Annotated in this window: 43 protein-coding genes; 14 read left to right on the top strand and 29 right to left on the bottom strand. The window is 66.1% G+C overall.

The window, feature by feature from the left end; translation table 11 throughout:
* Positions 1-253 precede the first annotated feature (253 nt).
* From AC1DS3_RS06900 to AC1DS3_RS06915, 4 genes are all read right to left on the bottom strand, one after another.
* On the bottom strand, positions 254-1,051 hold the full coding sequence (locus AC1DS3_RS06900) for an ABC transporter permease (RefSeq protein ID WP_441640235.1): 798 nt from the start codon (positions 1,049-1,051) through the stop codon (positions 254-256).
* A 2-nt stretch (positions 1,052-1,053) separates the two neighbouring features.
* Positions 1,054-1,917 carry an ABC transporter ATP-binding protein gene (locus tag AC1DS3_RS06905; protein ID WP_477109453.1) on the bottom strand — a complete coding sequence of 288 codons (864 nt, stop codon included), beginning with the start codon at positions 1,915-1,917 and terminating at the stop codon, positions 1,054-1,056.
* A complete protein-coding gene (locus AC1DS3_RS06910; RefSeq protein WP_477126889.1) occupies positions 1,914-3,047 on the bottom strand; it encodes an ABC transporter substrate-binding protein in 1,134 nt (377 codons plus the stop codon). Before AC1DS3_RS06910 ends, AC1DS3_RS06905 begins: the two co-directional genes overlap by 4 nt.
* A gap of 185 nt (positions 3,048-3,232) precedes the next feature.
* The gene (locus AC1DS3_RS06915; RefSeq protein ID WP_477109452.1) at positions 3,233-5,128 is read right to left on the bottom strand and encodes an ABCB family ABC transporter ATP-binding protein/permease; all 1,896 of its coding nucleotides are present in this window, start codon (positions 5,126-5,128) and stop codon (positions 3,233-3,235) included.
* 200 nt (positions 5,129-5,328) lie between these two features.
* Here AC1DS3_RS06915 and AC1DS3_RS06920 point away from each other — a divergent pair, with 200 nt between their 5' ends.
* The 3 genes from AC1DS3_RS06920 to AC1DS3_RS06930 all read left to right on the top strand — a co-directional run bounded on the left by AC1DS3_RS06920 (position 5,329) and on the right by AC1DS3_RS06930 (position 8,508).
* Positions 5,329-5,733 (top strand): acyl-CoA thioesterase, encoded by a 405-nt coding sequence (locus AC1DS3_RS06920; protein WP_441640232.1) that lies wholly within the window; start codon positions 5,329-5,331, stop codon positions 5,731-5,733.
* Positions 5,734-5,894: 161 nt separating this feature from the next.
* A complete protein-coding gene (locus AC1DS3_RS06925; RefSeq protein ID WP_477126890.1) occupies positions 5,895-7,769 on the top strand; it encodes a TonB-dependent receptor in 1,875 nt (624 codons plus the stop codon).
* 55 nt (positions 7,770-7,824) lie between these two features.
* Positions 7,825-8,508 carry a Fe2+-dependent dioxygenase gene (locus tag AC1DS3_RS06930; protein WP_441640230.1) on the top strand — a complete coding sequence of 228 codons (684 nt, stop codon included), beginning with the start codon at positions 7,825-7,827 and terminating at the stop codon, positions 8,506-8,508.
* Between the two features lie 11 nt (positions 8,509-8,519).
* Here AC1DS3_RS06930 and AC1DS3_RS06935 read toward each other — a convergent pair whose 3' ends face one another.
* The 7 genes from AC1DS3_RS06935 to clsB all read right to left on the bottom strand — a co-directional run bounded on the left by AC1DS3_RS06935 (position 8,520) and on the right by clsB (position 18,271).
* Entirely contained in the window at positions 8,520-9,296 is a 777-nt protein-coding gene (locus AC1DS3_RS06935) for an enoyl-CoA hydratase (RefSeq protein WP_477126891.1), read from the bottom strand.
* Between the two features lie 54 nt (positions 9,297-9,350).
* Entirely contained in the window at positions 9,351-10,307 is a 957-nt protein-coding gene (locus AC1DS3_RS06940) for a DegV family protein (protein WP_477126892.1), read from the bottom strand.
* A 144-nt stretch (positions 10,308-10,451) separates the two neighbouring features.
* Positions 10,452-11,651, bottom strand: a complete 1,200-nt coding sequence (locus AC1DS3_RS06945) for an acetyl-CoA C-acyltransferase (RefSeq protein ID WP_441640236.1) — start codon at positions 11,649-11,651, stop codon at positions 10,452-10,454.
* Positions 11,652-11,669: 18 nt separating this feature from the next.
* Positions 11,670-13,931 carry a 3-hydroxyacyl-CoA dehydrogenase NAD-binding domain-containing protein gene (locus AC1DS3_RS06950; RefSeq protein ID WP_477126893.1) on the bottom strand — a complete coding sequence of 754 codons (2,262 nt, stop codon included), beginning with the start codon at positions 13,929-13,931 and terminating at the stop codon, positions 11,670-11,672.
* A 203-nt stretch (positions 13,932-14,134) separates the two neighbouring features.
* Positions 14,135-15,922 carry an acyl-CoA dehydrogenase C-terminal domain-containing protein gene (locus AC1DS3_RS06955; protein ID WP_183035550.1) on the bottom strand — a complete coding sequence of 596 codons (1,788 nt, stop codon included), beginning with the start codon at positions 15,920-15,922 and terminating at the stop codon, positions 14,135-14,137.
* Positions 15,923-15,995: 73 nt separating this feature from the next.
* Positions 15,996-16,586, bottom strand: coding sequence for a TetR/AcrR family transcriptional regulator (locus AC1DS3_RS06960; protein WP_477126905.1), 591 nt, complete (start codon positions 16,584-16,586; stop codon positions 15,996-15,998).
* Between the two features lie 368 nt (positions 16,587-16,954).
* Positions 16,955-18,271, bottom strand: a complete 1,317-nt coding sequence (gene clsB, locus AC1DS3_RS06965) for a cardiolipin synthase ClsB (protein ID WP_441640225.1) — start codon at positions 18,269-18,271, stop codon at positions 16,955-16,957.
* 141 nt (positions 18,272-18,412) lie between these two features.
* Here clsB and mobB point away from each other — a divergent pair, with 141 nt between their 5' ends.
* Positions 18,413-18,967: a molybdopterin-guanine dinucleotide biosynthesis protein B gene (gene mobB / locus AC1DS3_RS06970; RefSeq protein ID WP_441640224.1), complete on the top strand. Its 555-nt coding sequence runs from the start codon at positions 18,413-18,415 to the stop codon at positions 18,965-18,967.
* On the opposite strand, the gene AC1DS3_RS06975 is transcribed toward mobB, so the two are convergent.
* Positions 18,955-19,554 carry a short chain dehydrogenase gene (locus tag AC1DS3_RS06975; RefSeq protein WP_441640223.1) on the bottom strand — a complete coding sequence of 200 codons (600 nt, stop codon included), beginning with the start codon at positions 19,552-19,554 and terminating at the stop codon, positions 18,955-18,957. The two genes, mobB and AC1DS3_RS06975, sit on opposite strands and share 13 nt — an antisense overlap.
* A 135-nt stretch (positions 19,555-19,689) precedes the next feature.
* Here AC1DS3_RS06975 and AC1DS3_RS06980 point away from each other — a divergent pair, with 135 nt between their 5' ends.
* Positions 19,690-20,571 (top strand): LysR family transcriptional regulator, encoded by an 882-nt coding sequence (locus tag AC1DS3_RS06980; protein WP_441640222.1) that lies wholly within the window; start codon positions 19,690-19,692, stop codon positions 20,569-20,571.
* A 31-nt stretch (positions 20,572-20,602) separates the two neighbouring features.
* Here the strand turns inward: AC1DS3_RS06980 and AC1DS3_RS06985 are convergent, their stop codons facing one another.
* The 7 genes from AC1DS3_RS06985 to AC1DS3_RS07015 all read right to left on the bottom strand — a co-directional run bounded on the left by AC1DS3_RS06985 (position 20,603) and on the right by AC1DS3_RS07015 (position 27,638).
* A complete protein-coding gene (locus tag AC1DS3_RS06985; protein WP_441640221.1) occupies positions 20,603-21,391 on the bottom strand; it encodes an endonuclease/exonuclease/phosphatase family protein in 789 nt (262 codons plus the stop codon).
* The gene (gene nudB / locus AC1DS3_RS06990) at positions 21,388-21,861 is read right to left on the bottom strand and encodes a dihydroneopterin triphosphate diphosphatase (RefSeq protein WP_477126894.1); all 474 of its coding nucleotides are present in this window, start codon (positions 21,859-21,861) and stop codon (positions 21,388-21,390) included. The genes AC1DS3_RS06985 and nudB overlap by 4 nt, the downstream gene beginning before the upstream one ends.
* Before the next feature lie 105 nt (positions 21,862-21,966).
* Positions 21,967-22,857 (bottom strand): hypothetical protein, encoded by an 891-nt coding sequence (locus AC1DS3_RS06995; protein ID WP_441640219.1) that lies wholly within the window; start codon positions 22,855-22,857, stop codon positions 21,967-21,969.
* 217 nt (positions 22,858-23,074) lie between these two features.
* Positions 23,075-24,880, bottom strand: a complete 1,806-nt coding sequence (aspS, locus tag AC1DS3_RS07000; protein WP_441640218.1) for an aspartate--tRNA ligase — start codon at positions 24,878-24,880, stop codon at positions 23,075-23,077.
* Between the two features lie 43 nt (positions 24,881-24,923).
* Entirely contained in the window at positions 24,924-25,622 is a 699-nt protein-coding gene (locus tag AC1DS3_RS07005; RefSeq protein WP_441640217.1) for a DUF502 domain-containing protein, read from the bottom strand.
* A 14-nt stretch (positions 25,623-25,636) separates the two neighbouring features.
* Entirely contained in the window at positions 25,637-26,002 is a 366-nt protein-coding gene (locus AC1DS3_RS07010; protein ID WP_441640216.1) for an FmdB family zinc ribbon protein, read from the bottom strand.
* 199 nt (positions 26,003-26,201) lie between these two features.
* Entirely contained in the window at positions 26,202-27,638 is a 1,437-nt protein-coding gene (locus AC1DS3_RS07015; RefSeq protein ID WP_477126895.1) for a high affinity choline transporter 1, read from the bottom strand.
* A 448-nt stretch (positions 27,639-28,086) separates the two neighbouring features.
* On the opposite strand from AC1DS3_RS07015, the gene AC1DS3_RS07020 reads away from it, so the two are divergent.
* Positions 28,087-28,695, top strand: a complete 609-nt coding sequence (locus tag AC1DS3_RS07020) for a hypothetical protein (RefSeq protein ID WP_441640214.1) — start codon at positions 28,087-28,089, stop codon at positions 28,693-28,695.
* 49 nt (positions 28,696-28,744) lie between these two features.
* Here AC1DS3_RS07020 and AC1DS3_RS07025 read toward each other — a convergent pair whose 3' ends face one another.
* The 10 genes from AC1DS3_RS07025 to AC1DS3_RS07070 form a co-directional block, all read right to left on the bottom strand.
* On the bottom strand, positions 28,745-29,407 hold the full coding sequence (locus tag AC1DS3_RS07025) for a methyltransferase domain-containing protein (RefSeq protein ID WP_441640213.1): 663 nt from the start codon (positions 29,405-29,407) through the stop codon (positions 28,745-28,747).
* A 71-nt stretch (positions 29,408-29,478) separates the two neighbouring features.
* Positions 29,479-31,056: a ubiquinone biosynthesis regulatory protein kinase UbiB gene (ubiB, locus tag AC1DS3_RS07030; protein WP_477126896.1), complete on the bottom strand. Its 1,578-nt coding sequence runs from the start codon at positions 31,054-31,056 to the stop codon at positions 29,479-29,481.
* Positions 31,057-31,161: 105 nt separating this feature from the next.
* A complete protein-coding gene (locus tag AC1DS3_RS07035; protein ID WP_441640212.1) occupies positions 31,162-31,836 on the bottom strand; it encodes a ubiquinone biosynthesis accessory factor UbiJ in 675 nt (224 codons plus the stop codon).
* A gap of 276 nt (positions 31,837-32,112) precedes the next feature.
* Complete coding sequence (locus tag AC1DS3_RS07040; protein WP_477126897.1) at positions 32,113-33,126, bottom strand: Tim44 domain-containing protein; 1,014 nt, start codon at positions 33,124-33,126, stop codon at positions 32,113-32,115.
* A gap of 52 nt (positions 33,127-33,178) precedes the next feature.
* Entirely contained in the window at positions 33,179-33,910 is a 732-nt protein-coding gene (gene ubiE, locus AC1DS3_RS07045) for a bifunctional demethylmenaquinone methyltransferase/2-methoxy-6-polyprenyl-1,4-benzoquinol methylase UbiE (RefSeq protein WP_477126898.1), read from the bottom strand.
* Between the two features lie 44 nt (positions 33,911-33,954).
* Positions 33,955-34,368 (bottom strand): gamma-butyrobetaine hydroxylase family protein, encoded by a 414-nt coding sequence (locus AC1DS3_RS07050; RefSeq protein WP_441640210.1) that lies wholly within the window; start codon positions 34,366-34,368, stop codon positions 33,955-33,957.
* A gap of 52 nt (positions 34,369-34,420) precedes the next feature.
* Complete coding sequence (locus AC1DS3_RS07055; protein ID WP_477126899.1) at positions 34,421-36,304, bottom strand: ABC transporter ATP-binding protein/permease; 1,884 nt, start codon at positions 36,302-36,304, stop codon at positions 34,421-34,423.
* 159 nt (positions 36,305-36,463) lie between these two features.
* On the bottom strand, positions 36,464-36,898 hold the full coding sequence (locus tag AC1DS3_RS07060; protein WP_441640208.1) for an HIT family protein: 435 nt from the start codon (positions 36,896-36,898) through the stop codon (positions 36,464-36,466).
* Positions 36,899-37,133: 235 nt separating this feature from the next.
* Positions 37,134-41,108, bottom strand: coding sequence for a DUF3683 domain-containing protein (locus AC1DS3_RS07065; protein WP_477126900.1), 3,975 nt, complete (start codon positions 41,106-41,108; stop codon positions 37,134-37,136).
* A 158-nt stretch (positions 41,109-41,266) separates the two neighbouring features.
* Entirely contained in the window at positions 41,267-41,845 is a 579-nt protein-coding gene (locus tag AC1DS3_RS07070; RefSeq protein ID WP_441640206.1) for a YqaA family protein, read from the bottom strand.
* Positions 41,846-42,224: 379 nt separating this feature from the next.
* Here AC1DS3_RS07070 and AC1DS3_RS07075 point away from each other — a divergent pair, with 379 nt between their 5' ends.
* From AC1DS3_RS07075 to AC1DS3_RS07110, 8 genes are all read left to right on the top strand, one after another.
* Positions 42,225-42,707, top strand: a complete 483-nt coding sequence (locus AC1DS3_RS07075; protein WP_441640205.1) for a (2Fe-2S)-binding protein — start codon at positions 42,225-42,227, stop codon at positions 42,705-42,707.
* A gap of 10 nt (positions 42,708-42,717) precedes the next feature.
* Positions 42,718-45,099 carry a xanthine dehydrogenase family protein molybdopterin-binding subunit gene (locus AC1DS3_RS07080; RefSeq protein ID WP_477126901.1) on the top strand — a complete coding sequence of 794 codons (2,382 nt, stop codon included), beginning with the start codon at positions 42,718-42,720 and terminating at the stop codon, positions 45,097-45,099.
* 15 nt (positions 45,100-45,114) lie between these two features.
* Entirely contained in the window at positions 45,115-45,915 is an 801-nt protein-coding gene (locus tag AC1DS3_RS07085; protein ID WP_441640203.1) for an FAD binding domain-containing protein, read from the top strand.
* A 126-nt stretch (positions 45,916-46,041) separates the two neighbouring features.
* Complete coding sequence (locus AC1DS3_RS07090; RefSeq protein ID WP_477126902.1) at positions 46,042-46,938, top strand: AAA family ATPase; 897 nt, start codon at positions 46,042-46,044, stop codon at positions 46,936-46,938.
* A 3-nt stretch (positions 46,939-46,941) separates the two neighbouring features.
* A complete protein-coding gene (locus tag AC1DS3_RS07095) occupies positions 46,942-48,237 on the top strand; it encodes a vWA domain-containing protein (protein ID WP_477126903.1) in 1,296 nt (431 codons plus the stop codon).
* Complete coding sequence (locus tag AC1DS3_RS07100) at positions 48,228-48,809, top strand: SRPBCC family protein (RefSeq protein ID WP_441640201.1); 582 nt, start codon at positions 48,228-48,230, stop codon at positions 48,807-48,809. The genes AC1DS3_RS07095 and AC1DS3_RS07100 overlap by 10 nt, the downstream gene beginning before the upstream one ends.
* The gene (locus AC1DS3_RS07105) at positions 48,782-49,810 is read left to right on the top strand and encodes an XdhC family protein (protein ID WP_441640200.1); all 1,029 of its coding nucleotides are present in this window, start codon (positions 48,782-48,784) and stop codon (positions 49,808-49,810) included. The genes AC1DS3_RS07100 and AC1DS3_RS07105 overlap by 28 nt, the downstream gene beginning before the upstream one ends.
* Positions 49,807-50,436, top strand: coding sequence for a nucleotidyltransferase family protein (locus AC1DS3_RS07110; RefSeq protein WP_477126904.1), 630 nt, complete (start codon positions 49,807-49,809; stop codon positions 50,434-50,436). The genes AC1DS3_RS07105 and AC1DS3_RS07110 overlap by 4 nt, the downstream gene beginning before the upstream one ends.
* The last annotated feature ends 859 nt before the right edge of the window (positions 50,437-51,295 follow it).

Raw genomic sequence — 51,295 nt, forward strand, 5'->3', positions numbered from 1 at the left:
GTCAGTCATGGGACCCTTAACGAAATGGGCGATCAGGTCTTCGGGAATGGCCGGCAGTTCACGGTCTGCGGCTTGGCTGGTCTTCGTCTTGCGTGGCATACATGCTCCTTGGCGACATGTTATGCCCTAAACACAAAATTTCTGACAGGCCCCAAAAACCAACACCGCTCAAAGAGAAACAGCGACCAACCCCGCAGAGCAATGTCATATGGCACCTTGGGTACAAAAACCAACACCGCCCAAACGACCCCCTCTAGCCCTCAATTCCCCCCCGATGCGCCCACCCCGTCATCCGCCTCTCCACCACCGCAAAAAACTCATACATCACCATCGCCATCACGGCGATCACCACCAGCCCGGCAAACGCCAGCGGCATCTTCATCGCCGATCCGGCGGACACCAGCAGATAGCCGATACCCTCATTGGCTGCACTCATCTCCGACACGGTAGTGCCGACGAACGCCAGCGTGATCGCCACCTTGAGCGAAGCAAAGAAGTAAGGCATCGACCGCGGCAGCCCGACCTTGAGCAACACATCGGTGCGCTTTGCACCAAGTACGCGCAGCACATCCTCCAGTTCCGGCTCCAGCGTAGCCAGCCCTGTAGCGATATTGACCATGATCGGGAAGAACGAGATCAGGAAGGCGGTCAGGATCGCCGGGCCGGCGCCGAGCCCGAACCACACCACCAGGATCGGCACGAAGGCCGCCTTCGGCAACGCATTGAACGCCGTCATCAGCGGATACCCGGCGGCGTACGCCAGCTTGGACGAGCCCATCAGCAAACCCAGCACCACGCCCACGATGATGGCAAGGCCAAAGCCAACCATGGTGGTCCAGAAGGTACGCCAGGCGTGGCCGGCAATCACATCCCAGTAGTCGAGCAGCGACGTGACGATCGCGCTGGGGCTGGGCAGGATGAAGTCCGACACATTGAACACAAGGCACGCGCCCTGCCACAGCAGCAGGAACGTGCCCAGCAGCAGCCACGGCGCCACGCGCTGCACGCGGCGTTGCTGAGCCGCGCTCATCGAGGAAGAGAAAGTGCTCATGGTCAGTGCTGCCGTACGTGGCCGATCTTCTCGCGCAGCGCATGCACGAGGTCGGCAAAGGGTTCGGTATAGGTCAGGTCGAGGTCGCGCGGACGCGGCAGGTCGATCCCCTTGCGCGTGAGGATGCGCCCAGGGCGCTGGCTCATCACGTAGACGGTGTCAGCCAGGAACACAGCCTCGCGCAGGTCGTGGGTGACCAGGATCACGTTGAAGCGCTGGGCCTGCCACAGGTCGCGCAGCACGCACCACAGCTCCTCGCGGGTAAAAGCGTCGAGCGCGCCAAAGGGCTCATCGAGCAGCAGCATGCGCGGTTCGTGGATCAGCGCGCGGCAKATCGAGGCACGCTGCTGCATGCCGCCGGAGAGCTGCCACGGGTACTTGTCCTCGTAGCCGGCCAGGCCCACGGTGCGCAGCAGCTCGCGTGCGCGCGCCGTGTACTCCTCGCGCTGCTGGCGCAGTGTGGAGCGGTAGGGCTCGACGATTTCCAGCGGCAGCATGACATTCTGCAACGTGGTGCGCCAGGGCAGCAGCGTCGGCGCCTGGAAGGCCATGCCAACCATCTTGAGCGGGCCGGTGACCTTCTCGCCGGCGATCCTGACCACGCCGCGCGTGGCCGGCTTGAGCCCGGTCGCCAGCTTCATGAAGGTGGACTTGCCGCAGCCGGAAGGCCCGACGATGGCGATGAACTCGCCCGGCTCGACCTGCAGCGAGATGTCCTCGATGGCGAACTCACCCTGGCGGGCAAGCTCGTCGTTATAGGCGAGCCAGACCCGGTTGAACTCGACGAAGGGTTGCGCCGCCGGCTCGTCCGGCAGTTCGGCAGCAAGCGCGGCCCCGGTGCGCAGGGAAGTGGTGCCAAGCGTCATCGCAGCACATCCAGTTCGGCAGCGGACGGCAGGTAGGCATCGGTCCACAGGTTGTCGGGGTTGATGCGGCCCTTGGTGCCGAAGGCGTCGGCCACTTGCGAAGCCATCAGCGACAGGCGCGGCTTGTTGACGCGGCCAAAGCCCTCGACGCGCGCGTCGGGCGACTTGACGACGCTGTCCAGCGCCATCTTCAGGCGCTTGGTCTCGAGCTTCTCGTCGATGATGCCGTCACGCGCCTTGACCGCCTTGATGCCCTCTTCCGGCTTGGCGATGACGTCCTTGGCCGATTTGGCGAAGGCGCGCAGGAAGGCCTTGACCGCCTCCGGGTTCTTCTTGAGGAAGTCTTCCGAGGCGATCACGGCGTTGCCGTACAGCTTCACGCCGTATTGCGGGTAAGGCAGCACCACGATGTCCTCGTCCTTCACGCCACGCGCATTCAGGTTGAGGATGGAGGTGAAGGAAAAGCCCGTGATGGCGTCGAGGTCGCCGCGCGTGAGCATGGTCTCGCGCAGGGTCGGGTCCATCGCCTGCCAGTTGAAGCTCGATGCCTGCAGGCCGTTTGCCTTGGCGAAGATCGGGAAGGCGCGGCGGCCGGCGTCGAATACCGGTGCGCCGAGCTTCTTGCCGGCCAGGTCGTGCGGGGTCTTGATGCCGGACTTCTTCAGCGCGAGCACGGCGGCGGGCGTGTTGTTGTAGACCATCATCACGGCCACCGGCTTGTTCTTGGCATCCGGGTTGTTGCCATAGAACTCCATCACCGAGGCCAGGTCGGCAAAGCCCATGTCGTAGGTGCCGGAAGCCACGCGGTTGACCACGTTGCCCGATCCGTTGCCGGCGTCGATCGACACATCGAGCTTCTCGGCCTTGTAGTAGCCCTTCCGCTCGCCCAGCAGGAACAGCGCAGACGGGCCTTCGAAGCGCCAGTCGAGCTGGAAGCGGACTTTGGTCTGGGCGTACGCCTCGCCGGCAAATTGTGTCGACAGCACCAGGGCAGTGCCCAGCGCCATGCCAAGCTGCAGCCAGCGGCGGCGCGCGGTGGATACGGCAGCGCCGGGCGCGGCATGGGCGGGTTGGGCGCCGACGTGAGCGGCAGTGGCCTCGAACGGGGTGRCGGCACGGAATAGCGGCATTGAACTCTCTCCAGTTAGTCGTCTTCCTGGATAGTTCGTCCGCAAGGCGCGTGCCATGCAAACACGCACCATGATGGGGCTGATACGCCACCTATTGTCGAACCAAATTCGTGCAACCGGATGGTTCTGGCCGGTTTGCCACAATGGATTGTCAACAATTCATTGCGGCCCTGGCGATTGCCGTGTCAGGCGTCCTGGGTTGCGTCGCCGGCTTCGATCGCCAGCGCGACATCCTCCACGGGGGCCTCGCTCTCTGCCGCGCTGCGCGCCTGGATATGCCACATCTCGGCGTAGCGGGCGTCGAGCCGCATCAGTTCGGCATGGGTGCCGCGCTCGATGATACGGCCGTGGTCCATCACCAGGATCTGGTCGGCATGCACCACCGTAGAGAGCCGGTGCGCGATCAGCAGCGTGGTGCGGTTCTGCGCCAGCCGCATCAGCTCGGCCTGGATGGCTTGCTCGGTACGGGAATCCAGCGCCGAGGTGGCTTCATCGAAGACCAGGATTGGCGGGTTCTTCAGCAGCGTGCGGGCAATGGCGACGCGCTGCTTCTCCCCGCCCGACAGCTTGAGGCCGCGCTCGCCCACCGGCGTGTCGTAGCCCTGCGGCAGCTCGCGGATAAAGCCGTCGATCTGGGCCGCGCGCGCGGCCTCGATGACTTCGTCGCGGCTGGCGTCGGGGCGGCCGTAGGCGATGTTGTAGTAGATGCTGTCGTTGAACAGCACGGTGTCCTGCGGCACGATGCCGATGGCGCGGCGCAGGCTGTCCTGCGTGATCGCGCGGATATCCTGGCCGTCGATCTCGATGCCGCCGCTGCTCACGTCATAGAAGCGGAACAACAGCCGCGCCAGCGTGGACTTGCCCGAGCCGCTGTGGCCCACCACCGCGGTAGTGGTGCCGGCGGCGATGGCGAAGTCCACCTCGTCCAGGATCACGCGGTTGCTCTCGTAGCCAAACCCGACACGGTTGAAACGCACCGCCGCGCCCTGCACGCGCAAGGCCGCGGCGTCCGGCGCATCTGCGACTTCGCGGTTGGTGCCCAGCAGCACGAACATGCGGTCCATGTCGGTGGTGGCCTGCTTGATCTCGCGGTAGATCACGCCGAGGAAGTTCAGCGGAATGTACAGCTGGATCATCAGCGTATTGACCAGCACCAGATCGCCCAGCGTGAGCTTGCCCGCCGCCACGCCCACGGTGGCGCGCCACAGGATCATGATCAGGCCGGTGGCGATGATGGCCTGCTGGCCGAAGTTGAGGAACGACAGCGAGTTTTGCGAGCGGATCGCCGCGGTGCGGTACTTGCGCAGGTTCTCGTCATAGCGGCCGGCCTCGTACTCCTCGTTGCCGAAGTACTTGACGGTCTCGAAGTTGAGCAGGGAATCGATCGCCTTCTGGTTGGCGCGCGAATCCAGCTCGTTCATCTTGCGCCGGAAGTGCGTGCGCCACTCGGTCACCACGATGGTGAACACGATATAGCTCACCAGCGCGCAGCCCGTGATGGCAGCGAACCAGATGTCGTAGTGCAGGATGAAGAAGCCCATCACCAGCCCCATCTCGACCAGGGTCGGCAGGATGCTGTAGAGCGAGTAGGAGATCAGCGATTGGATGCCGCGCGTGCCGCGCTCGATGTCGCGGCTCATGCCGCCGGTCTGGCGGTCCAGGTGAAAACGCAGCGACAGCGCGTGCAGGTGGCGAAACACCTGCAGCGCGATCTCGCGCACCGCGCTCTGCGTGACCTTGGAGAACAGGATCTCGCGCAACTCGGTAAACAGCGTGCCGGACAAGCGCAGTATCCCGTAGGCGACGATCAGCCCCACCGGCACCACCAGCAGCGCGCTCGCGCTGCCGGCGGGAACATTCATGTTGTCCACCAGCTTTTTCATCAGGATCGGCACGCCCAGGTTGGCCACCTTGGCCGCCACCAGGCACACCAGCGCCAGAATCACTCGCCATTTGTAATGCCAGACATAGGGCAACAGGTTGCGCACGGTCTGCCAATCGCTGCGGGGAACGTTGGATTTGCCGAAGAGGGAAGAAGGCTGGGCGGGGGACGGCTCGGCCGACGTAGAGTAGCGTCGCATACGTTAGAATTCGGGCGAATATGCGATTGTGGCAGAGATCGTCTTTGTTAGCCGGCGCCACACCGTTTACCCTCGTCACGGAACYGCCGCGACACCCGGGCCGCACGGCGGCAAGGTCACTCCGACATGCGCACCAGCGCGCCGGCACCCCAGCGCAGCCCTTGCCACCCAGCTCCAACCCTATCCAAGCTCAAGCCATCATGAATCAAGCCGACGCCCTCCCCTGCCTGCCTGCCGGCAAGAATCCCGCCCTGCGCGTGGTCCCCATGCCATCGGACGCCAATGTGCACGGCGACGTCTTCGGCGGCTGGATCATGGCCCAGGTGGACATTGCCGGCTCGATCCCGGCGGTGGAACGCGCGCAGGGCCGCGTGGCCACCGTGGCGGTGAACTCCTTCCTGTTCAAGCACCCGGTCTTTGTCGGCGACCTGGTGAGCTTCTACGCCGATATTGAGAAAACGGGCCGCACCTCGATCACGGTATCAGTGGAAGTCTATGCGCAGCGCATGCGCCACAGCCACGAGATCGTCAAGGTGACAGAAGCCATCCTGACCTATGTGGCGACGGACGATGCAAGGCAACCGCGGGTGTTGCCAGCGATATAAGCGGCCGCGGCTGAAGCCGGCGCGAGCGGGTCAGCGTCTGCGCTGAGCTCCCGGAGGAAATGCAGAAATTTCCGCCGGTACATTCAGACGCCTCCGATTGTCCCGCCTCTTCCCAAATCCTTAAATGATAATGATTATCATTATTGTTTAAGGAGGATTGCATGCGTTCGTACATCAGGTCTGCCGCGCTGCCACCGCGGCGCTCCCTCGCTTCCGCCGTCCTGGCGGCGGCCTGCGCTACACCGGTCCTGGCAGACGATTTACAACGGCAGGGCAAACACATCGAACTGGCGCCGGTCACGGTCACGGGAACGCAGGCACCCAGCTCCAAGGTCGAAGCCTCCGGCTCGGCAAAATACGCGGCGCCACTGCTCGATACGCCCCAGACCATCACGGTGGTGCCGCAGCACGTGCTGGAGGAACAGAACGCCTTGAGCTTGCGGCAGGCGCTTTCCAACGTCTCCGGCATCACCTTCAACGCCGGCGAGGGTGGTGGCGGCTCCGGCGACAGCATCAATATCCGCGGCTTCAGCGCCAACGCGAACATGCAGATCGACGGCTTGCGCGACAGCGGGCAGAACAACCGTTCCGACCTCTTCAACCTCGAAGCGGYCGAGGTGATCAAAGGGCCGAATTCGGTCTTCGGCGGCGCTGGCACCACCGGCGGCAACATCAACATGATCAGCAAGCAACCGAAGGCGGACAGGTTCACGCACGTCGGCGGCGGGCTCGGCACTGCCAGCTTCCACCGCCTGACCCTGGACACCAACCAGCCGCTGCCGTGGGACGGGCCCGCGGCGGTCGTCCGCCTGAACCTGATGGCGCACGAGAATGACATACCGGGCCGCGACGTCATCGAACGCCGCCGCTGGGGCATCGCGCCATCGATCACCTTCGGCATGCAATCGCCGACGCGCCTGACGCTGAGCTATTTCCACCAGAGCGACGACAACCTGCCCGACTACGGCGTGCCAGCGCTGAACGGCCAGCGGCTCGCGGGCGTCAGCCGGCACGGCTACTTCGGCTGGCGCAACGTGGACCGGGAGAACATCACCACCGATGCGGCCACCGTCAAGTTCGAACACGAATTCAACGACAAGCTCAAGCTGCAGAACCTGACCCGCTATTCGCGCCTGCACCGCGACACCGTGATCTCTGCCTCGCACGTGAACCAGACGGGGCTGCCGCCGGGCCGCTACCGGCCGGCAGGGCCGCAGGGCTATGGCCGCGACTCGGCCACCGAGCTGTGGATCAACCAGACCAACCTGACCAGCCGCTTCGACACCTTGGGGCTGGGACACACCCTCGTCAGTGGCTTCGAGATCTCACGCGAGACCTACGACCGGACCACCTATTCCTACTATCTCGCCAGGTACTATCCCGCCAACGGCTTCGATCTCTCCAACCCGCCAGGCTACTGGAGCGCGCCCACCGACCGGCGCGACAGCGCGCGCACCAAGACATGGCTTGACGTAAAGGCGCTGTACGCGCTTGACACCATCGCCCTGGGCAAGCACTGGGACCTGAACCTTGGCCTGCGCTACGACTGGATAGATGGCAGCGCCGAGAGCACGCCGCTGGGCAAGGCAACCGAGCGCGCGGACAGCACCACCAACCAGCTCAGCGGCCGGGCGGGACTGGTGTTCAAGCCCACGGACAACGGCAGGATCTATTTCGCCTACGGCACGTCCTTCAACCCGTCCGCCGAGTACCTGGTCAGCACCGGCTCGGGCGTGAACAAGGGCACGGGGGGACTGGTGCCCGCGGGCTGGACGCTGGGCTACGGCGCGCGCTTCATCGGCAGGCGCAACGTGACATCGGTGGGGGACGGCACGCTTGGTGCCTACCTGGTGCACAACGCCATGCTCGGCTATGCGCCGAACAAGAACCTCAAGTTCCAGCTCAACGTCGACAACCTCTTCAACAAGGCCTATGTGGAGCGGGTGCGCCAGACGCTGGGCAGCGCATCGCGCTCGTCCGCGATCGAGTACGGCGACGGCCGCTCCGCGGTGCTGTCAGCCGTCTACTCCTTCTAACGCTACGCGCGGGGGGCGTCGCCGCAGCGGATGCCCCCGGCCCAAGGTCAGCCAAATGATGATTCACATACCCGGCGTGCTGACGCCGGAACAGGTGCGGGAAAGCGTAAGCCTGCTGACGCAGGCCGATTGGGCCGACGGCAAGGCGACCGCAGGATTCCAGTCCTCCCTCGCCAAGGACAATCTGCAATTGCCGCACGACTCCCCGCAGGGCGGGCGTGTCGCCGCGATGATCGAGCAGGCCTTGCGGCGCCATCCCCTGTTCTTCTCGGCGGCGCTGCCGGCCAGGATCTACCCCAAGCTGTTCAACGCCTATGCGGGCGGACAATCCTTCGGCACCCATGTCGACAATGCCATCCGCTACCTGCCCGACGGCTCGGACAGCATCCGCACGGACATCTCGGCCACACTCTTCCTGTGCGAGCCCGACGACTACGACGGCGGCGAACTGATCGTCGAAGATACCTATGGAACGCATGCGGTCAAGCTACCCGCCGGCGACATGATCCTGTACCCCGCTTCCAGCCTGCACCGTGTCAGCCCGGTGACCCGGGGCACGCGGCTATGCGCGTTCTTCTGGATCCAGAGCCTGCTGCGCGACGCCCGCCAGCGCGCCCTATTGTTCGACCTGGACACCGCCATCCAGGAAATCGGGCATGCGCTTGGCCATGGACACGCCACCGTGGTGCGCCTCACCGGCGTCTACCACAATCTGCTGCGCGAATGGGCGACGCCTTGAACGCCGCAGGCTTAACTGAAGCGCGAGAAATCCGGGCGGCGCTTCTCGAAGAACGCCTTGAACGCCTCCTTGGCTTCCGGCGCCTGCAGCATGCGCCGGAACACCTCGCCCTCCTCCGCCATCTTGGCCTGCACGGCAGCCTTGTCGCCGCCCTTCATCAGCCGCTTGGTTTCCCGCAGCGACGAAGCCGGCAGCGCGGCCAGCTTGCGCGCCTGCTGCTRCACGAACTCGTTGAGCTCCGMCACCGGCAGCACGCGCGTGGCCAGGCCGATCTGTAGCGCTTCCTGCGCGCTGAACGCCTCACCCAGCATCAGTTTCTCGGCAGCGCGCTGGTGACCCAGCAGGCGCGGCAGCAGCATGCTCGATGCCGCCTCCGGGCACAGGCCCAGCTGCACGAACGGCAGCGACAGCTTGGCCGTCTCGGAGACATAGACCAGGTCGCAATGCAGCAGCATGGTGGTGCCCACGCCCACCGCCGGGCCGCTCACCGCCGCCACCAGCGGCTTGCTGGCCTGGCTGATCTGCTGCAGGAACTGGAATACCGGCGCCGGCTGCCCGCCCTCGTCCGAGGTGGGCGGACGCTGCATGAAGTCTTCCAGGTCATTGCCCGCGGTAAATACTTCCGGCTTGCCGCGGATCACGATCACGCGCACGGCGGGGTCGGCATCGGCGACGCGCAGCGCATCGGCCATGGCCTGGTACATCGCCGCCGTGATGGCGTTCTTCTTGTCGAGGCGATCGAACTCAAGGGTCAGGATGCCTTGCTCGATGGTGGTCAGGATGCTCATGAAATCGTCTTCTCCTTACTGCTTGGTTGACTTGTCCGCCATGCTGAAGCCCGTTCACTCGAACGCCGGCGGATCCTCGCAAAGATAGCTCATCCCGAACGCCTTTGCGCCGACGTTGAGCGCCACCGTCAGGCTCATCGGCGCCAGCATCAGTTCCACGCCATGCTGCTGCGCGGTGCGCGCGAGCGACTGATAGGCAGGCAACGCTTGAATCGCCCCGGGTGGCCCGGCATAGCTCAGCGATACCGCCGGGCTGAGCAAGCGGCCGCTGCGGATGCACTGCTGCGCATGCGCCATCACGCGGCGCATGCCTTCGTCCGCGCCGCGCGCCTTGGCCACCGGCTCGGTCTGGCCGCAATGCATATGCACGACGGGGCGGATATTGAACGCGCTGCCGAGCATGTAGCGGCCCCAGGTGATACTGTTCTCGCCCTTGTGCTTGGCCCGCGTGTACATGTAGAGCAACTCGTCGGGCACCAGGAACATATGCGCGGCATCGCGCAGGCGTGTCTCCACGGCCTCCACCACCGTTTGCGCGCTGGCGCCGCCGCCCAGCAGGCGCGCCGCCTCGCGCACGATCAGCGCCTGGCCCGGGCCGATCGCGCCGGTGTCGATCACCTTCAGCTCGAACAACCCCGTGCGCCCCGCGTCCTTGCGTGCCTTGAAGCTCCTGGCCACGGTGCCAACCACGGCGCCCGAGGCATGCGCATACAGTTTGCTGCGGCTGCTGGCGATGGTGAGCAGCAGCGCGCGGTCGCATGAGGTCACCACATGCTTGAGCAGGTGGTCTTCGATCTCGCGCTCCAGCAAGGGGATGGATTCAGCGTAGTGGTCCTGCTTGCCGACCAGATACTGTTCGTAAAGCGACGGCAAGGCCGGCTCGTCGCGCACGTCGGCCACAAAGCGGTCGCCCGCGCGAATGCGGAACGGCACCGTGCGCACGCCAAGCTCGGCCATCAGCGAGCGCGGCATGTCGCACGCGGCGTCGRCCAGGATGAGTGTCTCCTGCATGTAGTTGTTTCCTCCCTGTCAGGCGAGCCGCATCGAGGCGGCAGCTGTCTCCTTGTGATGGCACCGCTTTCTTCACCTGATAGAGAGTTCGGGGCGGGCAGCACGAACGCACCTGGCGCCCAGGCTGCCTGCCCCACGGCGCGTTTAGACGCGCTCGAAGATACCTGCCGCGCCCATGCCGGTGCCGACGCACATGGTGACCATGCCGTACTTCAGGTTGTTACGGCGCAGCGCATGCACCACGGTGGCCGAACGGATCGCTCCGGTGGCGCCCAGCGGGTGGCCCAGTGCGATCGCGCCGCCCATCTGGTTGACCTTGGCCGGGTCCAGCTGCAGGTCGCGCATCACCGCCAGCGACTGCGCGGCGAAGGCCTCGTTCAGCTCGATCCAGTCCATCTGGTCCTGCGTGAGGCCGGCCGCCTTGAGCGCCGCGGGAATCGCTTCCTTGGGGCCGATGCCCATGATCTCGGGCGGCACGCCGCGCACCGCGAACGACACAAAGCGCGCCAGCGGCACGAGGTTGAACTGCTTGAGGATCTTTTCCGAAACCAGGATCAGCGCACCGGCGCCATCCGAAGTCTGCGAGCTGTTGCCGGCGGTGACGCTGCCCTTGTTGGCAAACACCGGGCGCAGCTTGCCCAGGCCTTCGATCGARGTCTCCGGACGCGGGCCTTCGTCGAGCGAGATGGTGCGTGTCTTCACGTCGACCAGGCCGCTGGCCAGGTTGGGGAATTTCTCGACGATCTCGATCGGGGTGATTTCGTCCTTGAACTCGCCGGCCTGCTGGGCGCGGATCGCCTTCTGGTGCGAAGCGAGCGAGAAAGCATCCTGGTCTTCGCGGTTGACCTGCCATTGCTGTGCGACCTTCTCGGCGGTCAGGCCCATGCCGTAGGCGATGCCGATGTTCTCGTCGCGCTCGAAGATCGCCGGCGACATCGACGGCGAATTGCCCATCATCGGCACCATGCTCATCGATTCCACGCCAGCGGCGATCATCACGTCGGACTCGCCCACGCGGATGCGGTCAGCGGCCATGGCCACGGCCGACAGGCCGGAGGCGCAGAAGCGGTTGACGGTGATGCCGCCCACGGTATTCGGCAGGCCCGACAGCAGCGCGCCGATGCGCGCGACGTTCAGGCCCTGCTGCGCCTCAGGGATGGCGCAGCCAACGATGGCGTCTTCGATCAGCCTGGGATCGAGGTTAGGCACCTGCGCCACAGCCGCGCGCAGGATGGTGGCCAGCAGGTCGTCCGGACGGGTGTTCTTGAACGCGCCCTTGGGAGCCTTGCCGATCGGCGTGCGGGTTGCGGCAACGATGTATGCGTCTTGCAGTTGTTTCATGATGTCGGTTCCTCGCTTGCCTTAGTTGCGCACCGGCTTGCCGGTCTGCAGCATGCCCATGATGCGTTCCTGGGTCTTGCCCGTGCCGAGCAGGTCGACAAAGGCCTTGCGTTCCAGCGCCAGCAGCCATTCCTCGCTGACCAGCGAGCCGGCTTCCACTTCGCCGCCGCACACTGCCTCGGCGATGCGGCTGGCAATCAGGAAGTCGTGCGCGGAGATGAAGCCGCCGTCGCGCATATTGGCCAGCGACGCCTTGATGGTGGCAATGCCGGAGCGGCCTGCCACCGGCACCAGCGTGCCCGGCACCGGGGCGCGGTAGCCGGCGTTGGACAGCGCGCGCACTTCGTTCTGCGCCACGTAGAGCAGCTCATGCACGTTGAACACGATGGTGTCCGATGGCTGCAGGTAGCCCAGCTTCTGCGCGTCCAGCGCCGAGGAGGAGACCTTGGCCATGGCCGCTGCCTGGAAGCGATTGGTGAGGAACTGCAGGTAGTTGGTGCTGCCGGCGGCTTGCGCAGCACGTGCGGCAGCCAGCGCGGCCTCCTTCAGGCTGCCGTCCTGGAACTTCTTGACGAAGGGCTCGATGCCCTTGGCGCCGCCCATCATGAAGGCCGGCATCGCGGCTTCCAGGTTGGCGCCCGCGGAGAACGGGCCGCCCGGCGCGCCCAGTTGCAGCGACGTGGGCTGCCACACCACCAGGCCCTTGTACTCGGCTTCGGCCAGGTCGATGGCGCGCGTCAGGCCGTCGATCACGTCCGGGCCGATGGTGTTCATCTTGCTCTTGAACGAGACCACCAGCACATCGTCCTGGCCCTCGCTCACCCAGATGCGCACGGCATCGTTTTCTTCCACGGTGCGGCCGGCCTTGCGCGGATCCGTTGCGGCAGTGCCCTTGACCGTGGCACGGAACACCTGGCGCTCGTACACCGGCAACGCATTGCGCTGCACGAAGGCTTGCGCGGCGGGCGACCATGAACCCTGCGCGCCATGCACGCCCTGGTTCTCGGCCACCGGCCCTTCGAAGACCCATGCGGGCAGCGCCACGTTGGCCAGGCCCTTGCCGGCTTCGATGTCTTCCTTCACCCACTGGGCCACCTGCTTCCAGCCAGCCGACTGCCAGTCCTCGAAGGGGCCGGAATTCCAGCCGAAGCCCCAGCGGATCGCCAGGTCGATATCGGCGGCGGAGCCGGCGATCTGCTCGAGGTAGACGCCGATGTAGTGGAACACGTCGCGGAACACCGCCCACAGGAACTGCGCCTGCGGGTTGGTGGACTCGCGCAGCAGCTTGATGCGCTCGGCCGGTTCCTTCTTCAGCATGCGCACCACGATCTCGTCGGCCTTCTTGCCCGAGTCGACGTATTGGCCCGTCTTGGGATCCAGCACCTTGATGGCCTTGCCTTCCTTCTTGTAGAAGCCGGCGCCGGTCTTCTGGCCCAATGCGCCCGCATCCACCAGCCCCTTGAGCACGGCGGGCGTCTTGTACACCGGCGCGAACGGATCGTCCAGCAGGGTGTCCTGCATGGTCTTGATCACGTGGGCCATGGTGTCCAGGCCCACCACATCGGCGGTGCGCAAGGTGGCGGACTTGGCGCGGCCCAGCTTGGAGCCGGTCAGGTCGTCGACCACGTCGAAGGGGATGCCGTACTTCTCAGCCTCGGCGAACACCGCCAGGATCGAGAAGATGCCAACGCGGTTGGCGATGAAGTTCGGCGTGTCCTTGGCGCGCACCACGCCCTTGCCGAGCGTGGAAGTCAGGAAGGTTTCCAGGCGGTCCAGGATCGCCGGCTGCGTGGTGGCGGTCGGGATCAGCTCCACCAGGTGCATGTAGCGCGGCGGGTTGAAGAAGTGCACGCCGCAGAAGCGCGATTTCAGGTCCGCGTCGAAACCATCGGACAGCGCGGTGATCGACAGGCCCGAGGTATTGGTGGCGAAGATCGTGTGCGATGCCAGGTGCGGTGCGACCTTCTTGTACAGATCGTGCTTCCAGTCCATGCGCTCGGCGATGGCCTCGATCACCACGTCGCACTCCTTGAGCAGCGCGAGGTCGTCCTCATAGTTGGCAGCCTGGATCAGGCCGGCTTCGTCCTTGATGCCCAGCGGTGCCGGCGAGAGCTTCTTCAGGTTCTCGATGGCACGCAGCGAGATGCCGTTCTTGGGGCCTTCCTTGGCCGGAAGGTCGAACAGCACCACGGGCACGCGGGCGTTGACGAGATGGGCGGCGATCTGCGCCCCCATGACGCCGGCACCCAGCACGGCGACCTTCTTGACGATGAAATTGGACATGCGCGCTCCTAGGAAAGTGAGCGTTGAGATGAGGTGGGCTGGCTGCGCGTGGCGCTGGGGTTGCTTCAGTTCCTGCTGCTGCCGGTGTGCTCCCCTCTCCCATTTCATGGGAGAGGGGAGCACACCATCGGCATCCGCAGCGCCGTGGCAAACAGCTTGCGCCCGCGCTAAGACAACCGCATTAATTCAGGACAAACAGTCCGTCAGAACAGATCCGCGTCCAGCGCCATCAGCGTGGCCGAACCAGCGCGTGCCATGCGGATCTGCGATGCCGTCTCCGGCAGCAGCTTGGCAAAGTAGAAGCGTGCGGTCGCCAGCTTGGTGGTGTAGAACTTGTCGCCGCTGGCTTCCTTCTCCAGCGCGATCTTGGCCATGCGGGCCCAGAAGTACGAGAACACCAGGTGGCCCACCACGCGCAGGTAAGGCACGGCGGCCGCGCCGACTTCGTCGGGGTTGCCCATGGCCTTCATGCCGATTTCCATGGTGAGCTTCTGCACCTTGTCGCCCAGGTCGGCCAGCGGATTGACGAACTCCTGCATGGCTTCGTTGGTGCCCTCTTCCTCGACGAACGCTTGCACGATCTTGCCGAAGGCCTTCATCTTGGCGCCCATGTCGCCCAGGATCTTGCGCCCCAGCAGGTCCAGCGCCTGGATGGTGTTGGTGCCTTCGTAGATCATGTTGATACGCGCGTCGCGCACATACTGCTCCATGCCCCACTCGGCGATGTAGCCGTGGCCGCCGAACACCTGCATGCCTTCGTTGGTGGCGGTGAACGCGTTATCGGTCAGGAAGGCCTTGATCACGGGCGTGAGCAACGCAACCAGGTCGCCCGCTTCCTTGCGCACGGACTCGTCCGGGTGCGACAGTTCGCGGTCGATCTGCAGCGCGGTCCAGTAGCTGAACGCGCGGCCGCCTTCGGCAAAGGCCTTCTGCGTCAGCAGCATGCGGCGCACGTCCGGGTGCACGATGATCGGGTCAGCCGGCTTGTCCGGGGCCTTGGGACCGGTCAGCGCGCGCATCTGCAGGCGGTCCTTGGCATACGCCAGCGAGTTCTGGTAGGCCACCTCGGTCAGCCCGAGGCCCTGCATGCCCACGCCCAGGCGGGCGGCGTTCATCATCACGAACATGGCGTTCAGGCCCTTGTTGGGCTCGCCCACCAGCCAGCCGCGCGCGCCATCCAGGTTCATCACGCAGGTGGCGTTGCCGTGGATGCCCATCTTGTGCTCGATCGAGCCGCACTTGATGCCGTTGCGCTCGCCCGGGTTGCCGCTCGCATCGGGGACGAACTTTGGCACCACGAACAGCGAGATGCCCTTGGTGCCCTGCGGGGCATCCGGCAGCCGTGCCAGCACCAGGTGGATGATGTTGGCGGACAGATCGTGCTCGCCGGCCGAGATGAAGATCTTGGTGCCGGTAATGGTGTAGGAGCCATCGGCCTGCGGCTCGGCCTTGCTGCGCAGGATGCCCAGGTCGGTGCCGCAATGCGGCTCGGTCAGGCACATGGTGCCGGTCCACTCGCCGGAGACCAGCTTGGGCAGGTAGACCTTCTGCAGCTCGGGCGTGCCGTGCGCATGCAGCGCTTCGTACGCGCCGTGCGACAGGCCGGGGTACATGGTCCACGCCTGGTTGGCCGAGTTCAGCATCTCGTACAAGGCATTGTTGACCAGGATAGGCAGGCCCTGGCCGCCGTATTCGGGGTCGCAGCCCAGTGCCGGCCAGCCGGCTTCCACGTACTGCTTGTACGCTTCCTTGAAGCCCTTGGGCGCCGTCACCACGCCGTCGCCGACGTAGGTACAGCCTTCGCGGTCGCCGCTCTGGTTGAGCGGGAACACGACCTCGGAGCAGAACTTGCCGGCTTCCTCAAGCACTTGGTTGATGGTGTCCGCGTCAACGTCGGCGTGCTTCGGCAGCGCCTTGAGTTCGGCTTCCACGCCGAGCAATTCATGGAGCACGAACTGCATGTCGCGCAACGGTGCGGTGTACTGGCCCATCAAAGACTCCTTGGAGGTTTGCAAAGCCGCTACGCCGCCCGTGCACGATCCGGCACGGGACGCCGCGGCGGCGTCAGGTACGGTAGGACTGAATCAATTTATTGAGCGCGACCATGGCAAGCTCGGCACTCGCGGGCAAGCGCAGGAAGCGGGCGTCATGATGCAAGCCTAGTTCAAGGCTGTACATTTCAAACAGCATCAGGCGCGGATCGCAATCCGCGCGCAGGTGCCCCTCTTCCCGTGCCTGGTCGATGGCACGCGTCAGCGCGGCGCGCCAGATGGTGACACTCTTGACGAGTTCGTCACGCACCGGGCTTTCCGCGCGGTCGTCGTACTCCACCGCCCCGCTGATGTAGATGCATCCCGTGGTCACTTCCTGGATGCGCTTTTCCATCCAGCGGCGCACCATGGACTGCAGGCGCGGCAGCCCGCGCGGCTCGTGCAGCGAGGGATAGAAAACCTCCTGCTCGAACCGGCGGTKATACTCGCGCACCACCTCCACCTGCAAGTCCTCGCGCGAACCGAAATGCGCGAACACGCCGCTTTTGCTCATCTGCATGCGTTCCGCGAGCAGCCCGATGGTCAAGCCTTCGAGCCCGTCGCGGGACGACAATTCCAGCGCGGCATCCAGAATTGCCACGCGCGTCATTTCCCCCTTGCGCATGGGCGCGGGGGACGCGGAAGTGGCGGATTCGAGACGAGCTGACTGGTGTCGCATGATTTTTTCTCCGTTCTTCGCGGCGCGAAACGGATCGCGCCGCGTATGACCCTGACGTTATGCATTTTTTTCGCTGCCCGGCTGACTGCTTCACCGCCTGGCAGACGCGAATGCACGCAGTCTAAGGCAAAAAAGAACGACCGTTCAGATTATTGTGATCGCGCCCGCTGGCAGCAAGCTTTTAATTAGATCGGGGTTTCTAAACGCAGCGGCCGCGCTCCTGCGCCGCAACATGCCGCGACGCAGCGAGATATCGATCCTTGTTGCCGCGAATGATGCACAGCAGCATCGCCCCACCGGGTATTGTCCCGCGATCAGTAGCGCCCTGTCACGCCGGCGATGATCACGCCGACACGCAGCACCATATAAGCGGCCCAGTTCGCCACCCGGCGCAACGCCGAACGGCGCGCATGCGTGGCGGCCTTGACCTCGATGCTGCGCGAGGCAATGGCGTGCTCCAGCTCCTGGCGCAGCTCGGCGCAGAACGCGCCGTCATAGACCGCGACATTGGCCTCGCGGGCCAGCAGCAGGCTGAACGGGTCCATGTTGCTGGAGCCCACCGTGGCCCAGGCATCGTCGACCACGGCCACCTTGGCGTGCAGAAAACTATCGGCGTATTCGTAGATCTCCACGCCGGCGCCGAGCAAGGTTGCATAGAGCGAATGGGTTGCATAGTGCTGCAAACGGTACTCGACCCTGCCCTGGAGGAGCAGCCGCACGCGCACGCCGCGCTTGCGGCACGCCAGCAGAGCGCGGCGCATCTTGTGCCCAGGCAGGAAATAAGCGTTGGCAATGATCACTTCCCGCCGCGCGCTGCCCAACGCCTGCAGGTACTGGCGCTCGATGGCGCGGCGGTTGCGCAGGTTGTCGCGCAGCAGCAGCACGGCGCGCATGCCGCCGGCCTGGTCCTGGCGCGGCAGCGGCAGGTCGGTGATCAGCGGAAACTCCGCCGCCACCCCMGCCAGGCCGACGCTGCGCATTTCGCCGCGCAGCGATAGCTGCCACCACAGGCGCTCGGCGGTCAGCGCGATCTGGTTGACCAGCGGGCCCCGCACCTCCACCGCGAAATCGTAGCGGGGGCCGAGCCCGGCGCTCTCGAAGGGCCCATGGTTGTGGTCGTCGATGATGTTGATGCCGCCAACAAAGCCGATCTGCTGGTCGATCACGGCCAGCTTGCGGTGCAGCCGGCGCAGGTTGCGCCGTGCCAGGCTAAAGCGGCGCAGCGGACGGAAGATCTTGAGGCTCGCCCCGCCCTCGCGCAGGCGCTCGGCGAGCCCGGCCGGCATGTCGCCAGCGCCGAAACCGTCCACCACCAGGTGCACGGCCACGCCGCGCCCGGCGGCACGGATCAGCGCGTCGCTCACCGCCGCGCCGACCGCATCGTCGGCATAAATGTACGTCTCGAGCGAAACCGAGAATACGGCTTGATCGATCGCGGCAACCAAGGCCGGGAAGAACTCATTGCCGCCGCGCAGCAAACGGACCGCGTTGCCGCCCAGAGGCCTGCCGCGGCGCCATTCGGAGCGCAGTGGGCCGGCATGCCGCGGCGCGCGTGCGGGGGCATCGTCGCGGCTTGCGGCAAGCGCGGGAGGCGGCGCGCGGGGCGGGCGTGGGGGCGGAATCGATGACATGAGCCACATTATCAGGCACGCCGATGTCCTGTGCGTGCGCCCGGCGGCGCGCGCGGCGCACACAGCGTGTGGGGCCATGCGCGCCGCGGCGGCCGTTCTCTGCTATCGTCGCCGTTTCATCCCCTCGCACCCCCCGACATCGTGAAGGTTTTCGGCATCTCCGGTGCGTCCGGCAGCGGCAAGACCACGTTGCTGGATCAAGTGATCCCGCGCTTCGCCGCCGCCGGCCTGCGCGTGGCCGGCGTCAAGCACACCCACCATGGCTTTGACCCGGACACCCCGGGCAAGGACTCCTGGCGCATGCGCCAGGCAGGCTGCGCCAACGTCGTGCTGGTGGGCGCGCGGCACCTCACGCTGATGCGCCACTATCCCGAAGCCGAGGCCTCGCCTGAGCTGGCCGATGCGCTGGCCGTGCTGCCCGCCGACACGGACCTGGTGCTGGTGGAGGGTTACAAGCGCAGCGATTTCCCCAAGCTGGAAGTGTTCCGCCCAGACCTGGGCAGGCCTGCGCTGTGGCCGGAAGTGCCGAGCATCGTGGCCGTCGCCAGCGACCAGCCGCAGGCGGTGGCCGTGCTCACCGCCCTGCCCGTGCTGGACCTGGCGGACCTTGACGCGATCTGCCAGGTCATCCGCGACGGCGCGCTCGAACTTACGCCCGCACTGGCCGCCGCCTTGGCGCAGCCTCACCAGACCTGATAGACATGCCCGCTGCGCGGCCCTTCCACACTGCGCTGGAAGGCCAGCGCGACGCGCGCCGCCGGCACCGGCTCAAAGCCGGGGAAGAAATCGCCATACGCGGGCCATGATTCCTGCACTACCGTCGGGCTGACCACATTGATGCGCAGGCCGCGCTCCAGCTCGGGCGCCGCGCTACGCACGAACCCTTCCAGCGCCGCATTGACGCTGCCGGCATTGGCGCCCATGCGGATCGGCTCGCTGCCGACAATGCCGCTGGTGAGCGTGATCGAGCCGCCGTCGTTCAGGAAATGCTGGCCAACCAGCGCCAGCCGCACCTGTCCGAGCAACTTGTCCTGCAGCCCGATTTCGAAGTCTTCGGCCCGCATCTGCGCGAGCGGCCCGAAAAACAGGCTTCCGGTCGTGGCAACGATGGCGTCCACCCGGCCGGTCGCTTCGAACAAGGCCTGCACGGATTCCGGCCGGGTCAGGTCGACCCGATGATCGCCGCGCGACTTGCCGACCCGCACCACGTCGTGGCGAGCCGACAGGTTCTGTACTACCGCCTGCCCGAGCGTTCCGCTGGCTCCGATCACAACAATTTTCATTGCATTCCCCATGGTTCTGGTTGTCTAGGAAGACGGCATTCTTTCTGCCGCCATCAGGAATGCATTGTGAAAGTGGATTCAGGAGGGATAAATGGGCTAGGATTTCGCGCATCCCTAATTTTTTATTAGCAATCCATGGACAAGCTGCGCAGCATGGAAGTGTTTGCCGCCGCCGCCGAAGCCGGCAGCTTCAGCGCCTGCGCCGATGCGCTGGGCCTGTCGGCGGTGATGGTAGGCAAGCATGTCGGCCAGCTGGAGCGGCATCTGGGCGTGCGTCTGCTGCAACGCAGCACGCGCCGCCAGAGCCTGACCGAAGCCGGCCACCTGTTCCTGGAGGAATGCCGTCAGATCCTGGAGCGCGTGCGCAAAGCGGAGACCGTGGCCGAGCGCCTGCACAGCCAGCCACGCGGCCGCCTGCGCGTGACCGCGCCGGTGACGTTGGGGGAGACCGCGGTAGCCGAAGCGGTCTCGGCCTACCTGCTGCGCTACCCGGAGGTCACCGTGGAACTGGTGCTCGACGACGCTTTCACCGACCTGATTGCCGATGGTTTCGACGCCGCCGTGCGCATCGGCGCACTAGCCAGCTCCGACCATCTGGTGGCACGCCCGTTGCGGCCGTATCGCATGGCGATCTGCGCGGCGCCGGCCTACCTCGCGCAAGCGGGCCATCCGCGCACGCTGGCGGACCTGGCAGGGCACCGCTGTCTGAATCATCTGTTGTGGCCGCAAGGCATGGGGTGGCCGGCCCCCGAGGATGGCGCGGCGCCCAAGTCATCGGTGCCGCTGGCGGCCAACAACGGCCAGGCGCTGCGGCGCGCGGCACTGGCTGGCTGTGGGGTGGTGATGCAGCCGGAAGTGCTGCTGGCGGCGGACATAGCCGCCGGGCTGCTGGTCCCGTTGCTGGAAAACGCGATGCCAGTGCCAAGGCCGGTCCACCTGCTCTATCCGCGCGACCCCCGGCCGCTGCCCAAGCAGGCCTGCTTTGTTGACGTCATGCTGGAGAAAATGGGGGCCTGAGGAGGACCTGAGGAGGGCCTGGGGATAGCCCTCAGGAAGTCGTGCCTGCCCTGGCCTTGTGGACAACCGGCCGCTCCGGCACGGCAATGCGTGCAAGCTCCGCCATCAATGGCACGTGGTCCGAGCGCTGGGCCCAGTCGCGGCCGGTCAGCGCGCTGGCGTGCTCGATCTCGAAGCCGCGCACATAGATGCGGTCGAGTTGCCACCAGGGCATGTGGCTGGGAAAGGTGTGCAGCCGCGCGCCACCCGCGGAGGACACCTCCGTCGCCCCAAGCGTGGTGCAGATCAGGTTGTCGAGCCGGTGGTTCCAGTCATTGAAATCCCCCGCGATCAACAGCGGCGCCTCGGCTGGCACCACGTCCTGCACGCGCTTGACCAGYGCCTCCGCCTGGCGCGCGCGGCTGCGAGCGAACAAGCCGAAATGCACGCAGATCAGGTGGGCCTCGACCCCATTCATATCCGCTACCGCGTGCAGCAAGCCGCGCTGCTCGAAGCGATGGTCGGAGATGTCGAGGTTTTCCGACATCAGGATCGGATGGCGCGACAGGATGGCATTGCCGTGGTGCCCGTGGTCGTACACCGCATTGCGGCCGTAGACCGAATGCGGATACGCGTCGGTCGCCAAGTAGTTGAGCTGGGTGTAATCCGGGTCGAACAAGGCTGCCGCCACCAGGCGGTCATTGCGATCCTGCACCTCCTGCAGGAAGACGATGTCGGCATTCACCACGTGCAGGCCATCGCGCACGTTATGGATACGCGACTTGCCCTTGATGCCRGTCACGCCCTTATGAATGTTGTAGGTGACGACGCGCAGCCTCATAGGTCCGCTCCGCAAGCCGCACGCTGCCCCTGCACCCGCCAGCCCAACTGCAGCACCGCCTCGGCATTGCTGGTCGAGAAGCAGAGCGCGGCGGCCTCCTGCCACGGCAGCCACTGATACTGCAGGTGCTCGCGCGGCGCCAGCGTCACCGGCACCGGCTGCGCGACACGCAAGCCAAACCAGTGCTCGGTGTTGCGTGTCAMGCCCGGCGCGTAGCGGTGGCGCCACTGCGGGTAGATTTCGTACTCGATGGTGTGGTTCCAGTCGTCCAGCCGGTGCTCGGCGGCGATCAGGCCGGTTTCCTCGGCCACCTCGCGMGCGGCCGTCAGCCCGAGCGGCTCGTCGGGCGTGTCCAGGCTGCCGGTGACCGACTGCCAGTAGCCCGGCCGGTCGGCGCGCTCGATCAACAGCACTTGCAGGTCTGGCGTGTGGATCACAACCAGGACGGATTCAGGAATTTTGTAGGACATGGGGATAGGGCAAACGGCGTCCCCAAGCTTACCGCAGATGCGCCCGGGCACCATGGGAAACATGGCGGGCATCACGAACATGGCGATCTTGCTGCCCGCGCCCAGTCATGCAGCGTGGACGCTGGACGGAGCCGGCGTCTCGCGCAACCAGGTCTCGAATACGCCCGGCGAGTCGCCGTGGCCCCACGCGGCGCGCAGTTGCTGCATCAACGGGGTCAGCGCGCGCGTGTACTCGCGCGAAGCCACCTGCGCATGCGCGGCCAGGCGGTCCGCGCATTGCTGGACCTGCGCCTGCAACTGCGCGCGCTCGTGCGCGATCTCTTTTTCGCGCACGCCCAGCGTGTTGTATTTCTGGATCAGGAAGCGCTGGTAGTCACCGGCTTCCACACCTTGGGCGGCCTGTGCATTGACCTGCTCGAAGCGCATCACGATGCTGCCGGTCTCCTGCTCGATATGCGCGGCCTCCGCGACCAGCGCCTGCAAGCCGTCCTGCAGCCGCAGCGCTTCGCGACGCTCGTCGCGCAGCTTCACAACGTACTCATCGAAGCTGCGCTGGGCCGTCAGGTAAGCCTGCACCACCGGCTGCGGCGCGACCACCAGCAACGGATCCGCGCCGCCCGCGCGGCTGCCCTGCAGCAAAGCGTCATCGGGCAGCCTCAGGTTGCCAAGGTCCTCCAGCCAGCGCCCGCGCGCCATGACGGTGCCCACCGTATCCAGCGCCACCCGGCGCAGGGCTTCGGCGCGCTGCATCTCCACCGGCTCCAGCATCGGCACGCCCCCACCGCCGCCGGTCTTCGCAGCATGCGCGATATCCGGCACACAAGCCGCCACCGTGGTCGCCACGGACTCCGACATGGCCACCGCCGAGCGGCGCACCGCGCGCCGCAGCTCGAAACGCGCCAGCATCATCATCGCCAGCCCGGCCGCCAGCCAGGTGAGGATGGTCTCGGCATGGGCCAGTAAAAACTGGCGAATCAGTTCTACATCCAGGTGCACGGCAAAATCCTCCCGCGCGGCCGTCGTGCCTTCGAATTGGGCTTGCGGCTTGGCGCTATAAAGGAAGAAGACTGGGCGGGAGGGGGCTTCGTTCCGCGATGTAACAATTGGAAACCAGCGATTGGGGGCTGGCTGTGGCACGTGGCATGAATCGCAGCCACCAATGCAAAAAAGGCCGCGCTGTCGCGCGGCCTTTTCAAGCAGTCTGAACCCCGGCTCAGGCCGTCTTCGGCTCCGCGGCGCGCAGGCGGATATGCAGCTCGCGCAGTTGCTTCTCGTCGACCGAGCTCGGTGCTTGCGTGAGCAAGTCTTGCGCGCGCTGGGTCTTGGGGAAGGCGATCACGTCGCGGATCGAATCGGCGCCGGCCATCATGGTGACGATGCGATCCAGGCCGAAGGCCAGGCCGCCGTGCGGGGGCGCGCCATATTGCAGCGCGTCCAGCAGGTAGCCGAACTTGGCACGGGCTTCTTCCTCGCCGATCTTCAGGGCGCGGAACACCTTGCTCTGCACGTCCTCACGGAAGATCCGCACCGAGCCGCCGCCCATTTCCCAGCCGTTCAGGACCATGTCGTAGGCCTTGGCGATGCACTTGCCCGGATCGGTTTCCAGGTACTGCATGTGCTCGTCCTTGGGGCTGGTGAACGGGTGGTGCATGGCGACCCAGCGGGCATCGTCCTCGTCGTACTCGAACATCGGGAAGTCGATCACCCACAGCGGCTTCCACACGTCCTCGAACAGGCCGTGGGTCTTGCCGAACTCGGAGTGGCCGATCTTCAGGCGCAGGCCACCGATGGCGTCGTTGACGACCTTGGCCTTGTCCGCGCCGAAGAAGATGATGTCGCCGTCCTTGGCGCCGGTGCGCTTCAGGATCTCCGCGATGGCCGCGTCGTGCAGGTTCTTGACGATCGGCGATTGCAGGCCGTCGCGGCCCTTGGCCACTTCGTTGACCTTGATCCAGGCCAGGCCCTTGGCGCCGTAGATGGCGACGAACTGGGTGTAGGCATCGATCTCGCTGCGCGAGATGGCGGCGCCGCCCGGCACGCACAGGCCAACCACGCGGCCGTTCTCGCTATTGGCGGGGCCGGAGAACACCTTGAAGTCGACGTCCTTCATGGCGTCGGTCAGTTCGGTGAACTCGAGCTTGACGCGCAGGTCAGGCTTGTCCGAACCAAAGCGAGCCATGGCTTCGCGGAATTCCATCACGGGGAAGCTGGCGTCCAGGTCGACGTCGATGGCGTTCTTGAACACCGTGCGCATCATGTCCTCGAACAGGTCGCGGATCTCCTGCTCGTTCAGGAACGAGGTCTCGCAGTCGATCTGCGTGAACTCGGGCTGGCGGTCGGCACGCAGGTCCTCGTCGCGGAAGCACTTGGTGATCTGGTAGTAGCGGTCGAAGCCCGACACCATCAGCATCTGCTTGAAGATCTGCGGCGACTGCGGCAGCGCGAAGAAGTGGCCCGGGTTGGTCCGCGACGGCACCAGGTAGTCGCGCGCGCCCTCGGGCGTGCTCTTGCCCAGCATCGGGGTTTCGATGTCGATGAAGCCTTGCGCGTCCAGGTACTTGCGCACTTCCATGGCCACCTTGTAGCGCAGGCGCAGGTTGTACTGCATCTGCGGGCGGCGCAGGTCCAGCACGCGGTGCGTCAGGCGGGTGGTCTCGGACAGGTTGTCGTCATCGAGCTGGAACGGGGGCGTGACCGACGGGTTGAGCACGGTCAGCTCATGGCACAGCACCTCGATCTTGCCCGAGGTCAGGTTGGTGTTCTCGGTGCCGGCCGGACGCGGCCGCACCTTGCCGGTGATGCGCACGCAGAACTCGTTGCGGATCTCTTCGGCTGCCTTGAACATCTCGGGGCGATCGGGATCGCACACCACCTGCACCAGGCCTTCGCGGTCGCGCAGGTCGATGAAGATCACGCCACCGTGATCGCGGCGACGCTGCACCCAGCCGGTGAGAGCCACTTCCTGGCCCGAGAGTTGTTCGGTCACGAGACCGCAATAGTGAGTACGCATGGAGGACATAAGAGAATTCCCGGAATAACGCGGCCGCCGATGCGGCCGGCGATCAATTTGAATGCGATGAGCCGGCGGACTCGGCGAGGGCTTCTGCCTCCGCCTCACCGGCGCGCGCCGAGCCGCTCTTGCGCGGCAGCTCGGTCGGCGCCACCACGCCCATCGAGACGATGTACTTCAGCGCGGCGTCGACGGTCATGTCGAGTTCGATGGTATCGGCCTTGGGCATCATCAGGAAGAAGCCCGAGGTCGGATTAGGCGTGGTCGGCACGTAGACGCTGACGTACTCGCCCTGCAGATGATTCTGCACATCGCCGCCGGGACGGCCGGTGAGGAATGCGATGGTCCACGAGCCCTCGCGCGGGTACTGCACCAGCAGCGCCTTGCGAAAGGCATTGCCGGACGAGGAAAGCAGCGTATCCGAAACCTGCTTGACGCTGGTATAGATCGGCCCGACCACCGGGATATGGCGCAGCAGCGCTTCCCACCAGCGCACCAGCCGCTGGCCGATGAAGTTGTGGGCCAGCAGGCCGACCAGCAGGATGAACACCACCGTCAGGATGGCGCCCAGGCCCGGGATGCGCACCTTGAACAGCTGGACCGGCTGCCAGGCTTCAGGCAGCAGCGCCAGGCTCTGGTCCATGGTGCTGATGACCAGGTTCAACACCCATAGCGTGATGCCCAGCGGCACCAGCACCAATAGCCCGGTGAGGAACCAGGTCTTGAGGGCGGAAGTCTTCTTCGCCGGCACGATGCGTTCTGCCCTCAATGGCTGGCGACGGCGCTGCCGGAACCGCCGGCAGTGCTGGTCGGCGCCGTGCTGACGGTGCTGGTGCTGGAKGAATCAGTGGCTGCGCCGGACGAGGCCGGTGCCGCTGCTTCACTCTTGCCCTCGGTGGCGCTGCCTGCGGCCGCCGTGGCGGGCGCAGCGGACGTGCCACCGTTGCCACCGCGGAAATCGGTGACGTACCAGCCCGACCCCTTGAGCTGGAAGCCCGCGGCGGTCAGTTGTTTCTTGAACGTGCCCTTCGCGCCGCAGGATGTGCAGTCGGTGAGCGGGGCATCGCTCATTTTCTGCAGCACATCGCGCCCGTGGCCGCAGGCGTCGCAACGATAGGCATAGATCGGCATAGTGGCTCTCCGCAAGGAGTCTGGAACGGAAATTGGATGGAACCGCATGGCCGCGCCGAGCGGGAAGTTGCCACTCCCGTGCGCGCACCTTGCGGTGCAAAGCCTTGAATTATAAACCGTTCTGAGAACGCCGGGCCGGCGGAAAAAGGGCTGGAAATGCCTTCGAAGCCACGCGTGGCCCGCCGGATGCCCGCAACGCTCAGGCCAGATGGACTTCCTTGACACGCGGATGGTCGTTGATCCACTGCGGCAGCAGCGAGCCGAACACCATGCCGCCCATGGAGACCAGCAGGCCGACCATCTGCGGCGGCACCGCCGCATCGGCGAAAGCGATCTCGCAGCACAGCCAGGAAACCAGCCCGAGGATGATCGCGGCAAGGCCGCCCTGGCGCGTGGCCGGCTTCCAGAACATGCCAAAGGCCAGCGGGACGAACGACGACACCAGAGTGACCTTATAAGCATTTTCCACCATATGGAAAATGGACAGATGCGAGTTCAGCGCGAACAGCGTCACCAGCACGGCGAACACCAGCACCACGGCCTGCATCACGCGCAGGAAGCGGCGATCGTCGAGATGGCGGAAATAGGGCCGCAGGATGTTCTCGGCGAAGGTGACCGACGGTGCCAGCAGCGTCRCCGAGGCGCAGCTCTTGATGGCGGACAGCAGCGCGCCGAAGAACATCACCTGGGCGAACATGGGCGCGTGCGTCAGGATCAGCTTGGGCAGGATCAGCTGCGAATCGGTATTGATGTACTTCTGCACCATCTCCGGGTCGATCATGGTGGCCGAATAGGCCAGGAACATCGGGATGAAGGCAAAGCAGAAGTAGAGCACGCCGCCCAGCACCGAAGCGCGCCCGGCAATCTTCTCGGTGCGCGACGAGGTCACGCGCTGGAACACGTCCTGCTGCGGGATCGACCCCAGCATCATGGTGAACAGCGCGGCCGCGAAGCCGATGATCTGGATCAGGTCCAGCGAGGGCAGGAATTCGAACTTGCCGGCCGCCGCCGCATGCGACACYACCGCGGCCACACCGCCGGCCTGGCCGCTGACTTCATAGCCGATATACAGCATCCCGATCACGATGATAATCATCTGGATGAAGTCGGTCACCGCCACGGCCCACATGCCGCCGAACAGGGTGTACACCAGCACGCTGGCGGCCCCGATCATCATGCCGGCTTCCTGTGACAGCGCGCCGTCCGAGACGGTGAAGAACACCAGCCCGAGTGCCTTGATCTGCGCCGCAACCCAGCCCAGGTAGGACATCACGATGCACAGTGTGGTCAGCACCTCGGCCAGCCGCCCGTAGCGATTGTGATAGTAATCGCCGATGGTGAGCAGGTTCATCCGGTACAGCGGGCGCGCGAAGAACAGGCCGACCAGGATCAGGCAAAGCGAGGAACCAAAGGGATCGGACACTACCCCCGACAAGCCCTCCTTGAGGAAGACCGCGGGGATGCCCAGCACCGTCTCCGAGCCGAACCATGTCGCGAACACGGTGGCGGTGACGATGTAGAACGGCAGGCTGCGGCCGGCGACCGCGAAGTCGGTGGCGTTGCGCACGCGCAGCGCGGCCCACAGGCCAATGCCGACGGAGATTACCCAATAGATGATGACGAACCAGATCAGCATGCTGCTGCCCTATCCCAAAGTGCCCTTGCGGCGAGAAACCGGTTGCCGGTGAGGCGGGATTTGCGGCCAGCCTTGCCCGGAGTCCAATTCATCGGTCGGGGCCGCATGGGTGGCTGAGCTAGCCTGCGGTCGTAGCCGAATCAAAACGCGGATTATAACGACGCCTGCCGCGCGGCGAGAAAAAAACCCGCCGCCACGCGGAAATTGGCCAGCACGGTGCAGCCCTGGCGCCACAGGTGACGTGGACTGCGCCGTGGAGGCCCGCCGCGGCCGCGGCGCCCCGCCATGGTGTGCAAGCCTTGCGGCTTACGCGCGGTTACACAGCTTACAAACCCTGGGTCAGCGCGCCATGTCCGCCGCGCATTAAGGAAGCCAAGGCAGCAACATCGGGCGCCGCGCCCACGAGCCACGCTGCCGCACACGGCCCAACGAGGAAAAGGAGAACACCATGTCGAACCGCCAAACCAAGATGCTCAAGACCCTGATGATTGCCGCAGGCCTGCTCGGCGCCGGCCTGGCCAGCGCCCAGACCGCGGCGGTTTCGCAGGATGTGCAGCGCAACGTCAACCAGGAACAGCGCATCGAGAACGGCCTGAAATCCGGCAGCCTGAGCACGCGCGAAGCGGCCAGCCTGGAAAAGCAGACCGCACGCGTGGACCACATGGAAGCACACGCCCTGGCCAACGGCTCGGTCTCCCCGCGCGAGCAAGCGTCGATCCAGCGTGCCGAGAACCACGTGAGCCGCGACATCGCACATGACACGCATAACGGCATCACCGGCAACCCCGCCAGTGCCTCGTCGCAGCGCATGCAGGCCGACGTGCAGCGCAATATCAACCAAGAGCAGCGCATCAAGAACGGCGTGGCCAACGGCTCGCTCACCAACCGCGAGGCCGGCAGCCTCGAACGCGGCCAGGCTCACGTGGATCGGCGCGAAGCGCGCGCCGGCGCCAACGGCCATGTCGGCGCCGGCGCGCAGCGTGGCATCCAGCGCGCCGAAAACCGCGACAGCCGGGCGATCTACCACGACAAGCACAACGCCCGCGTGCGCGGCTGAGGCAAAGGCCGACGCCTGCGGCTGAACCCTAAAGCTTGAAGCCTGAAACCTAAGCACTGCGGCGCCAGACCTGCCACTGCTCGCGGCCGGCAAATACCGGCAGCGAGCCAGTGGCGGCCCGCGCCTCCACCAGCTCGAAGGCCGGCGCAAGCAGCGCGCGCAGTTCGGCCTCGGGGATGGCGAAAGGCGGCCCGCCGCGCGTCTCGTCCAGGAAGAAGAAGCCGGCCAGCAGGCCGCCCGGCGGCAGCAGTTGCGCCACGCGGGCGGCGTAGCCGGCCCGCATGGCTGGCGGCAAGGCGCACAGGAAGGCCCGTTCGTAAATCCACTGGCAGGCAGGCTCGGGCGCAAAGGCAAAGAAATCCGCCTCGTGCACGACGGCCCCGGCCGGCCCCAGCGCGCGGCGCGCGCTGGCCACGGCCTCGGGCGAGAAATCAATGGCGGTCACCGGCCAGCCGCGCGCATGGAGCCATCCCGCTTCCCAGCCGTTGCCACAGCCGGGAATTAGCGTTGGGCACGGCGCCATCGCGCTGGCGAAGGCCTCGAAATCGGCCGGCACGCCGCCCAGGTCCCAGGGCATGAAGCCCTTCTCGAAGCGCTCATCCCAGAAAGCCGGATCCCCCGCGTCGCGCGTGGCAAAGGCTGGCGGGGCTGCGGCCTTGTTCGGCGCCTTATCGGATTTGGTCAAGCTAGCCTCCACTGCGTTGCATTCCATCAACTTTGCATTCGTGGCCCGGGCGAATCTGGGCACTATCCTAGGCCCTATCCTGGGCACTATCCCGCGCGCTACCAGTAGCCAACCCAGGCCAGCAACTCGGTCAGCACCACCCCGGCGATGAACCCGCCAACCAGCAACAAGGCCGTGCCGACCAGGCGGTTGGTGCGGCGCTGCTCGGCGACCAGGGCGGCCAGCAGCTTCTCCTGCTGGCCATTGTCGACCAGTGCGCGGCGCTCGAGAAACTGGTGCGCCAGGCGCGGGAAGTCGGGCAGCATCTTGGCCCATTGGGGGGCCTCCACCTGGATGCGTTCCCAGGCACCCTTCCAGCCAACCTGCTCGTGCATCCATTTCTCGAGGAAGGGCTTGGCGGTCTTCCACAGGTCCAGGTCCGGATCGAGCTGGCGCCCCAGCCCTTCGATATTGAGCAAGGTCTTCTGCAGGAGGACCAGTTGCGGCTGGATCTCGACATTGAAGCGGCGCGAGGTCTGGAACAGGCGCATCAGCACCATGCCCAGCGAGATCTCCTTGAGCGGCTTGTCGAAATAGGGCTCGCAGCACGCCCGTACCGCGCTCTCCAGTTCCTCCACCCGTGTATGGGCCGGCACCCAGCCCGACTCCACGTGCAGCAACGCCACGCGATGGTAGTCGCGGCGGAAGAAGGCGATGAAGTTCTGCGCCAGGTAGTTCTTGTCGAACTCGGACAGCGCGCCGACGATGCCGAAATCCAGCGCAATGTAGCGCCCAAAACTCTGCGGCGCCACCGACACCAGGATATTGCCCGGGTGCATGTCGGCGTGGAAGAACCCGTCACGGAACACCTGCGTGAAGAAGATCTCTACGCCCTCCTCCGCCAGCAGGTGCATGTCGACGCCAGCCGCCCTGAGCGACTCGGTGCGCGAGATGGGGATCCCATGCATGCGCTCCATCACKAAGACCTCGCTGCTGCACCAGTCCCAGAACACCTCGGGCACCAGCAGCAGCTTGGTGTCGGCAAAGTTGCGGCGCAGYTGGCTGGCGTTGGCGGCCTCGATCATCAGGTCGAGTTCGTCGTGCAGGTATTTGTCGAACTCGGCGACGACCTCGCGCGGCTTCAGGCGCTTGCCGTCAGCCCAGAAACGCTCAAGCCAGGCGGCCAGGTCCCGCATCAGCGCCAGGTCGCTGTCGATGACCGGCAGCATGCCCGGGCGCAGGACCTTCACGGCGACTTCGCGGCMGTGGTTGGGGCCGCCCTTCAGGATGGCGAAGTGAACCTGGGCGATGGACGCGCTGGCCACCGGCTTGTGGTCGAAGCTCTCGAACAGCGTCGCCAGCTTCCGGCCCAGCGAGCGCTCGATGATCTTGACCGCCACGACCGAATCGAACGGCGGCACCTGGTCCTGCAGCTTGGCGAGCTCGTCGGCGATGTCCTCGGGCATCAGGTCGCGCCGGGTGGAGAGCACCTGGCCAAACTTGACGAAGATCGGCCCCAGGCGCGTCAGCGCCAGGCGCAGGCGTTCGCCCCGGGGCATGTCGAGCTTGCGGCCAATGGTAATGACACGCACCAGGAAACGGATGCGGCGGCTCTTGAAACCAGACAGCACGAGTTCGTCCAGGCCGTAGTAGAGGATGACGAAAACGATCTTGCAAAGGCGCAGGAAGCGGGTCATGCAGGTTCTTCAGTGTTGGGGCCGTGCTGCTTGGCCGGTCTGGCAATGGATAAAGCCGTGGATGCGCAATTGAGCAGGGGTCTGGCGGCGGCAGGCCGCGGGCGATCAGCGATGGGCGGACGGCAACGTGCCGGCGCCACGCTCGGAGCGGGTGCGCTGCTCCAGCTTTTCCAGCCGCTTTTCCAGCCGGGCGAGGTCGTCGCGCAGCGCGCTCACACCGGCGCCGAACTCGTCGAGCGCCGCGTGGCGCACCAGGGTCGGCTGCTCGTCGAGCAGGTATTCGGTCACGTTATCGACCAGCGCGCGACCCACCCGCGTGGCCTGGGCATGCACCTGCTGCACGCCGTCCACCACCCGTTGCGCCACGCTATCGCTCACCGGGCCGCCCAGGATGCCGCGCAATGCGCGCGACAGGTCCTCGGCCGCATCCCAGCGCAGGCTGCGGGCCAGCGTGGAGACCGTGTTGGCCAGCTCGGCATCTCCCTCGATGCGCACATGCTTCATCGCCGCCGCCTGGCCGCCGCCCGCCACGTCCGAAGCCACCAGCGGCCACTGCTGCAGCGGCACGGTCAGCGTGACCGCCGGGGTTTCATCCACCGGGGCCAGCTCCGTCAGGCCCTGCCCCGTCACCTTCAATGCGAGCGTGAACGCGGCCGCGTCAAAGCGGATGATGCGGCCAGCGAAGGGCTGGAGCATGGTGGTTGCCCAGGGTTCCTGTTCCAGCAGGTGGTTCAGGGCGGTGATCGGGGGGGTGGCCAGGGGGGTGGGGAGGGTGGTCATGATTGGATTGGGCGGGGCTGGGGGCGGGCCTTTCAGGGTAGTGGGTTGGGTTGGTCGGTTCTAAAGTCAAAATCAACTTCAACGGCTTAACGTCAAAAGCAACTGCAGTTTCGCCGCCCCGCAGGGGGGGTGAAACTGCCTTTGACGTTGACTTTGACTTTCAAATCAAGCAACGCCCCCCAACCCCCGCAAACAAAAAAAGCCCACGTTTTCACGTGGGCCTCCATTCTATGCCACCTGCCGGCCTTGAACCTGCCGGCAAGGCACTCCCTGCACTCAGGAAGTTTGTTGGATCCCTGCCAGCAGCCAGCCGCCGGGGCCGCTTACCGGCTTGGCCAGATTCCAGACTTCGGCGAAGGGCTGGGCGGGATCGCCGGCCTTTTCGCGGATCATGCCGGAGAAGCGCACGCTGGCCAGATGCTGGGCCGGGCTGTCTTCGATGCCGAGCAGTTCGGCTTCCAGCGTGACCACGTCGGTCTTGTTGACCTCGGTGCCGCGCTCGGACAGGTCCATCTTGATCTCGGCGAACATTTCCGGCGTGGTGAACTCGCGGATGTCCTCGAGATTGCCGGCGTCCCAGGCTGCCTGCAGGCGTACGTAGTAGACCTTGGCGTTGCGCAGGAAGGCTTGGGTGTCGAAGTCGGCCGGCACGCCCCAGGGCTGGGCCGCGCCTGCTGCCGCTGCCGCGCCAGCCATCACCGGTGCGGCGGACTGCATCGATGCGACGGAACCGGGCGTGGGCATTACCGGATTGGGTGCGCCAGCCGGCACTTGTTGGCGCAGAACCGGTTCGTTGCTGCCGCCAAACCCGTTACCCGAGCCGCTGCCGGCTGCCGCACCGGCATAGGCCGGTTGCTGCGGCGCCTTGGCGCCACCGCGGAACTTGCGGATCAGCCAGATTGCGGCGAATGCCACCAGGGCGATCAGGATCAGGTTGGACAGGAAGCCCATGGCGGCGCCACCCAGGCCGAAGTGCGACAGYAGCCAGCCAATGCCCAGGCCGGCGGCGATGYCGCCAAGCATGCCACCCCAGTTACGCTTGGGTGCGGCAGCAGCGGCTGCCCCCGCGCCGGCGGCGGCGGGCGCGGCTTGCTGGGCCGGTGCCTGCTGCGCGGGCGTCTGGTTCGGCGATTGCTGTGCCGGTGCCTGCTGGCGTTGCGTCACGCCGGACGATTGCTTGCCGATGCTGCGCGACCCGCCGAGGCGTTTGGCATTGGCGTCGAGCGCCATGCCGAGGGCGAGCGTGCCAATCAGCACACCCGCCATGAATTTTGCGCGAAATAGCGACATATCAGTGCTTCCCCTGTTAAGTTCGCTCATTTTTCTTTGAGCCTATATCAGTCTAGTACTTTCGCCCGACGTGGAGTGCCACCACTCCCGCTGTCAGGTTGAAGTATTCGACATTCTCCAGGCCCGCATGTTCCATCAGCCGTACAAGTGAAGCCTGGTCTGGATGCATTCTGATCGATTCAGCCAGATAGCGATAGCTATCGGAATCCTGTACCACGCGCTGTCCCAGCCACGGCAAGAACTTCAGGGAATACATGTCGTAGGCCTTTTCCAGCGGCTTCCACACCTTGGAGAACTCCAGCACCATGACTTTGCCGCCCGGCTTGATCACCCGGCGCATCTCGGACAGTGCCACCTCCTTGTGCGTCATGTTGCGCAGCCCGAAGGACACGGTGACCAGGTCGAAGTGGTTGTCCGGGAACGGAATCCGCTCGGCGTCACAGAGACAGGTGGGGATGACGATGCCTTTATTCAACAAGCGATCGCGTCCAACCCGGAGCATCGACTGATTGATGTCGGTCAGCCAGACCTCGCCGGTGGGCCCGGCCTGGCGCGCGAAGGCCTTGGCCAGGTCGCCGGTGCCGCCGGCAATGTCGAGCACCTTGAAGCCAGGCCGCACGCCGGCCTGGGCGATGGTGAACATCTTCCACAGCCGGTGCATGCCGCCGGACATCAGGTCGTTCATGACGTCGTACTTGTTGGCCACCGAATGGAAGACTTCGGCTACCTTGCCGGCCTTCTCTTCTTCCTTGACCTTCTCGAACCCGAAGTGGGTCTCGCTCATAACTCGCTCCAGAACTCAGTAATGGCCCGCGGGGACACGCAATCTCAATGGCTGCCGCAGGCATGGCCGCCGGGGGCCACCATGGGGGTGTCGCGATCGACGCCGGCCGCTTGCAGCCGCTCCAGGTAGGACTGCCAGATGGCGTCCTGCTGGGCGCCCAGGCGGTAAAGCAGTTCCCAGGAATAGATGCCGGTATCGTGGCCATCGGAAAAACGGATCAGGATGGCGTAGTTGCCGACCGGCTCCACCGCGGCGATGGTGACGTCGCGCTTGCCGGTCTGCAGCACTTCCTGGCCCGGGCCGTGGCCCTGCACTTCGGCCGAGGGTGAGTTCACCCTCAGGTATTCGAACGGCAGCCGGAAGCTGGAACCGTTGTCAAAACCCACCTCCAGCACGCGCGACTGGGTGTGCACGGTGAGGGCGGTGGGATGGGGAGTATCTTTTTCGAGGCCTGCCATGATGGGTGGCGCGCGGCTGTGGGCGAGCCGCAGGTTGCGGCCACACCGGCCTTTACGCTTCGTGTACGACCCGATAGCTTACCGCAGCCGCCTCGCCTTGCCCATCGTGCTCCGCCTCCCAGTGCGCTCCGTCGGCCGCGACATAGCGCAGGCGCTTGCCATGGAAGGCGGCAACCGTGCTGCGGTGGGCAATGCTGATGATCGCCGCGCCGGGCAGGGCGTCCACCATCAGGCTGTACATCGCGCTTTCGGTTTCCTCATCGAGCGCGCTGGTGGCCTCGTCCAGGAACAGGTAGTCGGGCTTTTGCAGCAGCGCGCGCGCAAAGGCCAGGCGCTGCTGCTCGCCCGGCGAGAGGCGCAGCGACCAGTTGTCGAACACGTCGAGCTGCTCGGCCAGGGCGCCGAGCCGGGCTTCGCGCAGCACCTTCTGCAAGGTTTCGCGGCTATGCGCGGTGCCGGCGTCGGGATAGGCCAGCGCATCGGCCAGCGAGCCGATCGGCAGGTAGCTGCGCTGCGGCAGGAACAGCATGCGAGCCGCGCCGGGCATGGCTACCGTGCCGCTGCCGTAGGGCCAGATCCCGGCCAGCGCGCGGAACAGCACGCTCTTGCCGCAACCCGAGGGGCCGCTGACCAGCCAGCGTTCGCCGGGCGCGATCTGCAGCGAGAACGGCGCCACCAGCGGCCGCTGGTGGATCTCGCCGCCGTTGCCGGTGCGCACCGGCAGCGCGAGCGCGAGGGTATTGATGCGGATGCCATCGTTATCCGCCTCGGCACCGGCATCGGCCTTGACCACCTCGATGTCGCGCACGCCGGTGTGCTCCTGGTCCTGGCGCTCCGCCACGCGGATGGCGTCGCGAAAGTCGATCAGCCGGTTGGCCGCGGCCTTCCAGCCGACCAGCGTCGCGTAGTTATCGACGAACCAGGACAGGGCGCCCTGCACCTGGCCGAACGCCGAGCTCACCTGCATCAACCCGCCCAGCGTCATCTTRCCGGCGAAGTACCGCGGAGCGGCCACGATCAGCGGGAAGATGATGGCGAACTGGCTATAGCCGGAATTGACGAAGGTCAGGCGCCGCGTATAACGCATCAACTGGTTCCAGTTGGCGCGAATGCGGTCGAAGCGCGAGCGCAGGCCGGCCTGCTCGGTCGGCTCCCCCCGGTACAGCGCCACCGGCTCGCTGTTCTCGCGCAGGCGCACCAGCGTGAAGCGGAAATCCGCCTCGTACTGCTCCTGCTGGTAGCTAAGCCCGATCAGCGGCCGGCCCACCAGGTGGGCAATCAGCGACCCGATCACCGCGTAGGCGATGGCGAACCACACCATATAGCCAGGAATAACGATCTCATTGCCGCCGAGCATGAAGCTGATCGGCCCGGACACCGCCCACAGGATGCCGACGAAGGACAGCAGCGTTACCACCGAATTGAGCAGCCCGAGCGACAGCGTCAGGGCGCCGTCGGTAAACGAGCGCAGGTCGTCGGCCAGCCGCTGGTCGGGGTTGTCGGTGGTATGGGTCTGCTCGATGCGGTAGTACGCCTGATGACTGAGCCAGTGGTCCATGAAGCGCCCCGTCATCCACGTACGCCAGCGCATTTGCAGCATCATGGTGTAGTACTGACGCGAGATGGCCGCCACGATGAAGAAACCGGCAATCCAGGAAAAGCGGATCAGCAKGGTCTTGAAGGAGGCGTAGTCGTGCTGCTCCAGCGCGTTGTAGAACACGCGGGTCCAGTCATTGAGCAGCACATTGATATAGACGATGCCAAGATTAAGCGCGACCACGAAGGCCAGCAGCCCGAGACCGGCCTTGCGGTCCTCGGATATCCAGTAAGGCTTGATCAGGCTCCAGGTCTCGCCCATGCGCAGGCGGCTCTGGATCTTGAGGGCACGGGCCGGCACGGCCGGGCCTGGAACGGTAACGGAAGTCGGTGTGGACATGGCACCTTTCGCGCAAGCGGGCCAGGGCTGATCCACGGGCCCCGYTCTTGTGGGAATGAAGACAACGGGTGTTAGAAGACGGCGCTGCCCGGCTGGTTCCGGAAATTCAAAAAAACCGGCAGCAATGCCAGCACGGCACGGGTGCGCCWACGCCAGGCGTCAGCCTGCTTCGTCCAGTTTCGCCAGGGCCGCGCGCAAGGCCGGCAGGCGCTGCGCAAGGCCGGCCAGGCGCGCGGCATCGGGCTCGCGCTGCGCAGCCGCCCAGACGGCTTCCGGAAAATGGGTATCCCAGCGGTAGCGTGGAATGATATGCCAGTGCAGGTGCGGCACCATATTGCCGAAGGCGGCCAGGTTGACCTTGTCGGGCGCCATGACATCGCGCACCGTGCGCTCCACCCGCGCCACCAGCCGCATCAGCCAGGCCTGGTCGTCCTCGGGCAGGTCGGTCTGCTCGGCCACGTGGCCATTCCACACCACCCGGCAGAAGCCGGGAAAGCGCTCGTGCTCGACCAGGATGACCCGGGCGCGCTCGCCGCGCCAGGCCAGTTCGCCGCCGTCGGTGTCGCACAGGGGGCAGTTGGGGACGCGGTTCATGCGGGCGCTCCCGCTACATCAACCCGCCGTCCAAAGTCAGCTCCCCTCTCCCGCCCCGCGGGAGAGGGGTTGGGGGAGAGGGTGGGAGCTTGCTCGGAGTGAGAGCCTGCGGGCTGGCGACCGTCCGCCCTCTCCCCCGGCCCCGCTTGACACGGTTGCTCTCCCGCAAGCGGGAGAGGGGAGCAAACCAGAGGCTTGTCGAAGCGCATCGTGCTTACCGCCCTCGCCTCCCCCATCACACCAGCACCCGCTCGATGCCGCCCGAGTTGGCCTTGGCCACGTAGTCCGGCATCCAGTTCTCGCCCAGCAGGTGCTTGGCCATCTCCACCACGATGTAGTCCGCCGTGACCGTGGCATCTTCCTTGTAGCGCGACAAACCCTGYAGGCAGGACGGGCAGCTGGTCAGGATCTTGACGTCACCCACAAAGCCGTCGGTGCGCAGCTTGTCCGCGCCCTTGGTCATTTCCTCTTCCTTGCGGAAGCGGATCTGGGTGGAGATGTCGGGGCGCGACACCGCCAGCGTGCCGGACTCGCCGCAGCAACGCTCGTTCTTCTCGATCTTGCTACCGCCTTCGTTGCCGCCCATCAGCTCGTTGACGAGCTTGGTCGGGTCCATGGTCTTGATCGGGGTGTGGCAGGGGTCGTGGTACATATAGCGCGTACCGGTCACGCCCTCCAGCTTGACGCCCTTCTCCAGCAGGTATTCGTGGATGTCGATGATGCGGCAGCCCGGGAAGATCTTGTCGAACTCATACCCGGCAAGCTGGTCGTAGCAGGTCCCGCAGCTCACCACCACAGTCTTGATATCGAGGTAGTTGAGCGTGTTGGCGACCCGGTGGAACAACACCCGGTTGTCGGTGACCATCTTCTMGGCCTTGTCGAACTGGCCGTTGCCGCGTTGCGGATAGCCGCAGCACAGGTAGCCCGGCGGCAGCACGGTCTGCACGCCCACATGCCACAACATGGCTTGCGTGGCGAGGCCCACCTGCGAGAACAGCCGCTCCGAGCCGCAGCCCGGGAAGTAGAACACCGCCTCGGTCTCGGGCGAAGTCCGCTTCGGGTCGCGGATGATCGGCACGATCTCGTTGTCTTCGATGTCCAGCAGCGCGCGCGCGGTCTTCTTGGGCAGGTTGCCCGGCATCTTCTTGTTGATGAAGTGGATCACCTGCTCTTGCACCGGCGCGCGGCCCACCGTGGCGGGCGGATGCGCGGTCTGCTTCCTGGCGAACTTCTTGAGTACGTCGTTGCCCAGGCGCTGCGCCTTGTAGCCCCAGTCGATCATGACCTTGCGGGTCATGTTGATGGTCTGCGGGCTGGTGGCGTTGAGGAAGAACATCGACGCGGCGGTGCCGGGATTGAACTTCTTCTGCCCCATCTTGCGCAGCAGGTTGCGCATGTTCATCGACACGTCGCCGAAGTCGATCTTGACCGGGCACGGCGTCACGCACTTGTGGCAGACCGTGCAATGGTCGGCCACGTCGGAGAACTCGTCCCAGTGCTTGATCGAGATGCCGCGGCGGGTCTGCTCCTCGTACAGGAAGGCCTCCACCAGCAGCGAGGTCGCCAGGATCTTGTTGCGCGGGCTGTACAGCAGGTTGGCGCGCGGCACGTGGGTGGCGCACACCGGCTTGCACTTGCCACAGCGCAGRCAGTCCTTGACGCTGTCGGCAATGGCGCCGATATCGCTCTGCTGCATGATGATGGACTCATGCCCCATCAGCCCGAACGACGGCGTATAGGCATTGCGCAGGTCGGCGCCGGGCAACAGCTTGCCCTTGTTGAAGCGGCCCTGCGGATCCACCCGCTGCTTGTACTCGCGGAATTCGCCGATCTCGTCCTCGGTCAGGAACTCCAGCTTGGTGATGCCGATGCCGTGCTCGCCGGAAATCACGCCGTCCAGCGAGCGCGCCAGCGCCATGATGCGGGCCACCGCGCGGTGGGCGTCCTGCAGCATGTCGTAGTCGTCCGAGTTGACCGGGATATTGGTGTGCACGTTGCCGTCGCCGGCGTGCATGTGCAGCGCCACGAAGACGCGGCTGCGCAGCACCTGCTTGTGGATCTTCTGCGCTTCGTCGAGGATGGGCTTGAACTCGCCGCCGTTGAAGATATTGCGCAGTTCGGCGCGCACTTCGCTCTTCCAGGACACGCGGATGGTGCGGTCCTGCAGCAGGTGGAACACGGTGGCGTCCGGCTGCAGCGCGAGGCGCGCCTCGAAAGCCTGGCCGAGCAGGCCCAGGCCGTGGCCGATCAGCGACGCGCGCGCGGTGGCCAGCGGCGTATCCAGGTGGTCCTGCAGGTAGGTCCAGCGCGAGCGGATCTCGCGCAGCAGCTGCAGCGCGTGCTGCACGCGGTCTTCCAGCAGCTCGGCGCTGGGGATCTCGTTGGCGTCGTCGCTGCGGCCCAGCGGCAGGTTGCCGCGCGCGAAGARGGCTTCCAGCGCATCGGTCAGCTGGAGCTTGTTCTTGATCGACAGCTCGATATTGATGCGTTCGATGCCGTCGGTGTACTCGCCCATGCGCGGCAGCGGGATCACCACGTCTTCATTGATCTTGAAGKCGTTGGTGTGCTTGGCGATGGCAGCGGTGCGGGAGCGGTCCAGCCAGAACTTCTTGCGGGCCTCCKGGCTGACCGCGACGAAGCCTTCGCCGCTCTTGCCGTTGGCCATGCGGATGACTTCCGAGGTGGCGCGGGCGACCGCGTCCTGGTCATCGCCGACGATGTCGCCGATCAACACCATCTTCGGGAAGGCATTGCGCTTGCTCTTGGTAGCGTATCCCACCGCGCGCAGGTAGCGCTCGTCCAGGTGCTCCAGGCCGGCCAGGATGGCGCCGCCGGGGGTACGCGATTCGGCGTCGAGGTAATCCTTGATTTCCACGATGCTGGGAATGGCGTCGCGCGCCTGGCCGAAGAACTCCAGGCAGACCGTGCGCACATGCGCCGGCATGCGGTGCAGGATCCAGCGCGCGCTGGTGATGATGCCGTCGCAGCCTTCCTTCTGGATGCCGGGCAGGCCCGCCAGGAACTTGTCGGTGACGTCCTTGCCCAGGCCTTCCTTGCGGAACTTGCGCCCTTCGATGGCCAGGGTTTCCGTGCGCAGCGGCTTTTCGCCGGGCGCGCGGTTGCCGTCCGACCACTTGAGCTCGAAGGTGGCGACCGCCACGTCATGGATCTTGCCCAGGTTGTGGTCCAGGCGCGTGACTTCCAGCCAGTTGCCTTCCGGGTCCACCATGCGCCACCAGGCCAGGTTGTCCAGCGCGGTGCCCCACAGCACGGCCTTCTTGCCGCCGGCGTTCATGGCCACGTTGCCGCCGATGCAGGAGGCATCGATCGAGGTCGGGTCGACTGCGAACACCAGCCCGGCCTTGTCCGCCGCATCCGCCACGCGGCGCGTCACCACGCCAGCGCCGGAGAAGATGGTGCCGACTTTGTGCGCCACGCCCGGCAGGTCGGTCTGCTCGACCGGCCCGAGTTGTTCCAGCTTCTCGGTGTTGATGACCGCGCTCATCGGCGTCAGCGGCACGGCGCCGCCGGTATAGCCGGTGCCGCCTCCGCGCGGGATGATGGTCAGGCCCAGCTCGAAGCAGCCCTTGACCATGCCGGCGATCTCTTCCTCGGTGTCCGGGGTGAGGACCACGAAGGGATATTCCACGCGCCAGTCGGTCGCGTCGGTCACATGCGAGACGCGGGACAGGCCGTCGAACTTGATGTTGTCCTTCTGCGTGATGCGGCCCAGCACGCGCTGGGTGCGCTTGCGCAGGTCATAGGCATCCGCGAACTCCTGCTTGAAGTCCTCGATGGCCTGCTTGGCAAAGCTGACCAGCTGCTCGACCCGGTGGGAGYGGTCCTCCGCGGCCGGCTCGGCGTGCTCGGCACGGTCGGCGGCACGGCGCTTTTCGACCTCGGAGAGCCGGTGGTGCAGTGCCGTAACCAGCATCTGGCGGCGCTTGGGGTTCTCCAGCAGGTCGTCCTGCAGGTAGGGATTGCGGCGCACCACCCAGATATCGCCCAGCACTTCATACAGCATGCGGGCGGAGCGGCCGGTGCGGCGTTCGCCGCGCAGCTCGGCCAGGATACGCCAGGCTTCTTCGCCTAGCAGCCTGATGACAATCTCGCGATCCGAGAATGACGTGTAGTTATAAGGGATCTCTCGCAGGCGCGCAGGCGCATCCTGCGCGGCGAGTTTGGCATCGAGCACGAGTGGGGCGTTCATGGGGAGGGGACCGCTTCCTGTAGCGCACGGAGACGGTGCGCCGGATCGTCTTTAAAGGGCAATTGTACTTCAAGGCCTGCTTTCGCCGCACCGCAACATGGCAGAACCTTGCTTGGGCAAGGGTTGCTTTACCCTTGCCGTGACGCGAGAGGCGCTGGCTAGAACAGGCTTTTGAGGCTGGCTGCGATGCCATGCCAGAAACTATTCGGGATCCAGAGCAGGGCAATCGTCATGGCAAGGTAGCGCAGAAACTTGCCAATCGCCATGTAAACCAGGCTGGGCCAGAACGACAGCCGGAGCCAGCCCGCCAAAGTGCACAAAGGATCACCAATCCCGGGCAGCCACGATACCAGCAGGGTCGGCGGCCCCAGCCGGCGCATCCACCGGAAGTAGCGCGCATCCAGCGGCGGCTTGCGCGGCTGGCGGGGGTGGCGGCGGTGTTCGGCGTGCTCCTCCTCGTGCACGCGCTGCTGGCGCCGCTTGCGCAAGCGCACCACGGCCAGCTTGGCCGCGTAGCCAAGCCACCAGTCGATGGCACCGCCCGCGGTATTGCCGAGCGTGGCAACGACGATGGCCGGCCAGAATAGATGTGGATTCAGCTTGATATACGCGAAGACCGCCGGCTCCGAGCCCAGGGGCAGCAAGGTGGCGGACACCAGGCTGACCACGAAGATAGCCGGCAAGCCCACCTTGGGCAGGGCAACGGTTTCGAACAGCCAGTCGATGAAGCCTTCCATATAAAGAGATTTGGTGCCGGAGCGAGGTGAATGCGGTGTGGCGGTCGGGCGGCGGGCCATTCTAGCAGCGCCATCCTGCACGCCCGCGACCGACGCCGTGCGCGYCCTCTGGCAGCGCCAGGTGGCGAAGGGGCAACCCGCATGGCATGCGCCTGAGATTTGTGATTAACTGTTAGAGCATGCCGCAGCCAAACGTTCGCGGCGCGGCATTGCTAGGCCATTGTCAGACATTACCCGGCAGCACCGCAGTACCGCAGTACCAACATCACGAAATAGCCGTACCCAACAAAACGGCAGCAACGCGTCGTGGCCAGTCCCGCGCAGTTTTTTCGGGATTCAGGGATTGGTCGTGCACGTGTCCACCCACATGGAGACAAGCATGGCGATTCCTATCCGCCTGACCGTCAACGGCCGCGCCGTCGACGCGCAGGTAGAACCCCACACCCTTCTCGTCCAGTTCCTGCGCGAACAACTCCGCCTGACCGGCACCCATGTCGGCTGCGACACCGCCCAATGCGGCGCCTGCACCGTGCACATGGATGGCCGCGCGGTCAAGTCGTGCAACATGCTGGCGCTGCAGGCGGATGGCGCCAGCATCACCACCATCGAAGGACTCGCCCCGGAGGGCCAGCTCCACCCCATGCAGGAAGCCTTCCGCAACTGCCACGGCTTGCAGTGCGGCTTCTGCACGCCCGGCATGGTGATGAGCGCCATCGCGCTGGTCAGGCAGCAGCCCAATGCCGACGCCGCCGCCATCCGCGAGCAGCTCGAAGGCAACCTGTGCCGCTGTACCGGCTACCACAACATCGTGCGCGCGGTGCAGGAAGGCCAGTCCGCGATGCATGGCGTCAGCGCTGAATAAGGGGACCGCCATGAACGCACCTGACAACCAGCACCTGATCGGCGCCTCGGTCAAGCGCAAGGAAGACTACCGCTTTCTCACCGGCAACGGCCAGTACACCGACGACATTGTGCTGCCGCAGCAAAGCTACGGCTACTTCCTGCGCTCGCCGCACGCGCACGCCCGCATCGTCTCCATCGACAAGACCGAGGCACTCGCCTCGCCCGGCGTGGTCGCCATCTTCACCGGCGACGACGTGGCGGCCGACAAGGTCGGCGGCCTGCCCTGCGGCTGGCTGATCCACAGCATCGACGGCAGCCCGATGAAGGAGCCGCCGCACCCCGTGCTGGCGCAGGGCAAGGCCCGCCACGTGGGCGACCAGGTCGCGCTGGTGATCGCCGAAACGCTGCAGCAAGCCAAGGACGCCGCCGAGAAGATCGACGTGCAATACGACGAACTGCCCGCCGTGGTGAACACCGCCCACGCTGCCTCGGCCACCTCGCTGGTACATGACGACGTGCCCGAGAACACCAGCTACATCTGGGGCCATGGCGACCGCGCCGCCACCGACGCCGCCTTTGCCAAGGCCGCCCACGTGACCACGCTGGAGATCATCAACAACCGGCTGATCCCCAACGCCATCGAGCCGCGCGCCGTCAATGCCAGCTACACCCGGCAGGACGACAGCTACACGGTCTACGTATCGAACCAGAACCCCCACGTGGAGCGCCTGCTGATGGGCGCCTTCGTGCTCGGCCTGCCGGAGTCGCGCCTGCGCATCATCGCGCCGGATGTGGGCGGCGGCTTCGGCTCCAAGATCTTCCTGTACGCGGAAGACGTGGCGCTGACCTGGGCCTCGAAGAAGATCAAGCGCCCGATCAAGTGGACCGCCGAACGCTCGGAGTCCTTCCTGACCGATGCGCACGGCCGCGACCACGTCACCAAGGCCGAGCTGGCGATGGACGCCGACGGCAAGTTCCTGGCCATGCGGGTGCACACCACTGCCAATATGGGCGCCTACCTGTCGACCTTCGCGTCGAGCGTGCCGACCATCCTGTACGCCACGCTGCTGGCCGGGCAGTACACCACGCCGGCGATCTATGCCGAAGTGCGCGCCGTGTTCACCAACACCGCGCCGGTAGACGCTTACCGCGGCGCGGGCCGCCCGGAAGCCACCTATGTGGTGGAGCGGCTGGTGGAAGCCGCMGCGCGCGAAMTGAAGATGGACCCGGCGGAAATCCGCCGCAAGAACTTCATCCACGACTTCCCCTACGCCACCCCGGTCGGCCTGACCTACGACACCGGCGACTACGAGCCGTGCCTGGCACGCGCGCAGGAACTCGCCGACGTCAAAGGCTTTCCCGCGCGTCGCGAAGAAGCGAAGCAGCGCGGCAAGCTGCTCGGCCTGGGCTACTCCTGCTACATCGAGGCATGCGGGCTGGCGCCGTCGAATATCGCCGGCGCGCTGGGCGCGCGCGCGGGACTGTTCGAGGTGGGCGAGATCCGTGTCCACCCGACCGGCACCGTGACCGTCTTCACCGGCTCGCACAGCCACGGCCAGGGGCATGAAACCACCTTCGCGCAGATCGTGGCGGACCGGCTCGGCATTGCGCTGGATGCCGTGGAAGTGGTGCACGGCGACACCGGCCGCGTGCCGTTCGGCATGGGCACCTATGGCTCGCGCTCGCTGTCGGTAGGCGGCTCGGCCATCATGAAGGCGCTCGACAAGATCGAAGCCAAGGCCAAGAAGATCGCGGCCCACTTGCTGGAGGCCTCGGACGCCGACATCGAGTTCAAGAACGGCACGTTCAGCGTGGCCGGCACCGACCGCAGCAAGACCTTCGGCGAGGTTGCGCTCACCGCCTACGTGCCGCACAACTACCCGCTCGACAAGCTGGAGCCGGGCCTGAACGAAAACGCCTTCTACGACCCGACCAACTTCACCTATCCATCGGGCGCCTACATCTGCGAGGTGGAAGTCGATCCGGACACCGGCGAGAGCAAGGTGATCAAGTTCACCGCGGTGGACGATTTCGGCAACATCATCAACCCGATGATCGTCGAAGGCCAGGTGCACGGCGGCATCGGCCAGGGCCTCGGCCAGGCCATGCTGGAACAGTGCGTGTACGACGACGACAGCGGCCAGTTGCTGACCGGCTCCTACATGGACTACGCCATGCCGCGCGCCGGCGACCTGCCGGATTTCACGGTGGAAACCGCCAAGGGCACGCCCTGCACGCATAACCCGCTGGGCGTGAAAGGCTGCGGCGAGGCCGGCGCGATCGGCTCACCGCCGGCCTTCATCAACGCGCTGGTGGATGCGCTCTCGCCGCTTGGCGTGCGCGACATCCAGATGCCCGCCACGCCGCACCGCGTGTGGCAGGCCATCCGCCACGCGCAGGCCCCTAACTGAGATCGGAGGCACACCATGTACGCATTCAATTTCGAACGCGCCGCCGATACCAAGGCGGCTGTGGACAAACTCAAGGCGGACCCCGACGCCAAGTACCTCGGCGGCGGCCAGAGCCTGCTGGCCGCGATGAAGCTACGCCTGGCCGCGCCATCCGCGCTGATCGACGTAGCCCGCATTCCCGGCATGGCGGATATCCGTGTCGAGAACGATGAGCTGGTGATCGGCGCGGCGGCACGCCATGCCGACGTGGCGGCCAACGCCGACGTGCGCCAGCGCATTCCCGCGCTGGCCGCGCTGGCCGACGGCATCGGCGACCGCCAGGTGCGCGCGATGGGCACGCTGGGCGGCTCGCTCGCCAACGACGATCCGGCCGCCTGCTACCCAGCGGCCGTGCTCGCGCTCAACGCCACGGTGGTCACCGACCGCCGCAATATCGCCGCCGACAGCTTCTTCAAGAGCCTCTACGAAACCGCGCTGGAACCCGATGAGCTGATCACCGCCGTGCGCTTTCCCACGCCGGACAAGGCTGCCTACATCAAGTTTCGCAACCCGGCATCGCGCTTCGCGCTGGTGGGCGTGATGGTGGCGCAGTTCGGCAAGGTGGTGCGGGTCGCGGTCACCGGCGCGGCCGACAGCGTGTTCCGCAGCGCACCGCTGGAGCAGGCGCTGGCAGCCAGCTTCACGCCAGCGGCAGCGCGCGCGGTGGTGGTGGATGCAAGCAAGCTGAACACCGACCTGCATGCCTCCGCCGAGTACCGCGCGCACCTGATCCCGGTGCTGGCGGCGCGCGCGGTGGAGCAGGCGCTGAAAAGCTAAGGGAGGAAGCCGGAGCGAAGCGCCCGCACTCGCCAAGCCGGGCGTGTTCGCTTCGCGCTCACGCCCGCCCTCTCCCACAGCCCCTCTCGCACCACGTGGGAGAGGGGAGCCAACCGGCTAGCGCCCATGCTTCCCCAGTCCATCGACCAGACCGCCGCCCTGCTGGAGGCACAGCAGTACTTCGCCGATCGCGAAACCGCCACCGTGCTGTACCTGGCGCTGCGCATGCAGCGCCCGCTCTTCCTCGAAGGCGAGCCCGGGGTGGGCAAGACCGCGCTGGCGCGGGCCATGGCCGACGCGCTCGGCACGCGCTTGCTGCGCCTGCAATGCTACGAGGGGCTCGATGCCTCCAGCGCGCTGTACGAATGGGACTACCCGCGCCAGATCATGGCGCTGCGCCTGGCGGAAGCGCGCGGCGAGCGGCCCGACACGCAATCGCTGTATCACGACGATTTCCTGCTCAAGCGCCCCTTGCTGGAATCCCTGCTGCCCGACCCGGCCGCGCCCGGCATCCCGCGCGTGCTGCTGATCGACGAGATCGACCGCGCCGACGAACCCTTCGAAGCCTTCCTGCTGGAGGTGCTGTCCGAGTTCCAGGTGTCGATCCCCGAGATCGGCGTGATCCGGGCCGAGCAGCCGCCGCTCATCATCGTCACCTCCAACCGGACCCGCGAGGTGCATGACGCGCTCAAGCGCCGCTGCCTGTACCAATGGATGGGCTATCCCCAGCGCGAGCGCGAACTGCAGATCGTGGCCGCGCGCGCTCCCGAGGCCGCCGCCGCGCTGCAGCACCAGGCCATCGACTTCATCCACCGGCTGCGCGGCATCGACCTGTTCAAGTCGCCCGGCATCGCCGAGGCCATCGACTGGTGCCGCGMGCTGGCCGCGCTGGGCGTCTGCGAGCTCGATCCGCAATCGGTGCGCGACACGCTGGGCGTGCTGCTCAAGTACCAGGACGACCTGGCCCGGGTCGATGGCCCCACCGTGGCCGAGCTGCTCGCCAGCCGGGCGCCGGGAGCCTGAGCCATGCCCCGGCTCCATCCGGACGCTCCGCTGGCCGCCGCGCCACCCGCTGGCACGCTGCCCATGCTGGCGCGCAACGTCACGCATTTCGTGCGGCTGCTGCGCGATGCCGGCTTTGCGCTGTCGCCCGCACAGGCTGTGGATACGCTGCTGGCGCTGCAATACGTGGACATCGGCAGGCGCGACGAGGTGCGCGCGGCCATGGCAGCCCTAATGGTGAGCGGGCCCGACCAGCGCCTGTTGTTCGACGCCGCGTTCGACCTGTTCTGGCGCGACCCGGACTGGGAGGGCAAGCTGCGCGCCCTGCTGCTGCCGCGCGTGGATGCCGGCGCACCGCCGCCGCCGCGCAACAACCGRCTGGCCGACGCGCTCGCCGCCCAGCGCCCGCCCGAGTCCGGCCGACGTGGCGAGGACCACGTCGAGCGCTTCACCGCGCCGCTCACCTTCTCCGCGCAGGAGCGCCTGGCGCAACGCGACTTTGAAACCCTCRGCGCGGAAGAATGGCGCGCGCTGCAGCACATGATCCGCGCCCGCCACGCGCGCCTGGCCACAGAGCGCACGCGCCGCCTGCGCGCCGCCGCCAGCGGACCGCACGCCGACCTGCGCGCCAGCGCCCGGCTTGCAGTGCGCCAGCAAGGCGAATGGCTGCGCTGGAAATACCGCCGCCGCGCCGAGCGCCGCCCACCGCTGGTGCTGCTGCTCGACATCTCCGGCTCGATGAGCCAGTACTCGCGCGCGGTGCTGTACTTCTGCCATGCGCTGATGCAATCGCGCGAGCGGCTCTCTGTGTTCCTGTTCGGCACCCGGCTGACCAACATCACCCGCTGGCTGCGCGAACGCGACCCGGACGAGGCGGTTGGCGCCATCACGGGCCAGGTGCGCGACTGGGCCGGCGGCACCCGCATTGGCGCCGCGMTGGCCACCTTCAACCGCCAGTGGGCGCGCCGCACGCTGTCCGGACGCGCCACGGTGCTGCTGGTCACCGACGGGCTCGACCATGAAGACATCGACCTGCTAGGCGCCGAAATGGCGCGCTTGCGCCGCTTCGCCCATCGCATCGTCTGGCTCAACCCGCTGCTGCGCTATGCCGGCTTCGTGCCGCAGGCGCGTGGCGTGCAAGCCATCCTGCCGCATGTGGACGCCCTGCGCTCGGCGCACAACCTGGACAGCCTGTTCGCGCTCGAATCCCTGCTGACCGCGCGCGAGACGCTGGCCATGCCCGTGTTCCCTGCGGCGCCGAGGCCGGGAGACATTAAAAACATGAAGGACACCAAGGAGACGCCCCAACCATGGAAATGACACAGACGCGGCAACTGCCGGTAGCGCAGCAAACCGCCTGGGAAGCCCTGAACGACACGGCGCTGCTCAAGCAATGCATCCCAGGATGTGAGAGCATCGAGCCTGACGGCGACAACGCCTACCTGGTGGCGCTGACCGCCGCGGTAGGCCCGGTCAAGGCGCGCTTCAAGGGGCGCATGGCCCTGCAGGACATCCAGGCGCCCGACAGCTACACCATCCAGTTCGACGGACAAGGCGGGGTCGCCGGTTTCGGCAAAGGCACCGCAGCCGTCACGCTGGCCCCCGAAGGCGATGCGACAGTGCTGACCTACACGGTCAACGCCCAGGTTGGCGGCAAGATCGCGCAGATCGGCTCACGCCTGGTTGACGCCGCCGCGCGCAAGATGGCCGATACCTTCTTCGACCGCTTCACGGCGGCGGTGAGCGGGTCCGGCGCGCAGGGTGACGAGCCAGGCACGGATGACAATGTCGCCAAGGACGGAGCGGCGGCCGCCGAAGGCAGCGCGCCCGATGAACAAAACGGTGAAACGAAGCGGAAACGATCATGGACAGCGTGGATCTCGAAGTCCTGAAAAGCAGTGTGAAGTGGCAGGCCGAAGGCCATCGCACGCTATTGGTGACGGTAGTCAGAACCTGGGGCTCCTCGCCCCGGCCGGAAGGCGCCATGCTGGCCGTGCGCGACGACGGCCTGGTGGTCGGCTCGGTCTCGGGCGGCTGCATCGAAGATGACATCATCGACCGGGTACGGCGCGAAGGCATTGCCGGCGCGCACCCCGAGGCCGTCAAGTACGGCATCAGCGCCGAGGAAGCGCACCGCTTCGGCCTGCCCTGCGGCGGCACCATCGAACTGGTGACCGAGCCGCTCAGCGCCGACAGCCACCTGGACGAACTGCTGGCCGCCGTGGAAAACGGCAAGCTGGTAGCCCGCACGCTCGACATGGCTAGCGGCCGCGCCACCCTGGGCCCGGCCCAGGCCACCGACGGCCTTGCCTTCGACGGCGCCACGCTGCTCACCATCCACGGGCCGCGCTACCGCATGCTGGTGATTGGCGCGGGACAGCTATCGAAGTACCTGAGCCAGATCGCGGTTGGCCTGGGCTTCCAGGTCACCGTGTGCGACCCGCGCGAGGAATACACCGAAACCTGGGACATCCCTGGCGTCACCATGGTGCGCACCATGCCGGACGACACCGTGACCGAGATGAAGCTCGACGAGCGCTGCGCGGTGATCGCCGTCACGCACGACCCCAAGCTCGACGACCTGGCCCTGATGGAAGCCCTGCGCACGCGCGCCTTCTATGTCGGCGCCCTCGGCTCGCGCCGCAACAACCAGGCGCGCCGCGAGCGGCTCAAGGAGTTCGACCTCAACGACCTGCAGCTCGCGCGGCTGCACGGCCCGGTCGGCATCTACATCGGCAGCCGCACGCCGCCCGAGATCGCCATCTCGATCCTGGCCGAAGTCGTCGCCGCCAAGAACCACGTCTCGCTGCCCGACATCCTCCAGGTAGAAGGCGCCAAGGCCGCGCGCGAACTGGCCGCCAACGAAGGCAGCACCTGCAGCCCCGCCCCGTGACCAGCCCGCTGACGGGCCCCATCAACGGCGCCATCCACACCGCCGAGCCCCCCACCGGCATCTTGCTGGCAGCCGGCTACGGCCGCCGCTTCGACCCCGCCGGCCAGCGCAACAAGCTCCTGGCCACGCTGCCCGACGGCCACACCGTAGCCGCCCACAGCGCCCGCACGCTGGTCTCCGTGCTGCCYGGCACGCTAGCCGTGATCCGCCCGGGCAATGCCGCGCTAGCCGCCGAATTGCAAGCTGCCGGCTGCCGGGTACTGGAGACCGCAGCAGCCGAGGCCGGCATGGGCGCCGCGCTGGCCGCGGCGGTGGCCGCCACGCCCGGCGCCAGCGGCTGGGTAGTGGCGCTGGCCGACATGCCGTGGCTGCCGGCCGAGCTGGTGCGCGCGGTGGCGTTGACGATCACGACGCGTGACGCGATTGCCGCACCGTGGCGCGACGGACGGCGCGGGCATCCGGTTGGATTCGGATCCGCGTGGCGGGATGCCCTGCTGAAGCTTGACGGGGAGGAAGGCGCGCGGGAGTTGTTGAAGACGCAGCCGGTGATGAGGATTCTTACTGAGGATGAGGGGGCGTTTCGGGATGTGGATGTTGAGGGGGATATAGGGGGGAGGGGGGTGTAGGGGGAAGGGGGTGTAGGGGGAAGGGGGGTGTAGGGGGGGTATTGGGGTGTTTGCTGGCGGTGTTGGTTTTTGCACCCAAGGTGCCATACGACATCGCTCTGCTGGGTTGGTCGCTGTTTATTTCGTCGGCGTTGGTTTTTGGACCCAAGAGCCATACGACATCCCCCTGCGGGGGCTGCCGGTCACTTTTCTTTGACCGGCAAAGAAAACTAACGAAAAGAAAGCCGCCCTGCCGGGAGCAGAGCAATCAGGCTTATGTTGGGCAGTGGTTGCGTCGTACGGCCCCGAGTGTTGGCTGGCGTATCCTGCCGACCCGAAGGGCATCGCTATATCATGACCCAATGGTCACGTGGTGGTGCCCCTCATCGCTTTGCTCGGTGAGTGTTCGGGCATCTGCCGTTCGCGGTGCGGAGCGCCACGATCCTGCCTGACTTGGTGGTTTCGTGGTTTTGTCTCTGGCGGTGGCTGCCCGGCCATTTGATGCCCTGCCGTACCGGCGCGAGCGGCACCTTGCTATCACCCCCCTCTGGTTTCGTGGTGGGCACCGTGGCCCGGTTCGCGGGGCCGTGCTCGTACCTCACGGCGCTYGYCCTCCGAGACAAAACCACGAAACCAGCCACACCCGAAACGGCGCAGCCCCTCGCGCCGCGAACGGCAGATGTGGGAATGGTCACCGCACACGAGGTCAGGGGCCGCACGACGTAACCCATGGGTCATGCAGTTGCGATGTCCTTTGGGCCGGTTGGGGGCCTGTCAGTTTTTTTGTGTGCAGGGCAGGTATAGACTCACCGTCGACTTGAGCGGTGAGTGCAGCATTATCTCAACGATGCGGATGGGTGAAGCGCTCCTCGTACAGGAT

Source organism: Cupriavidus sp. 01L46 (genome assembly GCF_056399905.1).

What these genes read in the sequence shown, in the direction of transcription:
- AC1DS3_RS06955 (WP_183035550.1), bottom strand. Translation starts at nt 15,922, where the DNA reads ATGGGCCAGTACACCGCACCGTTGCGCGACATGCAGTTCGTGCTCCAT.
- AC1DS3_RS07020 (WP_441640214.1), top strand. Translation starts at nt 28,087, where the DNA reads ATGTCGAACCGCCAAACCAAGATGCTCAAGACCCTGATGATTGCCGCA.
- AC1DS3_RS07070 (WP_441640206.1), bottom strand. Translation starts at nt 41,845, where the DNA reads ATGGAAGGCTTCATCGACTGGCTGTTCGAAACCGTTGCCCTGCCCAAG.
- AC1DS3_RS06900 (WP_441640235.1), bottom strand. Translation starts at nt 1,051, where the DNA reads ATGAGCACTTTCTCTTCCTCGATGAGCGCGGCTCAGCAACGCCGCGTG.
- AC1DS3_RS07105 (WP_441640200.1), top strand. Translation starts at nt 48,782, where the DNA reads ATGGACAGCGTGGATCTCGAAGTCCTGAAAAGCAGTGTGAAGTGGCAG.
- AC1DS3_RS07060 (WP_441640208.1), bottom strand. Translation starts at nt 36,898, where the DNA reads ATGAACCGCGTCCCCAACTGCCCCCTGTGCGACACCGACGGCGGCGAA.
- AC1DS3_RS07075 (WP_441640205.1), top strand. Translation starts at nt 42,225, where the DNA reads ATGGCGATTCCTATCCGCCTGACCGTCAACGGCCGCGCCGTCGACGCG.
- aspS (WP_441640218.1), bottom strand. Translation starts at nt 24,880, where the DNA reads ATGTCCTCCATGCGTACTCACTATTGCGGTCTCGTGACCGAACAACTC.
- AC1DS3_RS06915 (WP_477109452.1), bottom strand. Translation starts at nt 5,128, where the DNA reads ATGCGACGCTACTCTACGTCGGCCGAGCCGTCCCCCGCCCAGCCTTCT.
- AC1DS3_RS06930 (WP_441640230.1), top strand. Translation starts at nt 7,825, where the DNA reads ATGATGATTCACATACCCGGCGTGCTGACGCCGGAACAGGTGCGGGAA.
- AC1DS3_RS07050 (WP_441640210.1), bottom strand. Translation starts at nt 34,368, where the DNA reads ATGGCAGGCCTCGAAAAAGATACTCCCCATCCCACCGCCCTCACCGTG.
- AC1DS3_RS07035 (WP_441640212.1), bottom strand. Translation starts at nt 31,836, where the DNA reads ATGACCACCCTCCCCACCCCCCTGGCCACCCCCCCGATCACCGCCCTG.
- AC1DS3_RS06980 (WP_441640222.1), top strand. Translation starts at nt 19,690, where the DNA reads ATGGACAAGCTGCGCAGCATGGAAGTGTTTGCCGCCGCCGCCGAAGCC.
- ubiE (WP_477126898.1), bottom strand. Translation starts at nt 33,910, where the DNA reads ATGAGCGAGACCCACTTCGGGTTCGAGAAGGTCAAGGAAGAAGAGAAG.
- AC1DS3_RS07025 (WP_441640213.1), bottom strand. Translation starts at nt 29,407, where the DNA reads ATGGAATGCAACGCAGTGGAGGCTAGCTTGACCAAATCCGATAAGGCG.
- AC1DS3_RS06920 (WP_441640232.1), top strand. Translation starts at nt 5,329, where the DNA reads ATGAATCAAGCCGACGCCCTCCCCTGCCTGCCTGCCGGCAAGAATCCC.
- AC1DS3_RS07085 (WP_441640203.1), top strand. Translation starts at nt 45,115, where the DNA reads ATGTACGCATTCAATTTCGAACGCGCCGCCGATACCAAGGCGGCTGTG.
- AC1DS3_RS06975 (WP_441640223.1), bottom strand. Translation starts at nt 19,554, where the DNA reads ATGAAAATTGTTGTGATCGGAGCCAGCGGAACGCTCGGGCAGGCGGTA.
- AC1DS3_RS06950 (WP_477126893.1), bottom strand. Translation starts at nt 13,931, where the DNA reads ATGTCCAATTTCATCGTCAAGAAGGTCGCCGTGCTGGGTGCCGGCGTC.
- AC1DS3_RS07100 (WP_441640201.1), top strand. Translation starts at nt 48,228, where the DNA reads ATGGAAATGACACAGACGCGGCAACTGCCGGTAGCGCAGCAAACCGCC.